Source organism: Candidatus Lernaella stagnicola (genome assembly GCA_030765525.1).
Lineage (GTDB): Bacteria > Lernaellota > Lernaellaia > Lernaellales > Lernaellaceae > Lernaella > Lernaella stagnicola.
In genome coordinates, this window is the sequence record JAVCCK010000031.1 from 1 (window position 1) to 57671 (window position 57671).

Annotated in this window: 56 protein-coding genes (1 of these 56 running past the window's edge); 46 read left to right on the forward strand and 10 right to left on the reverse strand. The window is 57.8% G+C overall.

Going from position 1 to position 57671, the window contains the following annotated elements:
• The 6 genes from P9L99_14235 to P9L99_14260 all read right to left on the reverse strand — a co-directional run.
• The coding region (locus P9L99_14235; GenBank protein ID MDP8224515.1) for a hypothetical protein at positions 1–540 on the reverse strand (540 nt) is incomplete at its 3' end.
• A 340-nt stretch (positions 541–880) separates the two neighbouring features.
• Positions 881–2245: a hypothetical protein gene (locus P9L99_14240; protein MDP8224516.1), complete on the reverse strand. Its 1365-nt coding sequence runs from the start codon at positions 2243–2245 to the stop codon at positions 881–883.
• A gap of 115 nt (positions 2246–2360) precedes the next feature.
• Positions 2361–3608: a transcription termination factor Rho gene (gene rho, locus P9L99_14245; GenBank protein ID MDP8224517.1), complete on the reverse strand. Its 1248-nt coding sequence runs from the start codon at positions 3606–3608 to the stop codon at positions 2361–2363.
• Between the two features lie 406 nt (positions 3609–4014).
• Positions 4015–4782: a peptidoglycan editing factor PgeF gene (pgeF, locus tag P9L99_14250; GenBank protein MDP8224518.1), complete on the reverse strand. Its 768-nt coding sequence runs from the start codon at positions 4780–4782 to the stop codon at positions 4015–4017.
• A complete protein-coding gene (locus P9L99_14255; protein MDP8224519.1) occupies positions 4775–5731 on the reverse strand; it encodes an RluA family pseudouridine synthase in 957 nt (318 codons plus the stop codon). Before P9L99_14255 ends, pgeF begins: the two co-directional genes overlap by 8 nt.
• Before the next feature lie 68 nt (positions 5732–5799).
• Entirely contained in the window at positions 5800–7434 is a 1635-nt protein-coding gene (locus P9L99_14260) for an aldehyde dehydrogenase family protein (protein ID MDP8224520.1), read from the reverse strand.
• A gap of 199 nt (positions 7435–7633) precedes the next feature.
• Here P9L99_14260 and P9L99_14265 point away from each other — a divergent pair, with 199 nt between their 5' ends.
• The 3 genes from P9L99_14265 (at position 7634) to P9L99_14275 (ending at position 11957) form a co-directional block, all read left to right on the forward strand.
• Positions 7634–8521 (forward strand): sugar phosphate isomerase/epimerase family protein, encoded by an 888-nt coding sequence (locus tag P9L99_14265; protein ID MDP8224521.1) that lies wholly within the window; start codon positions 7634–7636, stop codon positions 8519–8521.
• A 54-nt stretch (positions 8522–8575) separates the two neighbouring features.
• The gene (locus P9L99_14270; protein ID MDP8224522.1) at positions 8576–10606 is read left to right on the forward strand and encodes an ankyrin repeat domain-containing protein; all 2031 of its coding nucleotides are present in this window, start codon (positions 8576–8578) and stop codon (positions 10604–10606) included.
• A gap of 652 nt (positions 10607–11258) precedes the next feature.
• Complete coding sequence (locus P9L99_14275) at positions 11259–11957, forward strand: helix-turn-helix transcriptional regulator (protein ID MDP8224523.1); 699 nt, start codon at positions 11259–11261, stop codon at positions 11955–11957.
• Positions 11958–12020: 63 nt separating this feature from the next.
• Here the strand turns inward: P9L99_14275 and P9L99_14280 are convergent, their stop codons facing one another.
• A complete protein-coding gene (locus P9L99_14280) occupies positions 12021–12746 on the reverse strand; it encodes a hypothetical protein (GenBank protein MDP8224524.1) in 726 nt (241 codons plus the stop codon).
• A gap of 338 nt (positions 12747–13084) precedes the next feature.
• Here P9L99_14280 and flgF point away from each other — a divergent pair, with 338 nt between their 5' ends.
• The 23 genes from flgF (at position 13085) to P9L99_14395 (ending at position 33254) form a co-directional block, all read left to right on the forward strand.
• Positions 13085–13834: a flagellar basal-body rod protein FlgF gene (gene flgF / locus P9L99_14285; GenBank protein MDP8224525.1), complete on the forward strand. Its 750-nt coding sequence runs from the start codon at positions 13085–13087 to the stop codon at positions 13832–13834.
• A gap of 24 nt (positions 13835–13858) precedes the next feature.
• Positions 13859–14647, forward strand: a complete 789-nt coding sequence (flgG, locus tag P9L99_14290) for a flagellar basal-body rod protein FlgG (GenBank protein ID MDP8224526.1) — start codon at positions 13859–13861, stop codon at positions 14645–14647.
• Positions 14648–14657: 10 nt separating this feature from the next.
• Positions 14658–15602 carry a flagellar basal body P-ring formation chaperone FlgA gene (flgA, locus tag P9L99_14295; GenBank protein MDP8224527.1) on the forward strand — a complete coding sequence of 315 codons (945 nt, stop codon included), beginning with the start codon at positions 14658–14660 and terminating at the stop codon, positions 15600–15602.
• Positions 15603–15614: 12 nt separating this feature from the next.
• Positions 15615–16502, forward strand: coding sequence for a flagellar basal body L-ring protein FlgH (locus tag P9L99_14300; GenBank protein MDP8224528.1), 888 nt, complete (start codon positions 15615–15617; stop codon positions 16500–16502).
• Positions 16503–16512: 10 nt separating this feature from the next.
• Entirely contained in the window at positions 16513–17610 is a 1098-nt protein-coding gene (locus P9L99_14305; protein MDP8224529.1) for a flagellar basal body P-ring protein FlgI, read from the forward strand.
• Between the two features lie 10 nt (positions 17611–17620).
• The gene (locus P9L99_14310; protein ID MDP8224530.1) at positions 17621–18067 is read left to right on the forward strand and encodes a rod-binding protein; all 447 of its coding nucleotides are present in this window, start codon (positions 17621–17623) and stop codon (positions 18065–18067) included.
• A gap of 214 nt (positions 18068–18281) precedes the next feature.
• Positions 18282–18590: a flagellar biosynthesis anti-sigma factor FlgM gene (gene flgM, locus P9L99_14315; GenBank protein MDP8224531.1), complete on the forward strand. Its 309-nt coding sequence runs from the start codon at positions 18282–18284 to the stop codon at positions 18588–18590.
• A 67-nt stretch (positions 18591–18657) separates the two neighbouring features.
• Positions 18658–19155: a flagellar export chaperone FlgN gene (gene flgN / locus P9L99_14320; GenBank protein MDP8224532.1), complete on the forward strand. Its 498-nt coding sequence runs from the start codon at positions 18658–18660 to the stop codon at positions 19153–19155.
• Positions 19156–19158: 3 nt separating this feature from the next.
• A complete protein-coding gene (flgK, locus tag P9L99_14325) occupies positions 19159–20565 on the forward strand; it encodes a flagellar hook-associated protein FlgK (protein MDP8224533.1) in 1407 nt (468 codons plus the stop codon).
• Positions 20566–20619: 54 nt separating this feature from the next.
• On the forward strand, positions 20620–21501 hold the full coding sequence (flgL, locus tag P9L99_14330) for a flagellar hook-associated protein FlgL (protein ID MDP8224534.1): 882 nt from the start codon (positions 20620–20622) through the stop codon (positions 21499–21501).
• A gap of 134 nt (positions 21502–21635) precedes the next feature.
• Positions 21636–21896, forward strand: coding sequence for a carbon storage regulator CsrA (csrA, locus tag P9L99_14335; GenBank protein MDP8224535.1), 261 nt, complete (start codon positions 21636–21638; stop codon positions 21894–21896).
• Between the two features lie 9 nt (positions 21897–21905).
• On the forward strand, positions 21906–22394 hold the full coding sequence (locus P9L99_14340; GenBank protein MDP8224536.1) for a flagellar assembly protein FliW: 489 nt from the start codon (positions 21906–21908) through the stop codon (positions 22392–22394).
• Positions 22395–22637: 243 nt separating this feature from the next.
• Entirely contained in the window at positions 22638–23456 is an 819-nt protein-coding gene (locus tag P9L99_14345) for a flagellin (protein MDP8224537.1), read from the forward strand.
• A gap of 74 nt (positions 23457–23530) precedes the next feature.
• Positions 23531–23983 carry a flagellar protein FlaG gene (locus P9L99_14350; protein MDP8224538.1) on the forward strand — a complete coding sequence of 151 codons (453 nt, stop codon included), beginning with the start codon at positions 23531–23533 and terminating at the stop codon, positions 23981–23983.
• 75 nt (positions 23984–24058) lie between these two features.
• Positions 24059–25654, forward strand: coding sequence for a flagellar filament capping protein FliD (fliD, locus tag P9L99_14355; protein ID MDP8224539.1), 1596 nt, complete (start codon positions 24059–24061; stop codon positions 25652–25654).
• Positions 25655–25684: 30 nt separating this feature from the next.
• Complete coding sequence (gene fliS / locus P9L99_14360; GenBank protein MDP8224540.1) at positions 25685–26164, forward strand: flagellar export chaperone FliS; 480 nt, start codon at positions 25685–25687, stop codon at positions 26162–26164.
• Positions 26164–26607 (forward strand): hypothetical protein, encoded by a 444-nt coding sequence (locus tag P9L99_14365; protein ID MDP8224541.1) that lies wholly within the window; start codon positions 26164–26166, stop codon positions 26605–26607. The genes fliS and P9L99_14365 overlap by 1 nt, the downstream gene beginning before the upstream one ends.
• Before the next feature lie 84 nt (positions 26608–26691).
• Positions 26692–27708 carry an SDR family NAD(P)-dependent oxidoreductase gene (locus P9L99_14370; protein ID MDP8224542.1) on the forward strand — a complete coding sequence of 339 codons (1017 nt, stop codon included), beginning with the start codon at positions 26692–26694 and terminating at the stop codon, positions 27706–27708.
• Positions 27705–28691, forward strand: coding sequence for a GDP-mannose 4,6-dehydratase (locus P9L99_14375; GenBank protein ID MDP8224543.1), 987 nt, complete (start codon positions 27705–27707; stop codon positions 28689–28691). Before P9L99_14370 ends, P9L99_14375 begins: the two co-directional genes overlap by 4 nt.
• The gene (locus tag P9L99_14380; protein ID MDP8224544.1) at positions 28658–29827 is read left to right on the forward strand and encodes a HAMP domain-containing sensor histidine kinase; all 1170 of its coding nucleotides are present in this window, start codon (positions 28658–28660) and stop codon (positions 29825–29827) included. The genes P9L99_14375 and P9L99_14380 overlap by 34 nt, the downstream gene beginning before the upstream one ends.
• Positions 29828–29868: 41 nt before the next feature.
• Positions 29869–30477 (forward strand): hypothetical protein, encoded by a 609-nt coding sequence (locus P9L99_14385; GenBank protein ID MDP8224545.1) that lies wholly within the window; start codon positions 29869–29871, stop codon positions 30475–30477.
• 479 nt (positions 30478–30956) lie between these two features.
• Positions 30957–31673, forward strand: coding sequence for a response regulator (locus P9L99_14390; protein MDP8224546.1), 717 nt, complete (start codon positions 30957–30959; stop codon positions 31671–31673).
• A 69-nt stretch (positions 31674–31742) separates the two neighbouring features.
• Positions 31743–33254 (forward strand): response regulator, encoded by a 1512-nt coding sequence (locus P9L99_14395; protein MDP8224547.1) that lies wholly within the window; start codon positions 31743–31745, stop codon positions 33252–33254.
• Here P9L99_14395 and P9L99_14400 read toward each other — a convergent pair.
• From P9L99_14400 to P9L99_14410, 3 genes are read right to left on the reverse strand one after another with little or no spacing between them, the layout of a single operon-like run.
• Positions 33251–34261, reverse strand: coding sequence for a hypothetical protein (locus tag P9L99_14400; protein MDP8224548.1), 1011 nt, complete (start codon positions 34259–34261; stop codon positions 33251–33253). The two genes, P9L99_14395 and P9L99_14400, sit on opposite strands and share 4 nt — an antisense overlap.
• Before the next feature lie 21 nt (positions 34262–34282).
• A complete protein-coding gene (locus P9L99_14405) occupies positions 34283–35125 on the reverse strand; it encodes an SDR family oxidoreductase (GenBank protein MDP8224549.1) in 843 nt (280 codons plus the stop codon).
• 12 nt (positions 35126–35137) lie between these two features.
• Entirely contained in the window at positions 35138–35794 is a 657-nt protein-coding gene (locus P9L99_14410) for a TetR/AcrR family transcriptional regulator (GenBank protein ID MDP8224550.1), read from the reverse strand.
• A gap of 348 nt (positions 35795–36142) precedes the next feature.
• On the opposite strand from P9L99_14410, the gene P9L99_14415 reads away from it, so the two are divergent.
• The 20 genes from P9L99_14415 to P9L99_14510 form a co-directional block, all read left to right on the forward strand.
• Positions 36143–36814, forward strand: coding sequence for a PilZ domain-containing protein (locus tag P9L99_14415; GenBank protein MDP8224551.1), 672 nt, complete (start codon positions 36143–36145; stop codon positions 36812–36814).
• Complete coding sequence (locus P9L99_14420; GenBank protein ID MDP8224552.1) at positions 36811–38205, forward strand: sigma-54 dependent transcriptional regulator; 1395 nt, start codon at positions 36811–36813, stop codon at positions 38203–38205. Before P9L99_14415 ends, P9L99_14420 begins: the two co-directional genes overlap by 4 nt.
• Before the next feature lie 241 nt (positions 38206–38446).
• Entirely contained in the window at positions 38447–40591 is a 2145-nt protein-coding gene (locus tag P9L99_14425) for a tetratricopeptide repeat protein (GenBank protein MDP8224553.1), read from the forward strand.
• 23 nt (positions 40592–40614) lie between these two features.
• Positions 40615–41826 carry an ATP-binding protein gene (locus tag P9L99_14430; GenBank protein ID MDP8224554.1) on the forward strand — a complete coding sequence of 404 codons (1212 nt, stop codon included), beginning with the start codon at positions 40615–40617 and terminating at the stop codon, positions 41824–41826.
• A gap of 8 nt (positions 41827–41834) precedes the next feature.
• Complete coding sequence (locus P9L99_14435) at positions 41835–43217, forward strand: sigma-54 dependent transcriptional regulator (GenBank protein MDP8224555.1); 1383 nt, start codon at positions 41835–41837, stop codon at positions 43215–43217.
• 171 nt (positions 43218–43388) lie between these two features.
• Positions 43389–43820 carry a flagellar basal body rod protein FlgC gene (gene flgC / locus P9L99_14440; GenBank protein MDP8224556.1) on the forward strand — a complete coding sequence of 144 codons (432 nt, stop codon included), beginning with the start codon at positions 43389–43391 and terminating at the stop codon, positions 43818–43820.
• 15 nt (positions 43821–43835) lie between these two features.
• The gene (fliE, locus tag P9L99_14445) at positions 43836–44153 is read left to right on the forward strand and encodes a flagellar hook-basal body complex protein FliE (protein ID MDP8224557.1); all 318 of its coding nucleotides are present in this window, start codon (positions 43836–43838) and stop codon (positions 44151–44153) included.
• A gap of 47 nt (positions 44154–44200) precedes the next feature.
• Positions 44201–45859: a flagellar basal-body MS-ring/collar protein FliF gene (fliF, locus tag P9L99_14450; GenBank protein MDP8224558.1), complete on the forward strand. Its 1659-nt coding sequence runs from the start codon at positions 44201–44203 to the stop codon at positions 45857–45859.
• Positions 45852–46880 carry a flagellar motor switch protein FliG gene (fliG, locus tag P9L99_14455; GenBank protein MDP8224559.1) on the forward strand — a complete coding sequence of 343 codons (1029 nt, stop codon included), beginning with the start codon at positions 45852–45854 and terminating at the stop codon, positions 46878–46880. The genes fliF and fliG overlap by 8 nt, the downstream gene beginning before the upstream one ends.
• 20 nt (positions 46881–46900) lie before the next feature.
• A complete protein-coding gene (locus tag P9L99_14460; GenBank protein MDP8224560.1) occupies positions 46901–47509 on the forward strand; it encodes a FliH/SctL family protein in 609 nt (202 codons plus the stop codon).
• A 2-nt stretch (positions 47510–47511) separates the two neighbouring features.
• A complete protein-coding gene (locus tag P9L99_14465; protein ID MDP8224561.1) occupies positions 47512–48879 on the forward strand; it encodes a FliI/YscN family ATPase in 1368 nt (455 codons plus the stop codon).
• A 1-nt stretch (position 48880) separates the two neighbouring features.
• Positions 48881–49351 (forward strand): flagellar export protein FliJ, encoded by a 471-nt coding sequence (gene fliJ / locus P9L99_14470; GenBank protein MDP8224562.1) that lies wholly within the window; start codon positions 48881–48883, stop codon positions 49349–49351.
• Positions 49344–49943, forward strand: coding sequence for a hypothetical protein (locus P9L99_14475; GenBank protein MDP8224563.1), 600 nt, complete (start codon positions 49344–49346; stop codon positions 49941–49943). The genes fliJ and P9L99_14475 overlap by 8 nt, the downstream gene beginning before the upstream one ends.
• 80 nt (positions 49944–50023) lie before the next feature.
• Positions 50024–52681, forward strand: a complete 2658-nt coding sequence (locus P9L99_14480) for an alkyl sulfatase dimerization domain-containing protein (protein MDP8224564.1) — start codon at positions 50024–50026, stop codon at positions 52679–52681.
• Between the two features lie 117 nt (positions 52682–52798).
• A complete protein-coding gene (locus P9L99_14485) occupies positions 52799–54550 on the forward strand; it encodes a flagellar hook-length control protein FliK (protein MDP8224565.1) in 1752 nt (583 codons plus the stop codon).
• Positions 54551–54567: 17 nt separating this feature from the next.
• Positions 54568–55263: a FlgD immunoglobulin-like domain containing protein gene (locus P9L99_14490; GenBank protein ID MDP8224566.1), complete on the forward strand. Its 696-nt coding sequence runs from the start codon at positions 54568–54570 to the stop codon at positions 55261–55263.
• A 3-nt stretch (positions 55264–55266) separates the two neighbouring features.
• Positions 55267–55665 carry a TIGR02530 family flagellar biosynthesis protein gene (locus P9L99_14495; protein ID MDP8224567.1) on the forward strand — a complete coding sequence of 133 codons (399 nt, stop codon included), beginning with the start codon at positions 55267–55269 and terminating at the stop codon, positions 55663–55665.
• A gap of 68 nt (positions 55666–55733) precedes the next feature.
• Positions 55734–57023, forward strand: a complete 1290-nt coding sequence (locus tag P9L99_14500; GenBank protein ID MDP8224568.1) for a flagellar hook protein FlgE — start codon at positions 55734–55736, stop codon at positions 57021–57023.
• A 96-nt stretch (positions 57024–57119) separates the two neighbouring features.
• Entirely contained in the window at positions 57120–57371 is a 252-nt protein-coding gene (locus P9L99_14505; GenBank protein MDP8224569.1) for a hypothetical protein, read from the forward strand.
• A gap of 85 nt (positions 57372–57456) precedes the next feature.
• Positions 57457–57671 carry the beginning of an MBOAT family O-acyltransferase gene (locus P9L99_14510; protein ID MDP8224570.1) on the forward strand. 1228 nt of this gene lie beyond the right edge of the window, so 215 of the gene's 1443 nt are visible here — the first part of the coding sequence; it begins with the start codon at positions 57457–57459; its stop codon lies off the right edge, out of view.

Genomic DNA, 57671 nt, shown 5'->3' on the forward strand with positions numbered 1-57671 from the left:
GGCGACCTTGCCGAGGGTCACAGCGCGCTCGCGCACGTCGCCGATTTTTTCGTAGACGGGCAACTCTTCTTCTTGGCGGATGCGCAAGGCCTCGTCGAGTTCGCCGCGTCGGTAGAGGATGTCGGCGACCTTGCCGAGGGTCACGGCGCGCGAGCGCACGTCGCCGAGTTCGTTACATAAGGGACCCACGACGCTACGTAAAAGGTTCAACGCGGCGGTCCAATCACCACGTAATCGGTATGCGTCCGAGGCTTTCGACAATAATTCAATACGCAGTTTTTTCTCTTCGTCGTGTTTTGAATCGCGAAACACTTCGGCAAGTTCGATATAATAATTGGGGGATTCCAATTCATGTTGGTAGGGGTTACGATCGAACCGGCGGTAGCTATCGTCGGACAACCCAGCGTCGGGCGGGGGGTCGGGAAAAAGAAAAACGTGGGAACGCACGGACCATAGGTCCGGCGAAACGCCGGCACACAATTCGGCTAACCACGGCGGGCCGGTCAACAAGATCGCATGAGGAACGCCTTGTATCAACATGTTCCGGCGCTCGTTGAGTAAACGCAGAGCGACTTGCCAACCGGCACGTAGTTCGTCCGCGTATCCGTGCGCCGTTACAATGAGCGCCTGCCTCGGCGAAAATTCGTCGCTGGTGACAATAAGGTCTTCCACTAGTTGTTTTAGCTTTGACGGAAGGTCGTATTCCAGGATACGAGCGGGCAAAGTTTCTTGCTTCGATGTCGCAAGGCGTCGGAGGACTTCGTCACGAACGAGACGATTTTCCGAGAGTATCAGGAATAGTTCAAACTTATCGCCGAGTTCAAGCGCCGAGGTGAGTAAGTCAAACTGTTCCTCGCCCTTGGGTCCGAGCGCTACAGGTTCACTCTTTTTCGCTGGACTCATGGGCAGCCTGTGTGAGGCGTTTCAATCGTTGGAAACGTTGAGATTTGTATTTGATAAGCGGGTGCAGGTCGTACCATGGGTGTCCGTTATGGTAACAAAGTAGGAAATGATTATCGAACCAACCGGCGGGACGGTCCACGTCTATCCGCCCCGGCGGCACGTCGTGAGTTTCTTCCACAGTGAGAAGGTCCTCGACGTCATCCTGGTAAAGCGAAGTGTCATATAGTTGGGCCAACGCCTCGATCTCGATTTCCAAACAGTCTTTGGTTTTTTCAACCGACAACGGCAATGCATCTTCGTTGTAGTTGATACGCGTCAAAATCGCTCGCGCGAGGCGTAACAAATCGCGTACATATCCCCCCGAAAAAACCGCCACTTCACGTAAGACTTCGCCTGATTGCTCGCCGAAAATTGCATTGATGTCAAAGCGCTTCGCCAGGATCTCGATCATCTTGTTGATTCCACTGTCGTTTTCGCGACGATCGTTTTCCGGCTCGCAAACCTTCACCATGGGCAAGGTTATCGGTTCGCCGAGTTTGCTGCCTATCGATCTCCAGGTCTCCACGAAGCGTAGCCATGGCGGAATCGTGTAAACGGTGTGGCACGGCAGCAGTAAGTCGTCAGCGTGGAGTTTGAAGAGATTGATGACACTCGTACGCGCTTCCGGCGTGCCCACGTCGCCTAACTTCTCTAAGTTATCCAACACGATCACTAAACCATGCTTTGTCGGGAATTTCTTCTTATACGTGGCTACAGCTTCGACAATAAACTCGCGACACTTTTTAATGACCATAGGTTGCTTTTGTTGTTCGTGAATATGCCGCTGCAGGCTTTGTCGGAACGAAAGGTTCTTTTTGATTTCCGCGTTCAGACTAATTCCGGCCGGCAACGAAAAGCCGACTTCTCTGATTTCGATTTCGGTTTGCAGCGTCGCGAAAATACGATCTAAAATCGAAGAACCCGTGTCCGATGAGGGACTGATTTTTTGGTCTATCGCCCCAGCGATGCTTAGCATCACTTCGTAAGGCGCCACCGGAATCTGCAGATTCAGGAATTCTTCGAGGTCGACATAAGCAGGCGTAAAATCCTTTTCTTGCAGGGTATGAACCAAGCCTCTTAGCGCCGTGCTCTTGCCGCTTCCGCGGAAGCCGGAAAAAAGAATGCGCGCGAAATCCTCACCTATTTGCGCCGTTTCGATGCGGTTGAAAAGAAGCCGACCCGTACGGTCACGACCACGCACGCCTTTTTCGTCGAGGTCGACCCATCGGGGGTCGGTTGGCTCCAAAGGCTCTTCGGGATGGCAATTCTTATACGCTCTAGCGATGAGTTCTTTGTCAGTCATGCGGCATCCCTTTGATATTTCCCTGTTTCTCATACCTATTTTGGCACGAAAGGGCAATACCGAACAGAGACCCTGGTAGGGCCGCCGGTGAAGGAAGATTCCTCAAAAGCCGGGCTTACTGGTTCATCAGCTCCATGAACGCGCCGTTGGACGTCGTGCCGTTCATCTTGTCGAGCAGGAACTCCATGCTGTCGATCGTGTTGAGCGGGCTGAGCACGCGGCGCAGCATCCACACGCGTTGCAGCGTGGCGTCATCCAGCAGCAGCTCTTCCTTACGGGTGCCGCTGCGGTTGATGTCGATGGCCGGGAAGATGCGGCGGTCGGCCAGCTTGCGATCCAGGTGGATCTCCATGTTGCCGGTGCCCTTGAACTCTTCGTAAATGACTTCATCCATGCGGCTGCCGGTGTCGACCAGGGCCGTGGCGATAATCGTCAGGCTGCCGCCTTCTTCGATGTTGCGCGCGGCGCCGAAAAAGCGCTTCGGTTTGTGCAGCGCGTTGGCGTCGACACCACCGGAAAGGATTTTGCCGGAGTGCGGCACGACGGTATTGTAGGCGCGGGCCAGGCGCGTGATGGAATCGAGCAAAATCACCACGTCGCGCTTGTGCTCGACAAGGCGCTTGGCTTTTTCGATGACCATCTCCGCGACCTGCACGTGGCGCGTGGCCGGCTCGTCGAAGGTCGAGGAAATCACTTCGCCGCGCACGCTGCGCATCATGTCGGTGACTTCTTCGGGCCGCTCGTCGATGAGCAGCACGATCAGCACGACATCTTTTTCGTTGTGCGCGATGGAGTTGGCGATGGCCTGCAGAATCATCGTCTTACCGGCCTTGGGCGGCGAAACGACCAATCCGCGCTGGCCTTTGCCGATGGGGCAAACCAGATCCATGATGCGCATCGAGTAGTTGTCCTCTTCGGTTTCCAGGACCAACTGCTCCATCGGATACAGCGGGGTCAGGTTGTCGAAGAGAATCTTATAGCGGGCTTGATCCGGATCTTCGTGGTTGATCGCTTCGACTTTCAGCAACGCAAAGTAACGCTCGCCTTCCTTCGGCGGGCGGATCTGGCCGCTGATGGTGTCGCCGGTGCGCAGGTTGAAGCGCCGAATTTGACTCGGGCTGACGTAGATATCGTCCGGCCCCGGCAAGTAGTTGTAATCGGGAGCGCGCAAGAAACCGAAGCCGTCAGGCAAAATCTCCAGGACGCCTTCGCCGTAGATCATCCCGTTGCGTTCGGTGTGAGCCTGCAGCAGGGCGAAAATGAGATCTTGTTTGCGTAAGCCGGTCGCGCCTTCGACATTAAGCTCGCGTGCGAGTTTAAGCAGGTCTGAAATTTTCTTCTTTTTCAGCGCCTTGATGTTAATCTGCTCGGTTTCACCAGCAGGTTTTGCGGCTTTTTTCTTGGCCGCCGGCTTTCCCTTGGCATCTTTCTCGGCTTCGATGGTCTCATCTAATTTTTCTTGCAAGTCCGGACCATCTTCGAACACATCGTCAGGCATCGATCAACTCCATTTTGGCTTTGACACCGGCAAAATCATAGTCGTAGGCGTCATTTAAGATTGTTTATCGATCCCCCAATCAGGATCGAAGAGCTCAGTGGGCTCAATTGAAATTAAAGGAACGTGTTCTTATATTTTCTTCCAAGTCGTTCGGTGAAAAACGGGAACACGAATCACAGTTAGGCTTGCTCGTAAAGAAAGCATGTTATTTGCCCATAGCTTTGTCAAGCATTTTTTTTCCTGTTCCCATTTTCGCGACACACTCCTTTAATCAGCCGCCGGGGACGACGATCGCCGAAAGCTGTCGACCCGTTTGTCCGCCGTCTCGGCGGTGGGAAAACAATCGCTCGTCGAAGGTCGTCGGACCGACGATTTCGATCGATTGACTTACCAAGCCCGCGTGAAGCAGGTCCTTGACGGCCATCAAACGCAAATCCATGTGCGGCTTGCGGCGCCGATCGGGCCAAATCACCGCCGTTAGATCGAAGCGCTCGTGCAAGAACGCCAGCGCCAGGTCACGGTTGACTTCATAGTTTTTGGGACCGATCGCCGGACCCACGGCCGCGGCCACGTCACCAGGCTCCAAGGAAAACGCCCGCGTCAAGCGTTCGACCGTTTCGCCGATGATCCCTGCCAACAAACTGCGCCAACCGGCATGGATCACGCCGGCGGCTCGCCCGTCCACCGCACCGATCAAAATCGGTACACAATCGGCCGTCAACACGCCTATCGCCTGGCCCGGAACGCCGGTTACGACCGCGTCGCCTTCCGAACCACGCACCACGGCAGGTTCTTTGTGCGTGAGTTGGCGAACCCGCTTGCCGTGAACCTGCGCGGGCAGGTACAGCGAGTCTGTTTCCAGAGCGGCCAACACCCGGCGTTCGTTTTCGGCCAGGTGATCCGGATGCCCCTCCTCCCGGGCGCTCAAGTTCAGCGAGCGAAAGTGTCCCTCGCTGACGCCGCCTTCGCGACCGAAGAACCGGGCACGATAACCGGCCGATTCCAATAGAGCGCTTCGCCAAAAGGGAAGGTCAGGCATTGCTTTTCTCCACGATCTCCAAGATAGCGGCCAGATCGCCGGGGATCGGCGCGGTGAACTCAACATAAGCACGACGGGCCGGATGTTCAAAACCCAACTCGCGGGCATGCAAAGCCGGCCGCCGCAGAGCTTGGCACGCCGCGCGCAATTCCGGATCGGTCAACCGATGGAGCGGCCGCACGCCGCCGTATAAGTCGTCGCCGACCAGCGGCCAACCACTTTCCGCGCAATGGACGCGAATTTGGTGCGTGCGTCCGGTCAACAGAGTGCATGTCAACGCCGAGACCTCGCCGGTGCTCGATTCGACTCGGTAGAGCGTCGTCGCCGATTTGCCCTTGACGGTCACGCTGCTCATCTTCTTGCGGTTGGTGACGTGACGCCCGATGGCGTTTTCCATGCGGCCTTCGATATCCCGCGGTCGACCGGTTACCAGCGCCAGGTACTTTTTCGTTACGGTTCGTTGCGCAAACTGGCGCTGCAAGTCCTGCATGGCCGGGCCGGTCTTCGCCACCACCAGCAAGCCGCTCGTGCCCTTATCCAAGCGGTGCACGATGCCCGGTCGGTCCTCGCCGGCGGCGTCGGCCAGCGCCGGAACGTGATGCAGCAGCGCATTGACCAGCGTGCCGTCCGGATTACCCGCCGCGGGATGCACGACCATTCCCGGCGCCTTGTTGACGACCAGGAGATGCTCATCTTCAAACACGATGTCCAGGTCTAACGCCTGCGGACGCAAACCCGACGCGGGCGGCGGTGGAATATCGGCGACCAGTCGCTGACCCGGCCGTACCGTGGTGGCCGGTTTCGCCGGGTGACCGTCGAGAGTGATGTGTCCCTCTTTGATCAATTGACCGGCGCGGCTGCGGGTCAAATCCTGCACGAGGGAGGCTGCCGCCTGGTCCAGCCGCACGCCTGCCATGTCCGTTGGAATAATCGTTTCATACTTTTGCATAGCCGGTATTCTGCGCAAATCCGGCGCGTAATAAAAGGCGGCATCGAATATCTACACGGGAAAGCCGACTACAGCTTTTTTCTCAACGGCAAATGTCGCAGCGCCTTCAGCCAGGAGCGGGCGACCTGCCGGCCGGAAAGAGCCTTCACCAACGCCGAGAAGGTCTCGCGCACCTGGCCGTTGTATGGATACCACCACGGCTTTTTTATCCACGGCACGAAGTCGGAGGAAATGTGCACCGTGCGCACCATTTCAAACAGTCCCTCGCGACCGTGGGTCTTGCCGGCGCCTGATTCCCCGAAGCCACCCCACGGCGTTTCGGCCAGGGCGTAGGTGTAGAGACTGTCGTTGATGGTTACCGTTCCCGCCTCGAGTTGTTCGGCGACCTGGCGCGCGCGACGCCGGTTGCCGCTCCAGACGCTGGCCGACAGGGCGAAGGTCGAATCGTTCGCCATGTTGATGGCTTCTTCCTGTGAATCGAAGAGTACGATCGGCAACACCGGACCGAAGTTTTCTTCCTGCATGATCGGCATGTCTTGGGTGACGTTGGTCAAAATCGTCGGGGCGTAGAAGTCGCCGCAACAGTCCTCGACGATGTGTCCGCCGATTTGTACATGGGCTCCTTCCGCCACGGCTTGCCGCACTTGGCGGTCGATTTGCATGAGTTGGCTACGGCTGGTGATCGCGCCGATATCGACATCGAAATCGTGGTCGGCGCCGACGCGCAATTGCCCCGCTTTTTTCACGATCATCCGCACAAAATCGCGGTAGATAGGTCGCTCGACGTACACGCGTTCAATCCCGGCGCAAGTTTGACCCGCGTTGGCCATCGCCCCCCACAGGATGCCACTGGTCGTCGCGTCGAGATCGCAGTCGGCCAGCACCACCGCCGGGTCTTTACCGCCCAGTTCGAGCGTGATGGGTAGCAGACGCTCAGCCGCCAGCATGGCCAGGTGACGACCGATCGGCACGCTACCGGTGAAGATCAGGCGGTCAACCGGTTCCTCGATCAATACTTCACCAAGCTTGCCCGGTCCTTGAATAATCTGTACGACATCCTCGGGCAGGCCCGTCGATTCCCAAATTTCACGGATCATCTCGCCGATCAGGGGCACCGAACTGCTGGGTTTCATCACCACGACGTTGCCCGCGATGAGGGCCATGGCGATTTGTGTCATGGGAATGCCGAAAGGGTAGTTCCACGGCGAAATAATGCCCACCACACCCCAAGGCACGTAGCGCAACCTGCTGGATTTTCCCAACAGGTTCCAAAACGGCATCGTCACACCGTGTCCGCTCAGTATTTTGGGCGCCTGACGCGCGAAATGCGCGTTGTGGTAGATCACCGGCAAGATGTCGGAACTTTCGGCCTCGACGCGCGGCTTGCCGTTCTCCCGTGAAATCAGCGAGGAGATTTCATCCAACCTATCGCTGATGATCTCGTTGGCCCGCCGCAAGTATTGCGCTCGCTCTTCGAACGAGGTTCGCGCCCACTTTTTCGCCGCCCACCTCGCTCGACGTACCGCTTCGTGTCCTTCGTCCCGTGAAGTGACGGCCACAGTGCCCAGGTACTCGCCCGTCGCCGGATTGGTGGAGGATATCGTGAGCGGCGACTCGCTGGGCGGTTTGCTGTGGCCGTTGGTGCCCTTTCGGGTGGCCCCGACTTGTTCGCTGCGCCATTCGAGATTCGGTTGCCTTTCCATGATGGGTCTCCTGTTTTTTTCTCAATCACACCAAAGTCTTATTTTTATGCCAAACAAAACATAATGAGCCAAAGCCAGTGCGTCAATTTTCATTTTCAGCGACCGTGTCGCTTTCGTTCGGCCCCGGCGGTCGCTATAAAGAAACATCCCGCGCGTTGGGCGGGATTCCGAGACAAGGAAAGGGTTAGCGGCGATGGACATGAGCTTGAGCACCATGTTGATTTCCGGCTCGTTCGGGAAAATCGAAAAGTGGCATATTGCCGCGCTGGCCGAACACGGTTTCGCGCGCTTGGAGATCGGCGAGGGCGACGATCACTTCGACTGGTACAGCCCGTCTGCCGTGGCGGAGTTAAGCAGGTGGCTCGACGAATTCGGCGTCCGCGCCCACACCTTGCATCTGCCCTTTCGCACCGGCCGGGGCACGCCGCAGTTCCATTACCTGAGCCTTTCCGAGCCGTACGAAGCGTGGCGGCGCGAGGCGATCGACGCCAAGGTGCACCTTAGTCGCGTAGCCGCCGATCTGGGTTGCCCGCTGGTTGTCGAGCACGGTCCCGGCGACGAGTACGACGAACCCAACGGCAACGGCAGCATCGCCCCGCTGGATGTTTATCGACGTTTTACGATCGACCAAGCGCGTGATACGTACCGGCGTTCGCTGGAAGAATACTGGGAACGAACCCGCGAATTCGGTTTGCGTGTGGCGCTGGAAAACGTGATGACGCGCGCCTCGACCGTTACCGACCTACTGGCTTTTTGTCGTGAGTTCGACCAAGAGCGTTTCGGCATTTGCGTGGATATCGGTCACGCTCATGTTGATGGCGACGTGCTTGGCGAACTAACGAAAGCCGGTTCGAGTTTGGTTGCGGTACACATGCACGACAACGACGGCAGCGACGACCAGCACTTGGTACCGGGCGAAGGCAGCGTCGATTGGCCCGGTGTCATGCGGCACTTGAAAGCCTCGCCGTGGCTGCACGCCGTCACATTGGAGGTCGCATATCACGATTCGGAGTGCACCGAGGTTGCGTTTCGGCGCGTCTTGCGACGCTTGCGGGACGCGGCGTCGTTTCTGAGCAACTTGCAATAAATGACGCCGCATGCGAGAAAAACGGCGTTGTCCGGCAATCGTAGGGAGACTCATATGCGTACCATCAGGCCGCTTCTGTTTATCCTGATGCTCGCGGGATGCGTGCTTTGCGCGACCGCCTGTGAGCGGATGATTCCCCTGTCCGACGCGATGCAGTCTCTGGACCCCATGGCCGTACAAACCGCCTTGAACCAAGGCTCGAACCCCAATCAAATCAACGAAACCGGAGCGCCCTTTCTCGTCGTCGCGGCGCGTGAGGCGCAACCGGAAATCCTCGCCATGTTGCTGGGAGCCGGGGCCGAGCCCGACGCCGTCGCCCCGGACGAAGAAACCGCGCTGGTGGCGGCCGTCAAGCAAAATGACGCTGCAAGTATCGAAGCCCTGGCGGCCTACGGCGCCGACGTCAACCGCGAAACCGCCACGGTTCGCCCGCTCGGCGCGGCAGCTCGGCTTGGGAATTACTCCGCCGCCGAGGCGCTTATCACAGCCGGCGCCGGCATACCGCGTCGCTTCAGCAGGACTCACCCGCTTTGTCTGGCTGCCGAAAGTGGTCACGTGGGCATCGCCAAGTTGCTGCTTTCGCACGGCGCCGATCCCAAACACGCTTGCGTGGCGATCGCCGCCCGTAAAGGCCACCTCGACTATATTCGCGAAATGGTGGCCGCAGGCGCGTCTCCTGACCTCACTATCGGCGATGAAGACGCGGCGCTCGTGGCTGCGGCACGCCGGGGTGACGGGGACCAAATCGACTTCCTGCTGGCTATCGGCGCCGACCCCAACGTTCCCGCCCGCCTTTTTCCGGACATAGATTTGTGGGGAACGCCCCTGCATGTTGCGGCGTGGCGTGGCGATATTGATTCGATCGACGCGTTGATCGACGCCGGCGCGAACCCCAATAGCGCGGGTAAATCCGGCGTGTTCCCGCTTTCGACGGCCGCCGATGTCGATACGGCACAGAAACTGATCACCGGCGGAGCCGTGGCGCGCTATTTCAGCCCGGAGACGGATTCCGCCGTCGATCGCGATGCCGGCCGCGAGCCGATGCATTCCATTTTTTCGGCCGAAGTTGCCGATTTCCTCGTTCGTGGGCACGGCGCGGTGATCGACACCCTCTCAGCCGTGCAGCAAGCCTCGCCGTTGCTGTTGGCGTTGCGCGACTACTACACACGCTTTGCCGACAACGAGGATCTGCGACAAAGGCGTTTGGCAGTCGCTCAGTACTTGATCGGCGAGCACGCTGATTTGTTAGCCGTGGCCGCCGACGGCCATTCGCCGCTGGGCGTTATTTTCGACCATGCTGATGAGGCGATGATCGATTTCCTCAAGCAGAAACGGCGGGAAGGGTGGCTGCATTTCGGCGCCGACCCACTCGGTCGCACCGGCCCGCTTCACCTGTGCGCCAAGAGCGGCGATCTGGAAAACGTAAAGACGCTGGTACAGTTGGGTGTGGATATGAATCGTGCCGATTGGCACGGTTACAACGTGCTGGGATACGCCGAGGCAGAAGGCCATAAAGACGTCGCCGAGTTTCTGCGAGCCAGCGGTGCGATTCCGGTTACCCGCGAAAGAATCTGCGGCGTAGTGGCTGCGTCCAACTTGATCAGGCTGACCCGGTTGTTGGCGTTAACGCCCAACTTCAACCCTGTTTATTGCCAGGGACGAACCCTGCTGGGCGAGGCCGTCGACCGGGACAACCAAGCGCTGGTTCGCCTGTTGCTGGAGTTGGGCGCGGATCCCAACCACCTGGCCGCGTCGGCCGAGACCGCCGATAACCCGCAAGAAAATCCCTTCGCGCTCATGGTGGAAAAAGGCGCCGAAACCGGCTTGATTCGCCTCGCCGTGAATCGCGGCGCCGATATCAGCCATTTGGGGTGGGGCACTGACGCGACGTTGCTGCATATGGCGGCTAAGTCGGGACAGGTCGATACCGTGCGATTCTTCATCGAACTGGGCTTGCCGGTAAACGCCAAAACCAGCGACGATAAGACGCCGATGGACTACGCTGTCGCCAACGCGGTACGCCAGGAACTTGCTCTGCACGGCGGCCGTTCCGGCGCCGATCTGCAATCCGAATCGATCGAATAGAGAACAAACCCGTACCAACCAAGTTTCCGCACGTACGAAGATGTGGGCCACTTCGCGGCAAACTGAATTACCGATAACGGACAGAGACGGCCTCGACGACTCACGAAATAGTGAAAAACGTGATGTAGTAGGGAATACCGAAATCGGGCGGAAAGTATGCTCTCGGTGCCATAGTTAATTAGCAAACAGTACTATTAACATATTGTCGTTTGTTGTTATTCGTGTTGATAAAGGTTCCTAAATTTGATTCAACCGGCATAAATAACAGGTTTTTATTTGATAATAATAATTTGCAGGAAACACGGGAACAATGCACAAGGGGCTTGAAGGCGGGTGTGCAAATGAGTATAGTTCACTTGGATTCAAGGTAGCTTGAAGAAAAACAACAGACAATTGGAAATGTTGCATGTAGCATAATATAGGTGGCGATGGATCGCTAGAACGAGAAAATCATCAAACCTTGGCTTCGGTATAAAACCGAAGCAGAGAGGTTGGAAAACCTGACCATTGGGGATAGGAATTTAGGGAGGAGTCAGAGGTTGTTTCCAATCCAGGAGCATCAGCTACTTTCCCGGATCATCAACCTACCGCCGCGAGTCCGACACCCTAGATTGCAACATCTCGGAACCGGCGCAACGCAAGCGGAGACGTTATGAAGAACAAAGAGTTTAGCGAAAGGGTCCGGCAACTCGTCAAAGAGTACGCGAACGGCGTATATTCTCGCTTTGGTCGTATGGTGGGCGTCGCCCAACCAACGATCAAACGCTACCTCGAAGGTGATGCGCTACCGAACTTCCAGGTCATTAAGAAAATCTGCAATACATGCGGCATTACGCCGAACTGGCTCGTATACGGATGGGAACCCAAATACCGCGAAGCCGAGTCCTACATGCACAAAGGCTTCCGGATCGTCATTGGCGAGGACGTTCCGTCCGCTTACGACGCCGAGTTCAAAGCCATTCCGTTGTTGACGCCCGCTGCGTGGGCCAATCCGCGCGCCAAAGGGCCGGTCGTCAATGAAGAAACCTGCACCGAATATATGCTCGCGCCCAATTGGCCCGACGCCGATTACGTCGCGATTCGCATGCCCGACGCCGGGATGCGGGGCGAAATCGAAAAAGGTGATCTGATCCTCATGAACCTCAAGGTGCCCAAGCGTTTGACGCCGCGCACCCTGTTGGTCATCAAGCATGGCGATGTTGTCACCATTCGTCGCCCGCTGGGGACGGTCCTGTATTCGAACGATCCTTCCCGCTTTCCGCCGGTCGAAATCAAGAACGTCAAGGTTCTTGGCCTCGTTACCGAAGCGCGCCGCCGCGTGGAAACCGAACGGAAGATCAAGAAGCTCTAACGGAAGATCAAAAAGTTCTCGAAGAAAACGCCCCCGGTCATTGTGGCCGGGGGTTTTGTGTTTCTACTGACCGTGGCACACCAGACACTGCGCCTTCTCCTGCCATTGCTTGTCGTGCTGGTCCTGATGACATTTCAAGCAATCCAGCGCCCATAAATGCCCACCCATAAAGGGATCGTTTTGCCAAGTGCCCTTTTTGTGACAGGCCGTGCATTGGTCGTTTGAATACTGGTGGTTGTGAGGTTCTCGCGGCGTCACGCCCAGGAAGTTCGTGTCGTGGCAGAAATAGCAGTACCAGCTACTCTTATGGTTTTTCGGGTACGTCGGCGGCGCGACGGAGTCGTCGTTGTCGTCATCATCGTTGTCGTCATCGTCATCGTCATCATCATCATCGGCGTCGTCATCGTTGTCGTCGTCGTCATCGGTCGCGTCGTCGTCGGTTGCGTCGTCATCGTCATCGCCGGGGGCAGTGGGGTCGACGCAGCAACTATCGTCGCACACGTAACCGGGGCCCAACTCCGCGAAGCAATCGGCGTTGGTTTCGCAGGTAACATCGCAATCGGTCGCCACGCAACAACCATTTTTGCAAATTGTGCCCTCGCCGAGTTGCGCGACGCAATCCGCGTTGTCTTCGCATGTAATGCATTCCGAGTCGGGATTTTCGTCGTCCTCGGAATTATCCCGAGGCAGGGTTGCGCCTTCCTCACTGGACGAGCAAGCGAACATCAGCGCCAAACCGCAGAGCGCGACGATCAGGGTAGACGCAATCAAGGTCTTCGACAGGGTCATGGAAAGGTTCCTCTGACAGTACGGGCAACGGCCCGGTAATTTTCACGCCGCAATTCTAGCAACTCGGACGACAATGTGAAATATCCAATCGCCGGCGCGGCGAATTGTGTTTGCGTCGCAACGCCGGGGATCGGCCCCACCACCCGCGGCCATCGGCCGCCCATCGACGCGGCGGCAACCCTTGCCACCCCGGGGGCGGCAAAAAGCGCCGGGGCAGAGCGTTTTCGGTGTGCTTTGGGAACTGTAAAACAAGCCAAAATCAATTGGTTAGGAAAAGTGCGACGGCTTGGCACCGTCCTTGCTCCGAACCCAGGTAAGCCCGAGTGAGGAGTGTGCCAATGCAAAACACGATCTGGAACGCCGTAGCCGGCAGCCTTTACGAGATGAAGCGTCTCGACGTAATCGCCAACAATCTGGCCAACGCCGACACCAATGGATACAAGGCCGATACGCTGAGTTTCAACGCCTACCTCGCGCAGATTCAACAGAAGCGGTTCACCGGCGACCGCCGGCAAATGCACAGCATTCAGGACCAGATGCAAACTCACACTCAATTTGCGACGGGCGCGTTGAAGGTCACCGGAAACCAACTCGACGTCGCCATCGCCGGCGACGGCTTTTTTACGATCGACACCCCCGACGGCACCATGTACACCCGCGCCGGGAACTTCCAACTCGACGCTGAAGGGCAACTAGTGACCACGGAGGGGAACATTGTCGTGGGCGACACCGGCCCGCTGCAGCTCCAGGACGGTTTGGCCGTGGACTTGGTCTTCGACGAGTACGGTCTGCTGTATCAGGCGGGCGAGGAAATCGGCCGGCTGCAAATTGCCCACATCGAGAATCCCGAAACCCTGGAGAAAGCCGGCGGCAAGCTGTTTCGCCCCACGCAATTAACCCGCGCCACGCCGATGGAAACACCGGATGTTCGCCAAGGGGTGGTCGAGGGAAGCAACGTCAATTTGGTTCACGAAGTTGTCGGGATCGTTCAAGCCGGACGGTCTTTTGAAGCATACCAACGGGTGATCATGCTGGTCGACCAACTCAACCAGCGCGCCACCCAACAACTCGGCCAGATGCCGAGCTAACGCGGCCCGAAGGAGGATACGATTATGATGCGCGCTCTTTGGTCTTCGGCGACCGGGATGGAAGCCCAACAACTGAAAATCGACGTCATTTCCAATAACCTGGCCAACGTTAACACGCCGGGTTACAAGCGCAGCCGCGTCGACTTCCAGGATCTGCTTTATCAGACCCAAAAAGCGCCCGGTTCGCTTACCGCCGCCGGCACCGCCGGTCCGGGCGGCGTACAGGTTGGTCTCGGCGTTCGTACCGGCGGCCTCCAAAAAATTCATACTGAAGGCGATTTCCAGCAGACCCAAAACAACTTGGATATCGCGGTCGAGGGCGACGGTTTCTTCCAAGTGCTGCTGCCCAACGGCGAACTCGCCTACAGCCGCGCTGGCAACTTCCGTTTGAATTCGGAGGGTACCGTGGTCACTCCCGACGGGTACGTGCTCCAACCGGAAATCTCGATTCCCGCCGAAGCCACCGACATCACGATCGCGCCGGACGGCACTGTGAGCGTAACGCAGACCGGCGAGGCGACATCCGAGGAAGTGGGCCAGATTCAAGTCGCCCGCTTCGCCAATCCCGCCGGTTTGCGGGCCATGGGCCGCAACGTGCACTTGGAGAGCGGCGCGTCGGGCACGCCGGAGTTGGGTACTCCCGGCGAAAACGGCCTTGGCACTCTCGCCCAGGGTTTCTTGGAAATGAGCAACGTCAATCTTGTGGAGGAGATGGTCAACATGATCAGTGCTCAGCGCGCTTACGAAACCAGTTCGCGCGTCATCTCCACAGCGGACGAAATGCTGCAAGCGGCCACCCGAGTGATTGGATAAGGGTGACGGAATGATCAAACGCCTGCTCATCGTGGTTCTCGTGTCGCTGGCGGCGGCAAGCCTCGCTTGGTCCGAGGCGGACGCGCCGATGGTGCCCGAGACCGTTACCGTGCGCGGCGAGCAGATTACCCTGGCGCATCTGGTGCAGGCGGCGGGCGTCACGGCAGGTGACCATCTTCGTCGTGTCGTGCTGATGAAATCGCCCCATCCCGGGCAGTCCCGCACGCTCAGCGGCGCTTACGTCAAACAAAAACTGGCAGACGCAGGCCTCGACTACATCGCCACGCCGCCGCGCATCCGCGTTGAGCGGCCCGGCTTCCGAATCGACCCGGCAACCGGCCGCGAAGTCGTGATCGAACACATCCGCTCCCGCGCACCGTGGCCCGCCGATCGGTACGACATAGAAATCGTGCGCGACCATATGCCGCTTACCGCTGAGCCCGGTCACGTGGCGGCGCGGATCTATCACAGCCCCAGTGACAACCTCGCCGGCACGCATACTTACGTCGTGGAATACCGCGTCGATGGTCACCCGGCCGGGCGGGGGTCGTTCACCGTGCGGGTGCATGTGCAGGCGACGGTCTACGTTGCGGCGCACCAACTAAACCGGGGTGTGTTGCTTTCCGATCGCGACCTGGTGCCCAAGCGGGTCGACCTGGCCGATATCCGGGCCTTGCCGGAAACCGATAGGAGCAAGCTCCTGGGCGCGCGGATTCGACACACGATCCGCGAGGGAGAAATCGTTACCGAAGCGGCGCTCGATCCGGTACCGGTCGTACGGCGCGGCGACGCCGTGGTGGTTGTCGCACGGCGTGACAAGATGGTCGTTACCGCGTTTGGCGTCGCGAAGGAAAACGGCGCGTTGGGCGAAGTGATTCGCGTTGAAAACGTACAGAGTAAGCGCGTCGTTCACGCGCGGGTTGAGAACAGCAACACCGTGGTCGTGCTGTTCTAAGGAGAGATTTCGATGGAAGAAAACCTCGTCAAAGTCGCCTTGAAAAAGGATGTTGAGGAAAACCGCAAGCCCGCCAGGCGGCCACAGGCGGGTTTGATTCATGATTGGCTCGGGGCGGGTGTGTATGACCGGACTCTCAGCCGCATGGAAGAAAAAAACCGCCGGCGTCGGGAAAGCCTCACGGGCTCGACGTTGGTGCTGGCGCTTGTGTTGCTGGCGGCGGTCTTGCTGATGGCCGGTTGCATCAGCGCCAAATCTGCGCCGCTTTCGCCGATCAACGGGTACAAAGTGGTCGATTTTACCGACAACTACATTCCCGGCCGCTCGGGCCCGGTGCGGGGCCTGGGCAGTATTTTTCCAGGCGAGCAGTTCCGCAATCCGATCAGCGATCACCGCGCGGCGTTCATCAATGACTTGGTGACCGTGTCCATCGTCGAGGACAGCTCCGCCACCGGCAAAGCGAAAACCAAAACCGGACGCGAAAGCAGTGTCGGCGCGGGTATCCAAGGATTGCTCGGTTTCGAACAAAGCTTGGCGCGCTCGCGGCCGAACATGAATCTGGACTCGCTGGTGGCCGCCAAGACGAAAAATGATTTCAACGGCACCGGCGAAACTTCGCGGGAAACGAAGGTCGTGTCCACCATGACGTGCACGGTCGTGGAATCGTACCCGAACGGGAATCTGTTGATCCGCGGCAAACGCATGATCAAGGTCAACGGCGAAGAGCAGATCATCACGCTGTCGGGAATCGCCCGCCCCGAGGATATCGACTCCACAAATTCGATCAAAAGCACGCGCATTGCCGACACCCGCATCACCTACTACGGCAAGGGCGTCGTGAGTGACAAACAGAAGCCCGGCTGGATGATGCGGGCTTTCGATAACGTCTGGCCGTTCTAGGGAGGAAGGCATGAAACGCTTGGCATGGCTCATCGCGATTTTCGTAACGGTGGCGTTTGCTGTTCCGGCGGGCGCCGCGCGTCTTAAGGATATTGCCGACTTCGGCGGAGTGCGCTCCAACCAGTTAGTCGGTTACGGATTGGTCGTCGGTCTCAACAAAACGGGTGACGGCAATTCGATGCGCTCGACCACCAACAGCATCCTCAACATGTTGACCTCCATGGGCGTCAAAGTCGAACAGCGCGACATCAAAAGCGGCAACGTCGCCGCCGTGATGGTTACCGCGACGCTGCCCCCCTTCGCCCGCCAGGGGCAAAAGCTCGACGTAACCGTGTCGTCGGTCGGCGACGCGAAAAGTCTGCAAGGCGGCACGCTCATTATGTGCCCGCTCAAAGGACCCGATAGTAGAACATACGCCGTGGCGCAGGGCGCCGTGAGTATCGGCGGCTACGCGGCGGGCGGCGGCGGCGACAGCGTAACGAAAAACCACCCGACGGCGGGTATCGTGCCGTCCGGAGCGATGGTGGAACACGAAGTCACCGTGATGCTGAACGCGTTGAAGGAAGTTACCATCGCGATGAGTAGCCAAGACTTCTCCACGGCGATGCGCGCCGCCAACGCCATCAATCAAGACCTGGGCGGCGAGGGGGCGCGCGCGGTGGACAGTCGGACGATCCGCCTCACGGTTCCGGAGGCGTACAAGGGAAACATCCCCGCGCTGATGGCACGTATCGAAAACGTCGACGTCCAGCCCGAGACAATCGCCAAGGTCATTGTCAACGAACGAACCGGCACCGTGGTGATGGGCTCGAACGTGCGCCTGTCGCCTGTGGCCATCGCCCACGGAAACATCCATGTGAAGATCGCCACGACACCGGTGATCAGCCAACCGGGAGCTCTTTCGGGCGGCCAAACCGTCGTGACACAAAACACGAACGTGGTGGTCACCGAGGACGGTGGGCAGATGTTCATGTTGCCGATACAAACTTCCATCGGCGATTTGGTCACCGCGCTCAACGCCGTGGGCGTCTCGGCGCGGGACTTGGTAGCGATATTGCAAGCAATCAAGGCTGCCGGGGCTTTACAGGCCCAACTGGAGATCATTTGAGGAACTGAAGATGAACGAGATGACGATCCTCAACGCCGACGCCATCGCCCCTCTGGTCGAGACCGGGCAGCCTGCCGCTTTGGCCGCTCGCCTCGACCACGTTGCGCAGGACCCAAGCTCCGCCGGGAAGGCGCAAAAGTTGTGGAAAGTGGCCGAGGGTTTCGAGGAAATGTTCCTTCATATGATGTTTCGCGCGATGCGAAAAACCACGATGAAACAAGGGCTTTTCGGTGACAACAACGCTACGCGCGTGTACGAATCCATGCAGGATGAGTATCTTTCTCGGGAGATGAGTCACACGCGCCAATTCGGGTTGAGCACGATGATTTACGACTGGATGGTAAACACGCGACCCGAACTGAGAGATTTGAAATCCACGACCGCCCAGGCATCCGGCGCGTATCAAAACGCGGCGGCTGTTAATGCGGCCCGAACGCAGGCAGATTTTGCCGATTAGATGATCGAGAAACGGGCAGACTTTACCCGTATAAACGCTCTGTGACAATCGGACCACAAAAGGTAAGGATGGGCCAATTTTTGATCCATTTTGGACCACTTCGCGACGGAATCCCCCCTACCATAGGAAAAAAAGTTAGGAATAATCCTAAAAAGAGCTAAAGGAATCTGGTAGGATTCCGAAACGTGATTTAGAACACAACGGGAGACCGTGGATGAAAGTCCAAAATGAAAATGTAGTTCAAATTCAAAATGCGGTGCACAAGGCTGAATCCAAGACCCAGAACCAAGCGGTTAATCCGGAACAAGCTGCGGCGACCATGCCCGAAGAGAAAGTCACTTTTTCTGAAGAGGCGGTCAGCCTGCAGCAGATCGGCGCCGATGTAAAAGCCGGCGATGAAGTGCGGATGGCTCTGGTAAACAAGATCAAGGCGGAAGTCGAGGCGGGTACTTATGAACGCCCGGCCGACAAAATCGCCGAGGCAATGATCAATACGTCCTTGATCGAATCCTTGTATCGCTAACCAAGGCGCCTCCCTTTCCTTTAGATAACCGGAGACTACCGGTTGGGTCTGGAAAGGGATGGTTCGGATGAATACCGAATACCAAAAATTAATAGCCGTACTGGGCGAGCAACTTGCCGCGTTCAGTGATCTGCGCGTGCTGCTCGAACAGGAAAAAGGCGCCATTGCGTGTTTCGACACCGAGGGTTTGGCCACGATCGTCGGTGCGAAAGTGCAGTTGCACAACCGCGTGCAGGAACTTGATTACCAGCGGCAGGAGATCGCCTCGGGCATCGCGCAGGCCCTCGGTCTCGAGGAAAAGGCTACCCTCAAACAATTGGCTGAACACGCCCCGGGGAAGCTACGGGATACTTTGCTGAAGGTCCGCCATGTGTTCGGCCAACTAGCCGACGACATGGCCGGTCGAATTCAGGATAACGGCGAGCGTATCAATCACAGTTTACGGCTCGTCATCAACCTGCGTCGCCTCATCATCCAAGAGATACAAGAGCCGCCAACGTATGAGGAAATCGTACGTGGTCCCACCGCGCACGGTCCCAGCGTGGCCGGCAGCGGGAGGATATGAGTCATGGGTCTAGCCAATTTGATGTCCATCGGAGTGTCCAGCATCAACGCGCAGCAAATGGCCATGGAAGTCACCGCGCACAATATCGCCAATATCAACACCCCGGGCTATGCGCGCCAGGAATCGATTTTCGGCACGAGGCAGAACGACAACCAAGGCATTGATTTCCGCGGGGCGGGCGTCCAAATTTCGACCGTTCAGCGGGCCGAAGACCGCTTTTTCAATCGCAGCGTATGGCTCGGCATGATGGATTACAATTACTACAACGCCCGCGGCACGGTGCTCGGTGAAGTGGAAGACATGTTCAACGAGTCCAGCGAAAGCTCCGGTATGGCCGCGACGCTGAGCGACTTTTGGAGCGCCTGGTCGGATCTGGCCAACAATCCGCAAGGCGCGGCCGAGCGCGGCAGCCTGCGCGGCACCTCGGGAGTTCTCGCGTCACGATTCCACATCACCTACCAACGACTGACTTCGATGCAGCGCAGCGTCGATAGCGAAGTGAAGGAAACCGTTGCCGACATCAACGGCGTTCTTCGACAACTTGGCGACATCAACGCGCGTATCTCCAGCATCGAAAACGGCGGCGGTGACGCCCTCGACTACCGTACGGTGCGTAACGAGTATTTATCGAGCCTGGCCGAGGAAATCGACTTTTCCTACTTCGAACTTACCGACGGCAGCATTAACTTGTCGACTGGTTTGGGGCGAACCCTGGTGGAAAGCAACCAGTCGGCGCAACTGGAAGTTCGCGCCAACGCGGCCAACGAAAACCTTTTCGACGTGTACTTTGTCAGCTCCAGCGGTCAGGAAGCCAACATCACGGGCGAAATCAGCGGCGGCAGGCTAGGAGGGATGATCTACACGCGCGACACCGAGGTTTCCGACGCGAAAGCCAGGCTGAACGAAATGGCGTTCACCCTGGTCGACGAAGTCAACGCCCTGCACACGACCGGCTTTAACCTGAACGGCAACACCGGCATCAATTTCTTTGCGCCTCTGGCAACCGCGGATGACGCGGCGCGGCTCATCGAAATCGACCCGGCGATCAAAGCAGACTTGAATGCCATCGCCGCCGGCGAAATCGACGCCACGGGCGATAACCGTATCGCCAATTTGATTGGGGAGTTACGAAGCGTGGACGTGCTGAGCGGTGGTACGCAAACGCTGTCCGAATTCTATGGCACGCTAGTCGGCGAAATCGGTATCGAAACCCAAAATACGAAGCGGCAGGTGCAGCAGACCGAGGCCATTCTTTATCAGCTCCAAACGTACCGGGAAAGCCAAGTGGGCGTGTCCATCGAGGAGGAAATGGCTAACCTCGTTCGCTACCAACAGGCTTATCAAGCGGCGGCGCGGCTAATCAATACGGCCAGCGATTTGGCCGATATCTTGAACAACCTGCGGCAGTAACAAAGGTTTCAGGAACGTCGCCGGCCCGGCCGATACGAGTACTAGGAGGGTGAAATGAGAATCACCACGAGCATGATGTTTCAGAATGTCAGTCGTAATATCGGCGTGAATCTAGACAAATACTACCGACTACAGGAACAACTATATACGCAGCGGCGAATCAACCGGCCGTCCGATGATCCGGTCGGCACGACCAAAGTGCTCGAGTTGCGCGAGTTGATCTCTCGCTTCGACCAATTCGAACGCAATATCAGCACCGCCGAAACGTACTCGTCGCAAACCGATGTCGCCATGAACAATATCGTGGAACGGCTGCAACGGAACATTGAATTGGCCGTGAGCGTCAACAACCCTCTCACGGGCCCGGATGAATTTCTTCAAGCCGCCGCCGAAATGGACAACATCTATCAAGAGGTATTGCGAAACGCCAACACCAAGTTCGGAGACCGCTTTATCTTCTCCGGTTACGAAACCACGACCGCGCCCTTTGATGACGCCGGTAACTACCTCGGTGGTGCGCCGGGGCAGGACATCGAGGTTGAGGTCGCCCAGGGCGAGTTCATGGCGATCAACCTCAATGGCGAAGAGGTGTTCAAGGGACCGTTGGACATCATGCAGTTGTTGCAGGATACGGCGATCGATGTCGCCAGTGGCGACCGGGCCGCCATCAGTGGCCGCATCGCGGATTTGGGGGACGCATTGGATCAAACATTGATGTGGACGACAATCAACGGCGCCCGCGCCAATCGGATCGAAATTGCCAAAGAGGATAATTACGAATTGCGCGATTCCTTTATCGCGATTATGTCCGACGTAGAAGACATTAACATAACCGAAGTAACCACCGAGTTCGCGCAACAAGAGCAGATCTTGGAAGCCAACCGTTTGATATCCGCCCGCTTGCTCAATCAAAACTTCCTGGACTTTTTCGCATAAAGAAACTATTTTACATTATACGCAAGGGGCAGGGCGGTTGATTTATCACCGCCTAACCACTATACAGGGGCGTTCTCCGATAGCTTGCATGCTGTACCTTTGACATTGGGGTCTGGAGATCCTGGAGACGGCTAATGCTGATTTTGACCCGGAAGTCCGGCGAGATGATCGCCATAGGCGACGACATCAAGGTGTATATTCAAGAGATTCGTGGAAACCAAGTAAAAATAGGTATCAAGGCCCCCTCGGATGTAACGGTTCATCGGGAAGAAGTGTATCTCCGTATTCAAGAAGAAAACCGCGTAGCTGCAGCCGCGACGGCCGACCAAATGACAGCCGCCATGGATTTGGTACGCGAGCGTAAAGCCCAGGCCGCACCGGCCGAGGACGAGTGAGGATAAGCCGTGAGCGAAGAACAAAAGGTTGAAATGATCTCGGTGGAAACAACTCGCTTCGGGCGAATCGAAGTACGCACCGACAAGGTGATTCACCTTCTAGGTGGGCTGCTGGGGTTCCCGAAATCACAGCGTTTTGCCATGCTGGATCATGAAAAAGATTCTCCTTTTAAGTGGTTACAGTCGCTTGACGAAGGTGAACTCGCGGTGCCGATCACCGATCCTAAAATGTTTTTCCCGGATTACCACATCAAGATCAAACGCGACGAACTGGCCGCGTTGCGCGTGACAAGCGCCCAAGAGTTGCACGTTTTGGTGATTCTCAGCTTGCGCCCCGACCCGGCCGAGATGACCGCTAACCTTAAAGGGCCCATCATTATTCACGCCGAACGACTCATTGGCCGGCAGGTTGTGCTGAAAGATGCGCCCTATTCAACGCGGCATTTGCTCTTTCCCGAACTGCGCGCTTCTCACTTTACTGAAGGTGAGACCAAGTAATTATCTGATTTCATTTATCTTTCACCGCTAATAATATTTTTTGCAGTTGACAGCTTTTCTCGTTAAGCTTTGCTGACAAATGCCGATAACAAGAAGTGAACGGTTGAAAACTCAAAAAAAATGGAAAGGAGGATTTCGCGGTTAGGTCAATTGGTCGGCTGACCGGCCACCGATCGGGAAGCCGATCAACTTACATTCATTGTTACACGGAACGTAACGAACTCATGAACAAGGAGGTTTCTAATGCCACTCCGAATTACCAACAACGTACTCTCTCTGAATGCCCAGCGACAAATTAACCGCAGTAACGCCGGCTTGGGCCGCGCCCTGGAACGTCTGTCTTCCGGTTTCCGTATCAACAAAGCCGGTGACGACGCCGCGGGTTTGGCCATTTCTGAGAAATTGCGGTCCAACATTCGCGCCCTGGGTCAGGCATCCCGAAACGCCAGTGACGGCATTTCGATGATCCAGACTGCTGAAGGCGCGATGGACGAAACCAACAACATGCTCGTTCGCATGAAAGAGCTGGCCGAGCAGAGCGCCAACGGAACGTTGAGCGACACGGAGCGCGGGTTCTTGTCCGCGGAGTACAATGCAATGCTCAGTGAAATCACGCGCATTGCCGATGCGACGAAGTTTAACGAGACCAACCTTTTGGACGGCACCCTGAGTGTCGCCATCCAGATCGGTCTGTCCGACGGCAGCAACGACACCTTGAACATTGCCATTGGCGACGTTGACGCGGTGGCCTTGAGCCTGACTTCAACGATTTCCACTGTCGGTGACGCGCAGAGCGCCTTGGGTACGGTATCCTCGGCGATCGAAACAGTTGCTACTCGTCGTTCCGATCTCGGCGCCTTGCAGAACCGCCTTGAGTCGGTTGTCAATAACATCGACACTGTGGTTGAAAACTTGACCGCCGCCGAATCGCGGATTCGCGATGCCGATATCGCGGCCGAAACGGCGAATCTGACCAAGTACTCGATCTTGGTCCAAGCGGGTATCAGCATCCTTGCACAAGCGAATCAGTCGCCCACGGTCGCGTTGAGCCTACTCGCCTAAGAGTTTTATAGTGTGTGGGTCCCTGGCGTGTGGTAAAACACACGCCAGGGACTAGTAGGACGGGAGGCATAGTGATGACTTCGGTTACCAAACCAGAGTCAGTGGCGCAGACGGCAAAGGCTCTCTTACCGAAAGGCAAAACGCGGGCGGGTAGCAACCAAGACGATTCAACCAGATCGATAAACGCGCCGGCCGAAGCATCCTCTCCGGTGGTCAAAAAGGCGGTAGCCGCCGACCCCGGCCAGGAAGCGGTGCGGAAAGAGACCGTTTCGAGGTTGTCGACATTGGCCACGAAGGCCCTCGATGATCTAACACAATCGCTGGGATACGAAGTCAAAAAAACAAGGCTGCAATTCGCGGAAGATCCTGATCTTAAACGCGTGATCGTTAGGGTTCTCGACCGCGACTCCGGTGAAGTTTTACTAGAGATTCCACAGGAGGAAATGCTCAAAGCGGCCAAGGTTATGAAACGACTCAACGAACCCAACGATGCGTTCAAAGGTCTGCTCGTGAAAATAGTAACCTAGGCGCGAGGTTTCGCTAACGCGGTAACCTGTGCCTGCCGATGGTTAACGTTAACTTGCGGAAAAAAGGGTTAATTTATGTCTTCGTCGGGCGTCGGTTTTTCAGGCATCTCGGGCATCGATACCAAGGGTATTGTTGCCCAACTCATGATTATCGAGCGTCGCCCGCTCGACCGCCTGGAGGGCAAGAAAGAGGCGCAGCAGGACAGGCTCAGCGTCTTGTCCGAGTTGCGCACCAAGCTTTCGTCTTTTCGCTCGGTCATCTCTTCGATGAATACCCAACGAGAGTTTCAAAAAGTCTCTATCTCCACCAACGACGAAGACGACGAACATTTCCAGGTTGCCGCGGATTCCACCGCACAGGCGACCAATCACACATTGAAAGTTTTGTCCCTGGCGACCTACGAAAAGGAAGTCAGTCAGGGTTTCTCCAGCGTGAACGACAACATCGGCACCGGAACGGTCCGCGTTACGTTGGGTTCCGGCGAGTTTCGCGATGTGACCATCGACAGCTCCAACAACACCGTGGCGGGGCTGCGCGATGCCATCAATAGTCTGGACTGGGGCCTTGACGAGGACGACGATCCGAAGCCCGGTATCAGTGCCTCGATCCTGGACGATGGCGACGCTTCGACGCCGTATCGTTTGATCATCAGTTCCGACGAAACCGGCGAAGACAATACGATCACGATCGACACGAGCAGCATGAGCGGTCCGGATACCATCCCGGCGTTCACCGAAACCGCCACAGCCGCGAATGCTCACGCTCTGTTCGATGGCGTGGATGTTTACAGCAGCTCCAATAAGGTTACGGATATCGTCACCGGGTTGGACGTGACACTGAAGAAAATCGACGCCGATAACGAATACATGATCGGCGTGTCCAGCAACGCCGAAGCCATCAAGGAAAACATTTCCACCTTCGTCGAAGAGTACAACGGCTTGATGGATTACCTCGATGAAAAGACCGGCACCGGCGCGACCGATCGCGACCCGATGCTGCGCAGTCTGATTCGGGGGTTGCGCCAAATCACCTACACCACAATCTCCAACGGCGGCGATTACACACTGATGTCGCAAATCGGCATCTCCAACAATCGCGAAGGCCGGTTGGAAATCGACGACGGCGATTTGACCGACGCCCTGGAAGATGATTTCGACGACGTTGTGCAGCTTCTGACCGCCGCGGGTACGACGGAAAATTCGGCCGTTTCCTTCTTGCGAAGCGGTGAGAACACCGAGGCCGGCACGTATGCCGTCGATATCACCGGTGTGGGCGAGAATCTGGCCGGCACCATTGGCGGGTACGCCACGTACAGTTACGGCGAAAACACGTTGATGGGCGCCAACGATACGCCGGTGGAAGGGCTGGCAATTTACTTTACCGGGCAGTCAATCGGCTCGTACGGCGACGTGACGTTTACCGCCGGTGTCTTCGAGGAATTCGATCGCATGATCGATCGCTATATGGATAGCACGAACGGCATTTTGAAAATCAAAGAGGAGTCGATCAATAGCCAGATTCGCTATACCGACCAGAGAATAAATCGAGTGGAACTCAACCTGGAACGCATTCGGGAACGGCTCACCGGCAAATTTACGCAAATGGAGTTGGCTTTGGCCCAATTGCAAAATATGAGCGGAGCGATCACCGGCTTGTCGGCCTTGTTGTAAGTGCCCTCAAGCGAAAGGGAAGGAACAAACGTGCTGTCTTACCAGAGGAAACAAGCCAACTTCGCGTCGTACCGCACCACAAATGTCAGTACCGCGAACCGATTGAAACTCTTGATCATGTTGTACGAAGGCGCCATCCGTTTTTGCAGTCAAGCGCAACAAGCCATGCACAACAAAGACCTTGCTGCGAAGGGACAAGCCATCAGCAAATCGTTGGCCATCATCAACGAGTTACGCAGCACGCTGGATCACAGCCAGGCTCCCGAACTTTCCCAAAACCTCGAGCGCTTGTACGACTTCATCAACGACCGGTTGATCAAAGCCAACATCGGCAACGACATCGGCGCGCTGATGGAAGCGATGAAGGTCATTAAGATCTTGTACTCGGCCTGGACCGACCTGGCCAAAAAACCCTTGGCCGAACTGACGGCCACGCAGCCCGAACAAGCCGAAATCATGAAGAAGAAGAACGTCGCCAACGAAGACAGCTACGTGCGCATCAGCGTGTAATGTCCGCCATCGCGACATACGAAAGCCTGATCGCACAGCAGATCAAAGCCCTACGTGAACTGCGCGACCGTGAACTCGAAAAACGCCAAGCCCTCGCCGACGCCAATCTCGATTTGTTCGGTAAAGTGCAGGACCTCTGCGACGCGGTGTTCGAGCGCATCATGAAACTCGATGCGAAACTCAGCGCCATGACCGACCGACTCGAGCGCGATTCGCTTTCTGCAGAGCAACGCGACCGCCTCGGCAAACTCAACCAAATCCGTCAGGACGCCGTCGACCAGGCGAACGCGGAAAACCAAATCAACCAAAAGATACTCACCGAACTGCTCGATGAAATGGGCCGACACATCCAACACGTGCGAAAAGGCCAGAAAGCCATCGCCGGGTACGGACGCGGCTTGAAATTGGGCAAACCGCCGTCCATTATTTCAGGCGACGTGTAAATAAACTTTCCACGAACTCTTTCCGGCGATCGGGGCACTCGTTTCCCCGCCGTCGTTTGAGGTTTCCGGATGGCGGCTGAGACAATGAGACAATTAATCCGCGACAAGGTTGTTCTGATCACCGGCGGCACCGGAACCGTCGGCGTGGCTCTGGCAAAGCGACTGTTCACCTACCATCCCCGGGCCGTACGAATTTTTTCGCGCGACGAAAACAAGCAGTATTTCCTGCGCGACCAATGGGCCCAGCACGCCAACGTGCGCTTTTTCATCGGCGACGTACGCGAGCGGGAGCGCCTCAAGCGAGCCATGGAAACCTGCGACATCGTCTTCCACCTGGCTGCGCTCAAACACGTGGAGAGTTGTGAATACAATCCTTTCGAGGCGATTCGCACCAATATTGTCGGCACGCAGAACGTCATCGATACGGCCCTCGATCACGAAATCCCGCAGGTGGTCTTTACGTCCACCGACAAGTCCGTCAATCCCGCGAACGCCATGGGCGCCAGCAAGCTCATGGCCGAGAAACTCATGGTCGCCGCCAACCAATACAAGGGACGACGGACCAGCACCTTCGCCTCGGTGCGTTTCGGCAACGTGTTGGCTAGTTCCGGCTCGGTGATCCCCACTTTCGTGCAACGCCTCCAACTCGGCTTGCCCATCGAAGTCACGCATCCGGACATGACCCGGTACGTCATCACGATGGACGAAAGCGTCGACTTGCTTCTCGATGCGCTGACGCTCTGTCGCGGCGGAGAAGTACTCATTCGAAAAATGCCGGTGATCCGCATTTTGGATTTGGCCGAGGAACTGCTCGCGTTGCACAACTTGCCCGTCGATGAAAAACACTTGCGCATCGTGGGCATACGCGCAGGCGAAAAGCTTCACGAAGAACTCGTTACGTCCGAAGAAGCCGCGCGCACCTTCGATATCGGCGACTACTTCGTGGTGCAGCCGCAGATCGGAGAAACCGACCGGCCGGCCGGCAAGCCGCTGCCCCCCGGAATCCATTCCTCCGAAGCCGGTCCCTTGTTGAGCAAAGAGGAAATCGGAGACCTGCTTCGCGCAACGTGTCCCGAGCTCTTCCCCGGAGTTTCGCGTTGACGCCGCGCTCGGTGTTGGTTACGGGCGGCGCAGGCTTCATCGGCCGCTGGGTCGTGCGCGAATTGCTCGCCGGCGGCAGCGGTGATTTTCGCTTCCGGCCGCCTCGCGTGGTCGTGCTGGATAACCTGGAAAACGGCAGTGAGGCCAACCTCGCCGAGTTCGTCGGTCACCCCCAGTTCATGCGGCTCGCGGTGGACGACGTGGGCGACTCCGTGATTGTCGGCGAGTTGTTCGATCGCTACCGTTTCGATTTGGTGTTGCACCTGGCGGCGAAAATCAATGTGCAGGAATCGATCGATCGACCCGATGCGGTCTTCAAGGCCGACGTAGCCGGCACCTTCTCGTTGCTCGAACACGCGCGCCGGGCCGGCGCCGCCTTCTCGTTCATGAGCACGTGCATGGTGTACAGCGGCTCGAACGATCCGCGCGGGATCGACGAAAACCATCCGACGCTCTGTGCTTCGCCCTATGCCGCGGCCAAGCTCGCCGCCGAGAAGCTCGTCGAAAGCTACCATCATACTTACGGCTTGCCGACGGTCATCCTGCGACCGTTTAACACGTACGGCCCTTGGCAAAAAAGCACCGGCGAAGGCGGCGTTGTCAGCATATTCCTGCATCGCGACGCAACCGGCGACACGTTGGACATCTACGGCGACGGCACCCAAACCCGGGACTTGCTCTACGTTGAAGATTGCGCCGCGTTTTGCGTTGCCGCCTCGTTTTCCAAAAAAGCGGTGGGCCGCGTGATCAACGCCGGCACCGGTCGGGACGTAACCATCAACGAACTTGCGGGGATGATTTGCGCGGACGACGCCCGCATCAAGCACGTGCCGCATATCCATCCGCAGTCGGAAATACAAAAACTCCAAGCCAACATCGAAACGGCCGAAACCCTGCTCCATTGGCGACCAAAAGTTTCGTTGGAGGAAGGCATTACCAGGACGAGAACATGGATCCGAAGCAACCTGAGCGACCGACTTTGACCGGCGACGAGAGCGTTTTGTTCGTCGCCGGCGCCAGAAGCGACGTGCCCGGCGGCGGCAAACCCCTCGGCGAGCGGCATATGATGTTGGCGATGAGTGCCACCGAGGCGTTGGAGATGACCCCGTGGGAGTGTGTGGGCGTCGGCATCATCCACGAAAACCTACCCGATATGGCCGGGCGGGAATTGCTGCGCCGTTTGCGGCATGACCATCCCGATGTGCGACGTATTCTGCTCGTCGCAGGACCTGATCCGAATGTCGCCGCCGACGTGCTCGAAAACGGCGACGCCCACGCGGTGCTGACCGCAACCGACGATGTGGACCAGGTCCTTCGTACGATTGAGTCACTTGCCGAAAATCAGGGACCGGTCACCAGATACGAATCACGGCACGGCAGAACCATGCCGTTCAACAGGCTGGATGACCACCAGTCCATCTGGCAGGCGCTGATAAGTGCGGAGCGGATGGCCGACGTCGGCCTGCTTGCCGCCGCCGTGGCCCACGAAGTCAACAACCTGATCGGCGGGGTCAGGGGTTTTGCCCAATTGGCGCAAATGTCGGGATCGTTGGAAGACCACGAGCGAGTCGTCGACGTCGTGTTTGAAACCAGCGAGCGAGCCAAAACACTGGCCGGCGATTTGCTCACGATCGCGACCCGCGATCCGGAACGGCAAGAAACCGCGTCTTTGGCCGGTGTCGTCCAGCAGGTTGCCACTTTGTTGCAGAGAAGCCTTCGAAAACAAAACATCGAGATCAACGTCGACATTCATGACCGGTGGATGGTCCATACGCAGTTGGGCAAGTTCCAGCAGGTATTGCTCCATGTGATGCTTAGTGCTACAAGCGGCATGCCAAGGGGAGGGACGCTGGCGATCCAAAGCTGCCATGCAGAGGACGGCGGAATAACGATCAGCTTGCGCGACGACGGCGCATTATTCACCGAAGAAGAACAGCAAGCGCTATTCGAGCCGCATGCCGCCGCGCTTGCCCCAGAGGGGCGACTTTCCGGGGCCGGATTGGCCGTCTGTCACGAGGTGATGCGGCAACTCGGGGGATCGATTTCCGGTGGCAACCAACCCGACGGCGGTGTAGAAATGCTTCTAACGTTACCGAAAACGGCGCGGGTCGGATACTAAACGATCAGTGCTAACTCAGCGCTACGGTCCGGGGAGGAATCATGAAAATATTGATCAACGGAAAAGAATTCAGTTCCGCTGAGTCCTGGGGCACCGCGGGCGAGCTTTTTGACTTAATTGGCGCCCAGCCGGAATGGCAATCGGGAATCATCACCCAAGTGGCCATCGACGGTCATCCCACCGTGTTGCCGGACCCGTCCGGGCCGTTTCCCCCACCGGATATTGAGGGTGAAATAATTGAATTCACAGTAGAAAGCGTTGTCGAAGTGCTCCACCGCAGCCTTGAAGACGGTGCCACGTTGCTGGATATGATTCGGTCTCAATGTATTGAAACCGCCGACCAGATTCGCGGCGGTCTCGCCAACGAGGCGGCGAAGAACCTTAGCGGCCTATTGGACCGGATATCCCTGTTCATGGATTACATTTCGGAAGTCCTTCGTTTCGTGGAATCGAGCTTTGAGGGCTTCGAAGCCAGCGATAACATTGAAGAATTTCTTTCAAAGTCCGTTGCGATCAGCAAATCGATTCTGGCTAGCCAGGAGAAAGAGGACTACGTTTCCTTGGCTGATCTACTCGAGTACGAACTGGCGCCCCATATTGAGAACTGGCGCGAGTTTATCACTGGGGACGATTTCAACATCAAGCAATAACGGTTGTTTTTCGGAATCCCGCCCGCTTCCCCCTCCGTCAGAGCGTGAAAAAGAGCGACACCGATGAATTCGGGGTTTAGGAATTTCATCGAAGTGCCGATGATCCTTTCGAATGCGGTCCGGCTGACAAGGAAGTTAGTTGTATGTCGATTTCGAGCTATCAGATTCAGAACATCATTCAGACTTACAACCGCCAATTGAAATCGAATTTCGCTAGGCGCCCTCACACACCCCCCGTTAAAACAGAAACACCGTCCAATGACATCGTCAAGATATCTGACGAAGGCAAGAAACAGGTCGTTATGGAAAGCGCGGGAGAGGACGCAGTACGAAGCTTGAGGCTGCAGACCCTCGAGCTGTTGAAAAAATAGTATGCACGCCGTAGCGGGCGTTGGTTGGCGGAACAAAGAATGGCGCTGGGTCACCAAAGATGGCCGAGTGCTCATGTTTGCATTTAAATAGGATGCGAGGCGTGATTGATGAGTAAAGCCCTGCGGATATTGGTTGTCGACGACGAGCGAATGTATCGCACGTTGCTCGAAAAAACCCTGACGGCCGAAGAGTACCTTGTGGAGACCGCAGGGGACGGCCGGGAGGCTATCGACCGCATTTCCCGCACGCATTTCGACATCGTCCTCACCGATTTGGCGATGCCGAACATCAGCGGCATCGAGGTACTCAAAGCCGCCAAAGCTAAAGACGCGACCACGGTCGTGGTGATCATCACGGGATTCGCCAGTCTCGATACCGCGTTGGCCGCCATCCGCGACGGTGTTTACGATTACATCACGAAGCCTTTTCAAATCGAAGAAATCCGCCTGACAATCGCCAACGCGCGCGACCGTATCTTGCTGGAAAGAGAGAGCGCGCAACTCGCCGCAAAGTTATCGAAGGCTTACGAGATGATCGAATCGCTGACTCAAAACAAGCAGGAATTCGACGCCAAGGTTCTGGAAATCGAAGCCCAATTGGCCAGCCGCCAACAGACCATCAACGAGGGTATGAAGCGGCTGCGTGGATTCCACGACCGGGTATTGCCGGTGCAGTTCAGGGTGGCCGGCGAAGAAAACGGCTCGGCCGGCAGCAGCAATGACGCCGTCGTGCAAAAGCTTCGGGAAGCGACCCAGTTGCACAAACAGGGGATGATCGACGACGACGAATTCCGCCTGCTTAAGAAAAGAATTCTAGGGAATTAACTGCTTTTTTCTATCGGACTTACTCGGCGCGGTCGAGAAGAACACAAGGAAAAAGACGGGATGATCGGGATGATCAAGAGAATACTTATCGTTGAAGACGACCCGGCAATCAGCCACTCTTTTGCCGCTTTCCTCAAACGCAAAGGCTATGATGTCGAATGTGCCGTCGACGGCGTCGAAGGCTTGCGGCGGCTTCGCAAATCCGCCTTCGATTTGGTTGTCAGCGACATCATGATGCCGCGCTTGAACGGTCTGGATTTCTTGGCGGCCGTGAAGGAGGAATCGGCTGACCTGCCCGTGGTCATGGTGACCGGCTTCGCCGAACTGGAAACCGCGATCACCGCCATGAAAAAGGGCGCGGTGGATTTTGTCACGAAGCCCTTTAGCTACGATCAAATGGAACACAATATTCGCCGCATTTTACGAAGTAGTCCGGTGACGTACCTCCACGACGACGACGACGGTCTCCACGCTCGCTTGAACCGCAAGGTCCGTGAACTGTCGATCCTCTACACGATCAACGAGGCCCTCGAAAACGCCGACCGAATCGACGACCTATTCACTACCATCACCGAATTGGCCCGCGAAATCACCGAGGCGCAAAGCTGCGCGTTCTACATCGCCGATCAGGAAAACGCGCTGTACTATCTCAAAAACCAGTCGCCCGAACGGGACAAAGATACTCGACCGCCTTTCTTTTCCTTGGACGCCGCCATCGCCGAGCATCTGAAGATGGAGCATGCCCTGACTTGGGCCGGCCCTCACGAAACGGCGTTTTATCGCGACGCCGCGCCCAAGGATACCGATGTCGATTCGCTCCTGATCGCGCCGTTATATGTTCGCAATGAAAGCTTCGGTATTCTTGCGGTTGAGAATCGGAACGGGAAAAACGGCCGTTTCACAGCCAGCGATATTAATTTCATACACATCCTGCTGAAAAAAGCCGCACTGCATATTGAGAACAACGCCCTTTGCGAAACTATTTACAAAAACCTTGTCGATACTCTGCAATCCCTGGTCACCACGCTTGAAGCCAAGGACAAATATACCGAGCGGCATTCGCACCGCGTTACCCAGATATCCCTGCTCATCGCTCGGCGACTCGGCTGCAGCGCAGAGGAAATTAATACCCTGCAATTCGCCGCCGCGTTGCACGATATCGGTAAGATCGGCATTTCCGACGCCATCCTGCAAAAGGCCGGCCGCTTGACGGATACCGAATACGAAATCATCAAGCAGCATCCCGTCATCGGCGAGCGCATCCTACAGCCCCTGGGTATGCTGCCCCACGAAAAGGCGGTCATTCGCCATCACCACGAACGGTGGGATGGAAACGGCTACCCCGATGGTTTGGCGGGACGCGATATTCCGTATCTGGCGCGGATCGTGAGCCTGGCCGACGCGTACGACGCTATGACTTCGGATCGTGTCTACCGCAAACGCTTATCGCACGAGACGGCGCTGGCGGAAATCAAGCGTAACGCTTGGTATCAGTTCGACGGCAATATGGTGGAGGCTTTCTTCTCGATCTGCCAAGACCAAGACAGGGCGCTGGAACATATCATGGCGAAAAGCGCCTAGATATAGACGGTCATTTCCGGGTAGATCCGCCGGTCCACGAATTCCACGGCGCAACCGTTTTCACTCGTGAGTGTGCCGATGCTTTTCCCATCACGCCCGGTGAGCTCCAACCGCATCGTGGAAATCTTGCTGTTGTGGCAATAAAGCAGCCCACCGTCGGGATCCATGTATCCTACGGTCACGAAATTGCCCGGGCGCGTGGTGATTTCGCCGGTCATTTTGACGCCGGCGTTCTCGGCCCCAAAACGCCAGCGACTCGTGTCCCAACGACTCTCGTTGAGTACCAACTGCGAAAGCGAGTTGAACCAGTATTCTTGGCCGAACGCCTTCACGTAGAAATACTTGAAATGCGGTAGCGCAGGGCCGAGTTTGACCTGGCCGTCCAGGCCTTCCCACACGGCGTTTTCATCTTCGGCGAAACTGTTGCAGTGGCCCCACGCCCAGCGATGCCCGTGCCGCGTGCCGAACAGATGCGATTGCTGACCGGGCGCGTCATGCAGTTCGATGGTTCGGTCCCCGACTTGGAACACGCCCGAGAAGCGGCTGTTCTGGTGCGGCACGATGATTTTCGTCGTTGGGAACTTTCCCTTGTACATCCAATCGTGCGGGAAGGGGCGGGCCACCGGATCCAACGCCCGAATGTGTAGATCCCAAGACATCAGCGAACCCGACGCTGAGGGGTGAATTGCGCCGCGCGTTCGGTCGGCGGTAAGTTCCGCGTCCCCGATGTTCACCGCGAACGGGTCGTCTGCGTGGCGTAGCGCGTCGATGGCGAAGCGATTTCGGACGCCGAAATGATTGGCGGGCTTATCGACGTCGAAAAAGATGCCCCACAGTTCGCAATAGGGTTTGCCGATGGCGGGCAGCGGGCTGGTCAACGTATAGCGCACCCACCCGGCGGTGCGCGACGCGGCGTCGTTCCACTTCAGGTAGTAGACTTCGTAATAACCGCGTGTCCGGCCGTCCCAACGTAACGCGTTCGCGCGATCGATCTGCGTGGTGGCCATTCCCCTTCCTCCTCAGATTGGTCAGCCCGTCGACGATCCGTTTACATCCGCTTCGTCCGCATCCTTGGACAAGAAGGCATTCGATACCCAACTGATCGTGTTGCCGATCGGCGAGAAGAAACGCGCCGTTTTGAAAAGCGAATTGAAGAAACTGACGTTCTCCACCCGCTTGCCGCGCCGCACCGCTTGGAAGACGATGCGCCCCACCGTCTCGGCCGATTGAGAATAGAGCGGCAGGAGTTTCATAGCCATCTTGCCGAAGAAGGTGTCGCCCTCGATTTCGTCGTATAGGCCGGTATTAACCATGTAAGGATACACCGTCGTAACGACGATGTCGTGCTTGCGCACTTCCCAATGTAGCACTTCGGAAAACACGCCCAAGGCCGCCTTGATCGCCGAATACGCGCCCCAGGTCGGCAATTGTAGAAACGCTTGTCCCGAAGAAACGTTGACGATGCGCCCGCCGCCCCGTTCGATCATGTTGGGCAGCACGGCGTAAATGTGATGCAACGGTCCCCAAAAGTTCACGTCCATCAGCAGGTGCCAGGCATCGAAGGAAGTCTCGGCCAGTTCGCCCATGTGGCCCACGCCGGCGTTGTTGATCAACACGTCAATACCGCCGTGCCCGGCGATGACCGCCTGAATGGTTTTCTCGACCTCGGCGCGGTTGCTGACGTTGCATACGAATGTTTCGACCGGCACCTTGTATTTTGCCAGTTGATGCTTTGCCGCTTGCAGTGACTCGTCGTTGAGGTCGGTCAGCACCAGCGTGCTGCCCGCTTTCGCGAAGTTCTCCGCCGTCGCCAGGCCGATGCCGCGCGCGCCGCCGGTGATCAATACGACTTTGCCCTTCATCCTTGCCATGAGCTGTCTCCGTTAAGATAGTGCCGCGCCGGATCGCCCCGACGTGGGAGGGAAAACACCAATGCCATGGAACGCGAAATCCACGGCCTGTTTGATCATTTCTTTTTTGTCCACGTGCTGCAGCGCGCCTTCGCCCCAAGCGCTGTCGATCAATCGCAAAGTCATACCCACCAGACATTGACCGACGATTTTCGCGTCGCTCGGTCGACCGAATCCCTGCTCGATGGCGTGTTCCAAGAGGGCCGCCGCGACACCGGCGAACGTGGCGTAGACATCTTCCATACGCTGGGCGAATTCGCGGTCGATCGACGGGCCTTCGCGGATGAAAAGGCGGGCGAGGGCGATGTGATCGTCCAGGATGTCCGCGGCTGTCCAGATGGCCTGCAACGATGCCTCACGATATTCCGCGGCGTCTTGGGGCAGGCGTTGCGACATGGCGTCGAACTGCGCGAGAAGAGTCCCGAAAAAATCTTCCAGCAGCTCGGCGAAAATGTGCCGCTTGTCGTGGAAGTAACGATAAAACGTGCCCTGGCCAACGCGGGCCTCGGCGACGATTTGTGAAATCAATGTGGCGTGGTAACCGTGCTCCACGAACACCGTCGCCGCCGCATCCAAGAGCCGGCGACGTGTCTTCGCCTTACGCTCTTGATCTCGTTTCTCCCGTTTCATTTCGGGCCCTCCAGACGTCGACGGCGCTGTGGCACCGGGGCGACGGAAAAACGATAAGGCAATTGGACGGACTAGTCAATCCGTTTTGTTCCGGAAAACGCGCCGGCCCGGCGGAAAATCGGAAGCGGGCCAGTGGAATGCTCCTCGCGTGCGGCGAAGGGAAGGGTGATGGCCGCGAAGCCAAAATGTTGACGCGAGATAAGACTATGTAATCATAGAGATAATTTGGCAGTAAAAATGGCGATCCGAAATGGTCGGAAAGGGTTGATATTTCCGCTTGTCAAACTTCCGACGCTTTGCTATTTTACTGCAACCAATACTTTTCTGGCTCTGCCGACCGGAGGACACATGCAAGACGGTTACCCCGGCCCCTCCAAAAAAGACCGCCAAGACGTCCGTGTTCGCGACATGTTGCGCCTAAGGGTGGAAGTCATTGATCCGCAGGTCAAGCAAGAAGCGCTGGACCGTATCGCCTTAGAGCGCCTCACCACAGGCCTGGACGACCCTGTCTACCACTCCCAGCGAATGGAACAGGAAATGCAGTCCCGCGAGCGCCTGTCCAACAACGCGCTGAACAATCGCCTGGCGGCCATCGAGGCGAAGCTCGACGCATTGGTCAACTACCTCACGCAACGCGACATGGAAGAGACCTGGGGACCGGTTCAACCGGTCAACATCAGCGCCGGCGGCGTCATGTTTCCCTTCGATCAAAGCGTTGAAGCCGGCACGTTGTTGAAAATCGCATTGCTGATGCAAACCATGCCGCCACACCCCATCGTATGCGTATCCGAAGTCATTCGCACGCGCGATCCCGACCCGAGTTGGGGTAGTGAAAAAGCCTTCCGCATCGCGGCGCGTTTTGTCGATATCGATCCGGAAGATCGCGACCGTATCGTCCGCCGTGTATTCGAAGTGCAACGAATGTTCTTGCGCTTGGCGCGCGAGAGAGGTGAAACCAGCCCCGATATGACACGCGACAACTTGGATGACTTTCTCGTCGGTGACGAGGACACTCCATGACGATCGCCGCCGCGCCCAGCGCGAAAATCCTCCTTGTCGATCCTAAACCGGAACGGCGCGACGAACTCGCGGCGAGCCTCGCCGGGAAGGGTTTCGAAATCGGCGCCGCCGGTACCGGTTCGGACGGTCTCGAACGCTTCCGTGAGGGTCCCTACGATCTGGTGATCACCGGAATTCAAGACGATGAGCTTGACGGTCTCGTGCTGCTTCGTGAAGTGCGGGCTATCGTGCCGAGCACTATGGGTGTGGTGATAAGTCGCGATTCGTCACCCGAGGAAGCGCTCGAAGCCATGAAATGGGGTGCGTTCGATTACGTTACCGAACCCTACAACTTCGAAGAACTGCTGATCATCGTTCACCGCGCCCTGCAACACCAGCGATTGCTGACCGAGAACGTTAGCCTCAAAGACCAACTTCGTCAGAAATATCGCTTCGAAAGTATTGTCGGCGACTCGCGTCCCATGCACGAAGTGTTTCGGCTGATCGAAAAGGTCGCCGACTCCGACTCGACCGTGCTCGTCTGTGGCGAATCGGGCACCGGCAAGGAATTGGTCGCGCGAGCGCTGCATTACAACTCCAAACGCAAGCAGCGTTACCTGATACCGGTCAACTGCGGCGCCATTCCAGAGACGTTGTTGGAATCAGAACTCTTCGGTCACGTCAGAGGCGCCTTCACCGGGGCGACAACCAACCGCATCGGGCGATTTGAGGCGGCCAACGGCGGCACCTTGTTCCTGGACGAAATCGGGGACATGAGCCCCGTTCTGCAAATCAAACTCCTGCGTGTTTTGCAGGAGCACGAATTCGAGCCGGTGGGTTCCACCAAGAGCAGAAAAGTCGACGTGCGCATTATCGCCGCCACGAATCGCAATCTGGACGAAATGGTCGAAACCGGCGAGTTCCGGGAAGACCTCTACTACCGCTTGTCGGTCATCCCGCTGGTCATTCCGCCGTTGCGGGACCGCCGCGACGACATTCCGCTTCTGATAAACCACTTCATCGACGTCTTTTGCCGGCAGAAAAAGCGGCCCCCGTTCGTCGTTTCGCCGGACGTGAGTGAAGTTTTCCTCCGCTACGATTGGCCCGGCAACGTTCGCGAACTCGAAAACCTGGTAGAGCGGCTGGTGATTCTTACCGAAGGCGACCGGATCACGCTCGAGGATCTGCCGGAAAAATATCTCAACGGGCGCGTCGCGGTCATCGGCGATTCGTTGGAGATCCCCGACGACGGAATTGACTTCAATGCCATGGTCAATGATTACGAGAACAAATTGATCGCTGCGGCGATGATCAAGGCGCGAGGTAATAAAAATGCCGCGGCTAGGTTGCTTGGTCTGAAACGGACCACCCTCGTGGAAAAAATCAAAAAGAAAGGGCTTTCCTTCGAGTAATCGCGATGATTTACGGCCGTCCAATCAAACGCCGCGCACGACGAGAACATTGCTTTATTATCTGTTTTTTGACGATTCGAGAGAATTGTCGACCGTGACAGCTCTGTAACTTGACAAAATATTGACAGTCGCCACCGCGGCACGGCGGCGATAATGTAATGAAAACAAAACGTTAACTGATCACGTAGATGGCACGCGCTTTGCTTGTTCAAGATACAAACTCGGAGTGGGTTTACGAATTTTGTATCGATCCAGTACACCAATCACTGTTTTGCTGATGGCCATGGCGTTCGCTGTGGCCGTTACCTCGTCGGCGGTCGCCGAGCGGGGAGCGGTGTCTACTTCGGTCCGCGAATTGCTGCCCTACGAAACCGTCTACTACGAAATCCAGCTACCGGCGGATCAGGCCGAGGTGCTGCGCGACATCGGTTTCGATCGCTTCACGCAACAGATGGAGAACGGTGAGGTTGTGCGCGCCCTGGACGAGGCTTGGCTGACGGCTTTGCGGATTCCGGCTTTGCGGGCCGAGCCCGCGTTCAACCTGCTGATTGCCGAGATGTATTTTCGCCTCGGCGTCAACCGTCCAGCCATCCAGTTCGAGTTGGCCAAACCTATGTACGAGAAGCTGATGCGCCGGCACCCCCGCTGGGTGAACCAGCCGCTCGTCGCCTTCCGCCTCGCCACGATCTACGACCGTCAGGGTTTCGCTTCCGACGCGTTGGCGCACTACGGATTATTGATTGAGTGGTACCCGGGCGATCCGATCGCCGACGCCGCCCGCCTGGGAATGGTCATGTCCAGCCTTCGTGACGGTCGCCTTGGCGACACCGAACAACAAGCCGTCGCGATTCTGGAAACTTCCCACGACGCTCAAATTCGCTATCACGCTACCCTCGGCCTTGCGGTGGCGCACCAGCGTCAGCGCCAGTACCAGGTTGCAACCGACGATTTCAACGGCGTAGTCAACTGGCCGGAAGACCTAACGCTGTTGGAAGATTTCGAAATGTTCGCTTTCGCCGATGCCCTGCGGGAAACCGGCGATTACGTGCGCGCCCGCCGGGCCTTGCTCACCTTCATCGAGCGTTTCCCGCTCGCCGACGATCGCCCGTTGGCCATCTACGATCTGGCGGAGATCGCGCGCGAACAGCATCGCTTCGAAGAAGCTGTCACCGGCTACCAGTATTTGATCGAGAACGCTCCCGATCGGCGCCCGGGAACAGAAGCAAAAATGATTCTCGCGCGGCTACGGCTTGCCGCTTTTGATCAGGCCAAGGATGAGATCGCCGAACAACTGTTATTGCAAGTTCGCGAGCAAAATTATTATTTTGATTTGAATCAGAAGGCGACTCTCGATCTGGCTCGTTATTACCTGCGCACCGGCAAGCCGTTAGCCACTATTTCCCTGGCCGGAGAGGTGTTCGACAACCCGTTGGACATCACACTGGCGACCCAAGCCATTTCCCTGGTTGCCGACGCCTTCAATCGCATCGTGGCCAGTTATCCCGACAACCCCTTGTTGGTGACCAAGGTTTTCAACCGGTACCGCAAGTATCTGTCGGCACCCTCCTTACCGGCGCCGACGTACGAAAAACTCGGCCGCATCCTGTACGAAAATCTGCAACCCGACACGCTGACGGAACTGGCGACAAACAGCCCGCTGGGTGCGCGTTTCCCTCGCCGGTCGGCGTTCTTCGCCGCGCTCGCCGAACGCCTGCGCGGCAATCCCGCGGGGGCCGCCGCTCACCTGCGGCGTCTGCTGGCGATGAAGACCGAAACTCCGGCGAAAGCCAAAAAGGCAAAAGGAAAAGCCGCGACCCACCAACGCGATCCGCTGAACTTCGAAGCGCGCCTGCTGTTATCGCGCATGGAGTTCGAAAGCGGCCGTATCAGGGAGGCTCTTGTCCAGGTCAAGCGCGCCCGCGAATCAGCCGGCGATAATCTGCAAACCGGACGCGCCGAATTAGCCACCGGCATTTACTTGATGGCCGGCAAAGCGCCCGCGTCGGCCGTTGCTCACTTCCACCGGGCGAGCGAATTGCTCGGTGAAGTTACCGACGCGCAACCGCTGGCATACTGGCAGCAGCGGGCCGCCTTCGGGTGGGCCGACGCGTTGTTCCAAGCTGGTGACAGGTCGGCCGCGAAACCAGCGTTTCAGGCGGTGTTGGAACGTAAGCCGCCCGCGCCGGCAGCCGGCATGGCCCGCCTGCGGCTGGCTCAAATCGCTCGCGCCGCGGGCGAGGAGATTCCCCTCTCGCAAGTCGAGAAGGTCGAAGAGAATCCCGAGTTTTGGGTCGAAAGCGATATCACGATGGAAAAGCACTATCGTTGGTTACAGGAGAACGAAAAACGATTCAACGATATGCCCCTGTGGGAGAGGTTGTTGTGACGGATATAAACGACGTCAAACCCATGCCGGAAGTCGATCCGAAGCTGCTGCAGGAAGCGTTCGAAAGCTTCATGGCCACCAGCAAGCTGATGGAGAAGGCCTACCACGAACTTCAGGCAAAGGTCGAACAACTCAACCTCGAACTCGAGGAAAAAAACAAGGAATTAGCGGCGCAGCTCGAAGCCACCGAACATGCCCGAGCTCAGGTCTCGGACGTTTTGGCCAGCCTTCATCTGGCTGTGGTGGTGTTCGACGCCGAGGGCAAACTTGCGCGCATAAACCGCGCCGGCCAGGAATTATTTGGGGTTCGTGAGGAAGCCGCAATCGGCTTGGGCCTGGTCGAAGTGTTTGCCATCAAGTTCAACGGGATTACCGGACTGCCGACATGGAGTGATAGCGCGGGCCTCATGGCCGAATTCGAGGTCGGCAGTCTGGACGATCCCCCTGGACGCGTGCTGCGCTGCTCGACTCACCGCATGCGCGGCATGGATGGCGGCGAGGGGCGTATCCTGCTCGCCGAAGACATTACCGATGCCGTGGTCAAACGCGCCGCCGCCGCGCGCCACCAACGCCTGGCCGCGATGGGTGAACTGGCGGTGCAGATCGTGCATCAAATTCGAAACCCAATGGGTTCGATCGAACTGTTCGCCTCGATGCTGCAACGCGATCTGGCCACACAACCCGAAATGGCCGATGTGGCCGGCAAGGTTCAGCAGGGAATTCGCAGTTTGAATCTCATCGTCAGTAACCTGCTGTCGTTCGCCAAGGGCGCCGAACCGGTTGTGCAATTAATTGATTTTCGCCATTTACTGGAATCAGCGGTCGCTGAAATCGACGTCCAATTGCTGCAAAACAACATCAGTATGGCAACCGAAATCGACCCGGAAGCGACATTTATCAGCGTCGACCCAGACCTGTGGCGGCAGGTGATGCTCAATTTGATGATCAACGCCACGCAGGCGATGGCCGGGGGTGGCGAACTAAACGTGCAGACTCGGCGGTCCCAAAACGGCGGCGGCTTACCCGTCACGCAGGTGATCATCGGTGATACCGGCTCGGGCATTCCGAGCGGCATTCGGGAACAGGTCTTCAACCCGTTTTTTACGACCAAGGAGCGCGGCGCCGGCGTCGGACTGGCGCTTGTTCATAACATCGTGCGCGCCCACGGCGGATCCATCGAGTTCGATAGTGTCGAGGGTGGCGGAACCACATTTACAATTACCTTGCCTGGATAAGGGGAATGATGAGCGGCAAACAAAAGGATTGGGTGTTAGTTGTCGACGATGACGCCGACATGAGGGAGGCTCTGGGAATGTCGCTGGGACGTATGGGCTTTGGTGTGGACTTGGCCCACGACGGAATGATGGCCGTGGAAATGCTCGACAAACGGCCGTATCGACTCGTGGTGACCGACGTCAAGATGCCCCGTCTCGACGGAATGGCGCTGCTCCAAAAAGTACGCGAAGACATGCCGGATTTGCCGGTGTTGATTATCACCGGCTTCGGAACCATCGGCGGAGCAGTCGAAGCGATGAAAAACGGCGCAACCGACTACATCGTCAAACCGTTTAACGTCGAAGTACTGGAAAAAGCAGTGGAAAGCGTACTTACATCAGGTCCCGCGGTGCCGGATTCCGTCCGCGCCGGCGACGACGTCGTCCGTATCGTTACCTGCAACGAACGCATGCGAAAGCTCTTGGCAATCGCCGCGAAAATCGCCAAATCCGATGCCACCGTGTTAATCAACGGGGAATCGGGAACCGGTAAGGAGCTGTTCGCGCGGCTTATCCACGCCGAAAGCCCGCGCTTCCACGGCCCCTTCGTGGCCGTCAACTGCGCCGCCGTTCCCGACAACTTGCTCGAATCCGAATTGTTCGGGCACGAGAAGGGCTCCTTCACCGGTGCCACGCACAAGAAAGTCGGCAAATTCGAGTTGGCGCACAAAGGCACGGTATTGCTTGATGAAATCGGAGAAATGCCTGGAATGCTGCAGGCTAAGCTGTTGCGGGTGCTCCAGGAACGCAAGCTCGATCGCGTCGGCGGTGTCATGCTGGTTCCCATCGATATTCGTGTGATCGCCACCACCAATGCCGACCTGCGCGCGCTGGTGGAACAGGGGAAATTCCGCGAGGATTTGTTCTATCGGCTCAACGTCATTCCGTTGGAACTGCCGCCGTTGCGGGAGCGACCCGATGACATTGTTGCGCTAACTGACCATTATTTAGACTATTTCCACGCCGCAGGCATCTCCGACGGCGCCCGACTGGCGCTCATCGAGCACGACTGGAAGGGCAACGTTCGCGAACTCCGTAACGTATTGGAGCGGGCGGCGCTGTTGTCGGGCAACGAGCCCATCGGGCCGGAGAATTTGATACTCGACGGCAGCATCGGCAGCGCCAGTAACGGCGCGCGGCAGTCCAGCGCCGTCGCGATGTCCGGAGAGACTCGGAATCTCAAGGAAATCGAGCGTCGCACGATCTTGGCTACCCTTGCCGAGCACGGCGGCAACCGCACGAAGACCGCCGAAGCGCTGGGAATCAGCATTCGTACTTTGCGCAACAAATTGAATGAATATGCGTTGGATGGATTCGTTGTACCCAAGGGGGGGAACAATGTTGCCGACTAGGCGGAAGAGATTTCCGCAACTCGTTAATGCGGCGTCGCAGCCGTGGTTTGAATTACTATGTGAAATCATAGAGTTGGATGTCTCCAGGTGGCGGTTCGCGATTTGGCACTCGGTTTGCTATTCTCCGGTTACGGACGGACGTATCATCTGTGACCGGAGAAGGAGACAGAGATGAGCATCAAAACCATGGCCATCGCGGCAAGCGGCTTGCAGGCGCAACGGATCCGCCTGCAGGCTATCTCCGCCAACATGGCCAACATCAACACCACCCGCGGCCCGGGTGGCGAGCCCTATCAAAGGCTTGTGCCGATTTTTCGGCCGGAAACCCTTGAGAACGGCTTCCATGCGGAACTGGCGGATCAGCGTCAGTTGTACGCCGTCCGGGTCGAAAAGGTGGCGCCCGCCGATCGGGAACCGCTCTGGGTATATAACCCGGATCACCCCGACGCCGACGAGAACGGCTACGTAGGCATGCCGAACATAAACGTCGTCGAAGAGATGACCGACATGCTCAACGCAGCCCGCAGCTACGAGGCGAACATGGCGGCACTGCAAACAGCCAAGCAGATGGCCAAGCAAGCCATTGACGTTGGCAAGGGTTAGTAGGGGAGCAGGGTTATGAAAGACATTACTCTCGACTCCAAACTCAAGGCTTTGGGCAACGCGGGTCTGGCGCAACCGCAGAAGAAATCCCCGTTGTCCAAACCCGGCGAGGGCCCGAGTTTCAACGACGTGCTCAAGAAGGCGATTGCCGAGGTCAACGGCCTGGAAAAAGAGGCCGACCGGCAAATCGTCGAATTGGCCGCCGGAAAAGCCGGGAACATTCATGAAGCGATGATCGCTTTGCAGAAGGCGGACATCAGTTTCAAAACGCTCATGGAGATCCGCGATAAGCTCATCCAGGCTTATCAAGAAATTATGAGGTTGTCGGTCTAAATAAGCCCGACTCAACGTCCGTCCACGTTTGAGAAGAAGGGTCGCAGATGGCTTCGCTACGCGAATCGATCGGACAAATCCGTACCCTGTGGTCCGAGATGGCCACCGGGAAGAAAATTAGCTTCATCTTGATCTTCGCCGTGATGGCGATCGCTTTTGGCGGGCTCGTTTTGTGGGCCGGTCTGCCGGAGTACAAACTCCTCTACCAAGACGTAACCATCGAAGACGCCAATTCGATTACCACGCATCTGGAAGAAAACCGCGTGCGGTACCAGTTGTCCCGCGGCGGTACGGCGATTTCGGTTCCGGCCGAGGATTATTACGAAGCTCGCATGTCATTGGCCAACGCCGGCCTGCCCAGTGGCGGCGCCGTCGGCTATGAGCTGTTCGACCGCAAGGGATTGGGCTTGACCGAAGCGCAGATGAAGGTCGCCCACCTGCGTGCTCTGCAGGGTGAACTCGCCCGCACGATCAAGCAACTCGATCCGGTCGAGCACGCGCGCGTCCACTTGGCCATGCCCAAAGAAACGCTTTTCGTGGAAGACAAGAAAGAAGCGACCGCTTCGATCGTTTTGAAGCTGGCGGCCAACGCTAAGCTTGACGGGGAACAGGTTGACGGCATCGTATTCCTGGTGTCTTCCAGCGTGGAAGGGCTCGATCCGGGCAACGTGACGGTGATCGATCACAAAGGCCACGTCTTGTCCAGCACGCGTGATAAGGCGCTGGGCTCCGCGGGCAATTTGGAAGATAAGGCGCATAAGCTCGAACGCTCCTTGGAGAGCCGCGTCGAGACCCTCTTGGCCCGCAGCGTCGGCCCAGAGAAAGTCGCCGCGCGCGTGAACGTGATGCTCGATCGCCAACAGGTGCAGCGCGTAGAAGAGAAATACGATCCCGACAGCGCCGTTGTGCGCAGCCAGCAGAAGGTGTCGTCCGGGGGGAAGAGCAGCGAATCGCAGACCTCCGGTTTTCCGGGCGCGAGTAGTAATCTGCCGCAGGACCAGTACTCGGAAGGCACGCAACAATCTTCGGAGAACACCAAGACCCAGGAAATCGTCAATTACGAAATCAACCGCACGACCGCGACAATCACCGAGCCCTTCGGCGCCCTGAAAATGCTTTCCGTGGCCGTGTTGATCGACGGCACGTACGAGGAAGTCGAAAAAGACGGCAAGACGGTCAAGCAGTATGTGCCCCGCACGAGCGACGAAATGCTCACGTACGAAGAGATCGTCAAGAAGATCGTGGGCTTTACTCTCAGCCGCGGCGACCAGATCGAGATCGCCAACATTCAATTCGTCTCCGAGGCGCTGGGCTTCGAGGAAGTACCGACCAGCCAGCTCGATGTGATCATCCGCATCTTGCAGTATGTGTTCGCCGTCGTCGGCGCACTGCTCTTCCTCTTCATTGTCGTGCGGCCGCTGATTCGTTGGCTGACGAGCGAACCGGCACTCGAACGCCAGCTTGGCTTGCCCGCCGAAATGCTCGAGGGCGCCACCGTCGGCGAGTTGGAAGAGCGTTACCCGGGGCAGCTTGGCCCGGCGACCGACGAAGGGGGCGGGGAAGAGGAATACAAAGAAAGCCTGGCCGAGCGAATGGGTCGCCTGCAGCAACAGAAGGCGGACCTGCTCGAAACCGCGGCGCGAGACAGGGAGGCCGTGACCTTGATGGTGCGGCGATGGCTGAAGGAAGGGGATAATCATGTCTGAGGAAGCGGTATCCATTTCCACCGGCGCGAGACGGCGCATGAACGGTATCGAGAAAGCGGCGGCGCTGTTGATGTTTCTGGGGGAGGATTTGGCCACCGAAGTGTTTCGGGGATTGCAGGAAGACGAGATCCGCCTCATCGTCTCGGCCATCCCGAAGCTGGGTGACATTACCCCCGACGAAATGCAGAAAGTGCTCGATGAATTCTCCCAGCGGCTTACCGCCGAGGGATACATGAGCAAGTCGGGCAAGGATTTTATCGAAAGCGTGGTCCACGGCGCGATGGCGCACGACAAGGCGCAATCGGTGTTGCAGCGCCTGGAAGTCGAACAGCAACTCGAGCAGATTCGCCGTTACGATCCGCGCGCCATCTTCAACCTCATCAAAAAAGAGCACCCGCAAACCATCGCGTTTATTCTCTCGCAATTACCGGCACACACGACCGCCGACATCGTCGCCAACCTGCCGGAGGACATGCAGTTTGAAGTTATGAGGCGCATCGCGCGGATGGACTCGGTGCTGCCCGGCGCGCTGGAAGAAGTCGTCGAAGCCTTGGGTCGTGAATTGTCGACCTTCGCCATCGACGTGGCGGAAACCAGCGGCGGCATCAAACCGGCCGCGGAAATTCTCAACTCCATGAAGAAAAGCGGCGCGAATGAAATTATGCGCAAGTTGGTGGAAGAGGACCCCGACCTCGCCGAGCAAATCGGACAACATATGTTCGTCTTCGAGGACCTGCTTAACGTAGATGATCGCGGCATCCAAATGATCTTGAAGGAAGTCGGCAACGACGACCTCGCTGTCGCCCTAAAGATGGCCAGCGAGGAGGTCAAGATGAAGATCTTCAAGAACATTTCCAGCCGCGCCGGCGAGATGATCCAGGAAGATATGGAAGCCCGCGGACCGGTGCGTATCTCCGACGTCGAAAAAGCTCAGGGTGTAATCGTGCGCGTGGCCCGCCGCCTCGAACAGGAAGGCAAGATTGTCGTATCCGGTCGCGGCGGCGAAGACATGTTCGTGTAAGAGAAAGGTTGGCGCAGTCGATGTCCGGCAAGAAGATCGAATTCGAACGTTTCGACAACCCGCGGCAAAAGCCCGTCGAGTTAGTTGCCGCGGCTCAGGCGGAGGCGCGCAAAATGGTCGCCGACGCCAAGCAGGAAGTCGACCGCATCGAGCAGCAAGCCTACGAACAGGGTTTTCAGCAGGGGGAACAAGCCGGCATCAAGATGGGGATGGCATCCGCGCAACCCAGTGTGGAGGCGATCGCCGCGCTGCTCGAACAACTCAACTCGTTGCTGCTGCAAACCCTGGAGGCCATGGAGCCGGAAGTCATCAAAATCGTGCAACTCATCGCCGAGCGGGTTATTCATACGAAAATCGCCGGCGACGACCAAGTGCTCGTGCGGGTGGTAAAAGCGGCGATGGCCGAGGTCGACCAAAAGTGGGACGCAACGGTGCACGTCAATCCCCAGGAATACGAAACCCTGACTTTGCACGTGAACGAATTCGAGCGGATTCGCGACGCCGGCAAGGTGACGCTCGTGGCCGACGCCGATATTGAACCCGGAGGTTGCCGCGTCGAAACGCCGCAGTCTTTCGTCGACGCCTCGGTGCGACAGGCCTTGGCCAACCTGTTCGAATTCGAGGAATAGTCATGCCTCTCGTGCCGCCCTACGACTGGACGCCCGTTATCGAGCACCTGGAAATGGCCGAGGTGTTGGGGGTCAACGGCTTCGTAACCCGCGTGGTCGGGCTGTTGATTGAAGCTACGGGACCGCGGGCGCCGGTGGGCGGCATCTGCCGCATCTATCCCAAAACCAACGACGGCGGCGAAGGCGACTCCATCATCGCCGAAATCGTCGGCTTCGACGACCGCGCCGTGCAACTTATGCCCCTGGAACACATCTACGACATCAGCCCCGGCAGTCGCGTGGAAAAGGCCTGGCGTAGCCCGACGGTGCCGGTCGGCGAAGGATTCCTGGGCCGCATTATCGATGGTTTGGGCCGGCCGATGGACGACCGCCCGAGGCCGGTGGGCAGCTACCGCATGCCGCTATACGGCAAGCCGGGCAACCCGGTGAGCCGCGCTCGCGTCACCAAGCCGTTGGACCTGGGTGTTCGCGCACTCAACGGCCTGTTGACGGTGGGCCAGGGTCAAAAAATCGGCGTATTCGCCGGTTCGGGCGTCGGCAAAAGCATCCTGCTGGGTATCATCGCCCGCAATACGGCGGCCGACGTCAACGTCATCGGGCTGGTCGGCGAACGCGGTCGCGAGGTGCGGGATTTTCTCGAACGCGACCTGGGCGAAGAAGGCCGCAAGCGCAGCGTCGTGGTGTGCGCGACCTCCGACCGCACGGCGTTGGAACGGGTCCGGGCGGGGTATTTGGCTACGACGATGGCGGAATATTTTCGCGGACAGGGTCTGAACGTGCTGTTCATGATGGACAGCCTGACCCGTATGGCCATGGCGCGGCGGGAAATCGGCCTGGCCATCGGCGAGCCGCCCACGAGCAGAGGTTACACGCCCAGCGTCTTCGCCATGATGCCCAGCTTGCTTGAGCGCATCGGCAACGACGACCGCGGCGGTTCGCTGACCGGCATTTGTACTGTTTTGGTCGAGGCCGACGACATCAACGACCCCATCGGCGACGCAGCGCGCTCCATCCTGGATGGGCACGTGTTTCTGAGCCGCGACCTGGCCGAGCGCAACCATTACCCGGCCATTGACGTGCTGGGCAGCACCAGCCGCGTGATGAACGACGTGGTCCCCGAAGAGCACAAGATGTGGGCCGCGTGGCTGCGCGAAACCTTGGCGGTGTACACCGAAGCCGAGGATTTGATCAACATCGGCGCGTACGAAAGCGGGGCGAATCCGCGCATCGACTACGCGATTACGGTTATCGACCAAATCAACGCGTTTTTGCGGCAGGGCATTTTTGAAAAGGTGGACATGACCCAAACGCAGGCGGGCTTGGCGCGCATCTTCAAGACCAATCCGCCGCCGTGGGTCGAGGCGGAATAGGGTGGCCGGCACGTTTCGACTACTGGCTCTGTTGCGGGTGCGTCGAATTGTTGAGGATCGCAAGAAGCGGGACTTCGGCGCCGCGGTGATGGAACTGACGCGCGCACGAGCCGCTCAACAGGCTGAGGAAGACGCGTTGCGACGGGCCCAGGACGATTACAACGAATGCGCGGTGGGGGCGGTCGGTATCGAGGTGCTGCGCCTGCATGAGGCATTTATCCTCAAGCATCGCATCGAATTGGGTTACAAGCAGTTGCAGGTTCGCGACGCACAGCGCGAGGTTGAGAGCAAGCGGGAAGAACTGATGGAAGCCACGCGGCAGCGGGAAGTCGTCGACAAATTGCACGAGAAATTCCGCCGCCGCGAAGAGTACGAACGGAACAGGCAAGAAGAAAAGGCACTCGCCGAAACGGCGATAGGGCAGTATGCGCGGCGCTTGCGGGCGTCGAGCGAGGGAGACGGTCATGAGTAGGGGAATCACGCGAAACAAACTGACACGAACGTGCCTGGCGGCGCTGATCGTTGTGCTGATGGCGGCGGCGATCGTTACGGCCGCCGACGATGAAGATAGCGACGAAGACGCTTCCCAAAACGCGCTGCGTAAAGCCCTGGGGTACAACCCTAACGAAGCCAAGGATCCTACGCCGCAAGTCGCGCCGGTTGTCGTGCCGGAAATGGATATCAAGCCGCCGCCCGAGGAAGAACGCGCCACGTATTTGCGGGCCAACATGGAGCGCATCCAGGCCGAAACCAGCAAGCTGCAGGCGCTCAAGCAGGAGATAGAAAAGGAGTTGGAGGAACTCAAAAAGGTGCGCGCGGAAATCGATCAGCGGCTGGCGAAAGAGGATGCCGAAACCGCTGCGAAAATTCAAAAGCTCATCAAGATATACGACAAGATGCCGATCGAGAAGCTTGCCGGAGTGCTCGCGCTTCATCCCGAAGATCTGCGAATCAAATTGCTTTACCACATGAAGGAAAAGCGAGTCAGCGAACTCCTGGCCAACATGGAACCGGCCGCGGCAGCTAAGATCTCTCAACAATTGCTGAATAAAAAAACGAAATAGCCTGCTCGCCCGCCGTTGGTTGGCAAACCAAATTGTTTGGTGGCATAGTATCCTCATTCTGAATATTCGAGGATCGTCCCATGGTTTGTTTTCGCTCATGGAAGGGCCGCGAGCGGTTTCCGGTACGTCGAATTTACGGAGCCGCTGTCGTCTTGGCTTTTGTCGTCGTTGTTTTTAGTTTTTTCGCCGGCTGCGGTCGCGGTTGGCGCGGCGAATCCAGAGCGCCCGCTCAGCACACTTTCACGCTTGTGCAACGCGATGGCAGTTGGTGGTTTCAAACCCCCAGCGGTAAGCCCTTCGTTTCACTGGGCGTCAATCATCTCGAGCCGGTGTTGATTTGCTCGGAAAGCAACCGCGACCTGTTCGCCGCCAGGTTCGGCGACGACTTGATCGGACCGGGCGGTAAACCCAACCTGAAAGGCCGGGCAGCTCGGGCTTGGGTCACCGACGGCATGCGGCAAATACGCAGTTGGGGTTTCAATACCCTGGGACTGCATAATCCGCTGCCACAAACCGAAATGCCTTACGTGGCGAAGTTTCGCCCGGCGCCGGTCAACCACATCACCGAACCCCGAGAATTCTTGGACCCCTTCGCGCCGGATACGGCAAAGAAATACAACCGTCACGCGCGTTGCTGGTGCCGGAAGTTCCAGAACGACCCGCACATTCTGGGCATCAGCTTCGTCGACATGCCCTGGTGGCAAACGCCCGCCGACCGCCTGCATCCCTGGGTGGATTACCTGCGTCAACTACCCGCCGGCGCGCCGGGGAAAAAGCGATGGCTCGACGCGCTGCGAAAGCAGTATGCCGACGCCGCACAAGCCGCCGCGACCTACGGGGTTGAAGACGCGACTTGGAAGGCGTTGGCCCATCGCCGCGAGTGGCCGGACCTCGGGCGTCCGTCGTTGGCCTACCGTGACAGCCTCGCGTTCTTGCCGGAAATCGCCGACGCCTGGTACGGCCTGCAAAGCGCGGCGATTCGCGCCTGCGACACGGGACACTTGATTTTCGGCGACAAGCTGATCGGCGGGCCCGGCATGCCCGAGTGGCTCGACCCGATTTTGGCCAAGCACGTCGACGTGATTTACATCCAATGGTACGACTTCGCGGAGAACCAACTGCCCCGCCTGCGCCGGCTCTATGAGCGCACCGGCAAGCCGATCCTGCTGGGCGATTCGTCGTTTTCCTGCCCCCACGAAAAACTACCCGATCCCAAAGGTACGCGCGTGGAATCACCCGCGGCGGTGGGCGAGGCGTTCTACCACTACCTGCAAACGGTAATGGCCGAGCCGTATGTGGTCGGTTGGCATCACTGCGGGTACATCGAGGGCTCGCCGGACCTGAAGAAGTTTCACCGGTTCTACGCCCAACAAAGCGGTTTTCTGCGCGCCGACGGCACTCCGTATACGGAGATTGTCGACCGCGTAACGGCGGCCAATCATCGCGCGTTTGCGTGGCATGAAGCGGCAAGAGCCATGGCTCTCAACGACCCGGACGAAGAGCCGGCCGCCGCGCCGATTTGCGACACAGAAGAAACCGAGCTGTACGACTTGGCGCGGATTGGCGAGCGGATATTCAACGTGGGTCATTTCAAGAAACTCGCCCTTACCACGCCGAAGAAGAATATCTCGTGGATCGAAACCGACGCGGGTGTCGTGGTGATCGATGCGGGGTATCGCGTCACAGCGAAGCTTGCCGCGAAACTGATTCGGGAGACCACCGACAAACCGATTCGCTTCCTGATCTACACGCACCATCACAGGACCCAGGTGGGGGGTGCGCCTGTGTTGGTCGAGCCCGGGACGCAGGTGATCGCCCACGAGAACCTAGTGGCCGAGTTCGACTTGGCTGTCGAGCGCGCGCCGTTCATGCGGCGGCTCAATTCCATCCAGTTTGATATTTCCGAGCGCGAGACCGATGGTCTGCCGCAATTTGTCTACCCTGACATCACGTATCGGAATTCCTACTATTTCGAATTGGGCGGCGTGCGTTTTGAGCTCTACCACGTCGAAGGCGAAGCGGCTGATTACACCGTCGTCTGGCTGCCCGCCGAGCGCGTCGTGTTTGTGGCGGATTTGCTCAGCATGGGAACACCCATGGTGGCAAGTCCCATGAAGCGAGTTCGCGACGAGGTAAAGTGGCGCCAGGCGCTGGAACTGGTGCGCGATTTGCGGCCGCGGGTTTTGGTCGATTCGTCGCTCAGCCCGCTGTGCGACCCTGCCGAGATTGACGAAGCGCTCGGTGTGTACATCGGTTATCTGAACGCGCTGCATCGAGATGTGATCGAGGCAATGAATCGCGGCGATTCGTTGGAGGAGACGCTGCGGCGGGCGACGCTGGCGCCGCATCTGCGACATAGCCCTTGGCTGCGCGATCGCTACGGAAAGCACGAATTCAACGTGCGGGGGCTCTATCACCGGTATTCGGGATGGTTCGACCAAAACGGGAGCCACTTGAACTCCGCGCCGTCGAAAGCCCGCGCGGCCTCGTTCATCGAGCAAATGGGGGGCGGTGAAAACGCGTTGGCCAAAGCCCGGCAATTGCGGCCGAGCCAACCGGCGCTGGCGTTGGAGTACCTCGACCTGTTGATCGCCGCCGGGGACCATGCCCAGGCGGCTCACGGTCTCAAAGGCGAGATACTGCTGTCTTTCTCCGAAGTGTATCGGCACAGCATCGTGGCCAACATGTACCGCCGTTTGGGCAAAAACGAGCGCGAAAAAGCCGCAACCACCAAATAAACCGCAGAAACTTCAGTCCTTTTCACCTTCATGAGCCACTGCTGGGCCCTTGGCACGAAAAGCGCAATGTTTTTACCCAGAGTAGCGCAAATCCAGAGGAAAGGAGGTGAATATGGAATGCCAAAAGCTATTCAAATGGACGTAAAGACCATGATGTTGCAGGCGAGCCAGGTCGGCACCGTCTCTCCGCGCTCTCACGCTCAAGGGCCGCGTACGGACCCGAGCGATGAGAAAAACGGCCGAGACGGCGAGGCGGCGTGGTCATCCGCACTGGGACAAGCGAAAGACAGTCTACCGCAAAGTCAAATCAGGGATTCGGTCGCGAGCAACGCTTCCGCCCCTGAGGCCCCGCAGGTTAAGGGACAAGAAAAAGCCGATCAAAATCAACAACTTGTTGGTGGAGATAAAGCGGCAAAAACGAGTTTCCTCGGCCAAGCACAGGGGGCGAAGCCGGTGGCCACAGTGGCTACGGAACCGGTACTTGTCAGTCCACAGGTTGCGGCCAAAGGCGCCCAAACGGCGTCGTTGGCATTTGCTGCCGGATTGGGAAGTCCTGGTGAAACAGCCCCTGCGCCCGCCGCGCCAGTAAACACGGCGCCGGTCGTGTCCGCCGGTGATAACGCCGTATGGACGACTTTGATCGGTGGCCAGTCGGCCGTTAATGGGCAGGATTCGGCGCCCTTGGCGGGAGCCCAGCAGGGTTTCTCAGCGGCAGATATTGCCCTGTCGCTGTTGGCCAAGGGGCAAGCCTTGCCGTCCGGTCAGAACCTTACGGCGGCGCAAACCGCCGCGGCGAAATTCGTCGAACAGGTTCAACCGGCGTCACAGAATGCTGTTCTAGAGACAGTGTCCGCACCCGTGGAACCGGAACACGGCAACCTCGCAACCCGCGTTGCCGCGGTGTTCAAGGCGCAAGCTTTGAGCGCGGCGCTCGTGGAGCACTTGGAAGTCGCGTCGGTCGTTAAGGGTGAGTCGCAGTCTCGTGCCCCTGGCAGTGCAACGACATGGCAGCAACCGGTCACTTTGTTTGGAGCCGGACAGCAGGTGCAAGCGGCGGCGGCCTCGGTGAATCAGCCTCACTTACGCGTCATGGCGGAGCGAGCTTATCGCGAGACGTCGGATTCCGTTTCAACACGCAAGGCTGTTCCAGTCGCTGAGAGCAAGGCCACCGATCGTCCGCGCGCAGCCCAGAGGGTTGGACAGCGGGAGACGTTTCGTCAAGGGACGGACGCACCCGCCAAGCAGCCCGGGTTGGCCGGAGAATCGGTCAAAGCCGTGCCCTTAGGCGCTGAACAACCTGTAGCCAACCTGATTGCTTCCGGCGGGGAGACCCGCAGTGATTTCGCCGCGACCGTCGGTCGTGATTCCGTTGGTGTTGCAGCGCCGAAAGCCGCGCCTCAGGCGGCGACGGTGCCGCTGGACATCACCGAGAAGATCGAGGCAGTACAGAAGTTGGTGGAAATCACCGGGCGACACATGTTGCGCAAGATCGACCAAGGCGGCGGTACGATTCGGATGCGTCTGGATCCGCCGGAACTGGGCCGCATACGACTTGAGATCAATGTGAAAAACGACGTAGTGCGAGCCGAGGCCGTAGTCGAGCACATTCAGGCAAAGCAGATCCTCAACGAGAACGTGCAACAACTGAAAGACATGCTAAGTGAGAAGGGCTTGGATTTGCAGCAGTTCGACGTATACGAACAGTTGCAGAACGGTGGTCGTGACGGATTGAACGACGGCGGCGAATTTCGCGGCCCGATTGCTCACGTCGCGCCCGATAATCCCGAGTCATTCAACGATGAAGCCTCGTCACTTCGCGCCGTATATCGGTTGCGGGCCATGACGGGCAACATCAACCTGCGCGCGTAAGCGCCAAGGAGGAAACTGTGTCTGCAGTGGAATTAACCAGGCCGCCGGGTGCGGATATCTTCGGTATCAACACCGATGCCGCAGCGGTGGCGGGCCTGTATGAAGACCAGCAGGATCTCGCCAGCCAAGAGGTTTTCATGGAATTGATGATGACCGAACTCCAACACCAAGATCCGCTCGATCCTATGGAAAACCAGGAGTTCCTCAATCAAATCGCCATGCTGACCTCGGTCGAACAGTTACGAGCCGCCAACTCGAACCTCGAGACGTTGCAGCTTTACCAATCCAGCATCAACAACGCGCAATCGGTGTCGATGATGGGCAAGACGGTTAAAGCTTCCGGCGACGCTTTCACATACAGCGGTGAGGGCAACGTCGATCTCGACTTTCGTCTCGGCGCCAATGCGGTCAGCAGTACGGTTACGATCTTCGACGCCGAAGATTATGCCGTACGTACGATCGAATTGGGTCAAGTCGATTCAGGCGAGCAGGAAGTCACTTGGGATGGCCACAACGAAGACGGGTCACCAATGGGCGAGGGTGAATACACCTACAAGGTGACGGCCAAGGACGCCGATCAAAACACCATCTCCACGCTGACCTTTATCAAGGGCGTGGTGGAAGGCATCACCTTCGAAGGCGGTATTCCCTTCCTGCACATTGGTTCGCATCAAGTGACCATGGGCGAGGTCCTGGAGATCACCCAGGAGTAAACGATGGACAAAGTGATTAGTGCGTCGTTTTACGTTCCGCAAGCGGTCGGCAAACCGACGGCTCCATCCGCGTCGACCCCGGCGGCGAAGCTTCCGTCCGACGATCAGTTTCGGGCGGTACTCGATCGCCAGATTCAACGCGGAAACGAGGTTCGGTTTTCGGCTCATGCGCGAGAACGCCTGGCGGCGCGAAACGTCAACTTGAACAGCGCCGAAGTCGGCAAGATCAACCAAGCCGTGGAAAGCGTCGCCGCCAAGGGCGGACGCAACACCTTGGTGGTCGGCGCCGATTACGCGCTTATTGTCAGCATCCCCAACCGGACCGTCATTACGGCGTTGCCGCGCGGAGGTATGCAGGAAAACGTCATCACGAATATCGATAGCACGGTATTCGTAGAATAAACCGAGCTGGACCCCACACGGGGAGGCTCGTTTCCCGCGGAATGAACGATGCGGGAAAGGAGGTAACTATGGGTATCGTTGGTGCCATGTATTCAGGCATTAGCGGTCTGAATTCGAACTCGACGATGATGGAAATCATCGGCAACAACTTAGCGAACATTAACACGCCGGCGTTCAAGCATGCGCGCGCGGATTTCTCCGACATTCTGTCCGCCACGAGCGGTGGGCAGACTATCGGCCGCGGCGCGCGCGTCGGTTCCACACGAATGGTGCTGACCCAGGGCGGTTTTCAGGCGACGGAAAACGTCACTGATATCGCGCTGGCCGGCCCCGGCTTCTTCATGGTGAACGATCAGGCCAGTCACACTCTGTTCTATACCCGGTCCGGCAACTTCCGAGTTGACAAGTCCGGATACATGACCAGCCCTGCCGGTCATCGGTTGCAAGGGTATGAGATCAGTTCCGACGGTCGACCGGTCGGTACGCCGCGCGATATTCGCGTACCGCAGACGCCGTTACAGCCCAAGATCACGGACAACGTCTCGTTGTATGCCAACCTCGATTCGCAATCGGAGGTCGTGGGACCGTTTGACGTTACCGACCCGGTCAACACGTCAAACTTCACGGCTTCGATCACGGTCTACGATTCGCTCGGCAACGCGCACCAACTCACGGTCTATTTCGACCGTGACCCGGTGCCCGGCGCGGGCGGCGGCAATGTCTGGAATTATCACGTGGTTGTCGACGCCGAAGACGCAGCGGGCGGCGTGGATTTCATCGCCGCCGACGGGGAATTGGAGTTCACGGCCGCCGGCTCGCTACTCGAGCTTCGCGCCGGCGCACTTAACGACTTCGATTTCTCGGGCAATCCAGAGCAAAACCAGATCATCTCCTTCGACTTCGGCACTTCGGTGGCGGTGGGCGGCACCGGTGTGGACGGCACGACGCAGTTCGGCGAAGGTTCCGCACTCGTGTTCGCCAGCCAAGATGGGTACAGCACCAGTTACATCGATAGCATCAATATCGATGAAGACGGTAAAGTCATTGCGCTGTATGCCAACGGCGAAGCCGAAGAAATCGCCCAAGTGGCCGTCGTTAATTTTACTAATCCGCTGGCTCTTGATCACCGCGGCGACAACATGTTCGGTTCCACTACGGAGTCGGGCGAACCGGTTGCTTCAGTGGCCAACGTGTCCGGAAACGGCGCGATTTTCTCCAAAACCTTGGAGCTGTCCAACGTGGACATCGCCGCTCAGTTCGGTTTGATGATTACCACGCAGCGCGGCTTCCAGGCGAACTCGCGTTCGATTCGAACTGCGGATGAATTGATTAGCGAACTGATCAACCTGATCAGGTAACCGTACCGTCGCGTTGGTGGGCGGCTCTTGGGCCGCCCACCAACCTCTCAAGTCGCGCGCCGGGAATGCCGATAGCGGCAAGTGAAAGGAGTCGACATGCAAGCCGAAGCAAATCCGATTCAACAGGTGCCGGAAGAACAAGTCCGGGAGATGGCCGACGCCTTTTACTCCGCCGAAGAACTCGCCGACCGCGCGACGGAGCAGCTAAGCGAGTTGCAGTTCGTCAAGCTTCTACTCAAGAGCCTGACCTATGGCGTGCTTCTCTATACCGCCGTGGCGGGGACTTATTGGATCGGGTCGCTGGCCTGGACCGGCATCCCAAACCTGGTTCGCCTTTTAACCGGTTAACTTTTTCTCCGTGACGCCCGCCCGAAAATTCACTATCTTGCCCTAAACAAACCTGTCGCCATTCGCAGGAGCAGATTGACGGCCGATGCTGTTTAATTCCGCCGAGTTTGCACTTTTTCTCCCCTGCGTATTAGCTGCGTTTTTCGCCACGCCCGCCCGTTGGCGTTGGCTGATCCTGTTAGCTGCCAGCTACTTTTTCTACGGCAGTTGGAACGTCTATTACCTCACGCTGATTCTCGCCACGACCGGCGTCACCTACGTGGCAAGCCGCGCCATCGCCGCCGCGCCCAACCTTGGCCG

Bases quoted from the DNA above. Each gene is read 5' to 3' on its own strand.
- P9L99_14270 (MDP8224522.1), top strand. From the start codon at position 8,576: ATGCGTACCATCAGGCCGCTTCTGTTTATCCTGATGCTCGCGGGATGC.
- P9L99_14405 (MDP8224549.1), bottom strand. From the start codon at position 35,125: ATGGCAAGGATGAAGGGCAAAGTCGTATTGATCACCGGCGGCGCGCGC.
- flgC (MDP8224556.1), top strand. From the start codon at position 43,389: ATGAGCATCAAAACCATGGCCATCGCGGCAAGCGGCTTGCAGGCGCAA.
- P9L99_14275 (MDP8224523.1), top strand. From the start codon at position 11,259: ATGAAGAACAAAGAGTTTAGCGAAAGGGTCCGGCAACTCGTCAAAGAG.
- P9L99_14400 (MDP8224548.1), bottom strand. From the start codon at position 34,261: ATGGCCACCACGCAGATCGATCGCGCGAACGCGTTACGTTGGGACGGC.
- P9L99_14505 (MDP8224569.1), top strand. From the start codon at position 57,120: ATGCAAGCCGAAGCAAATCCGATTCAACAGGTGCCGGAAGAACAAGTC.
- P9L99_14300 (MDP8224528.1), top strand. From the start codon at position 15,615: ATGGAAGAAAACCTCGTCAAAGTCGCCTTGAAAAAGGATGTTGAGGAA.
- P9L99_14370 (MDP8224542.1), top strand. From the start codon at position 26,692: ATGAGACAATTAATCCGCGACAAGGTTGTTCTGATCACCGGCGGCACC.
- P9L99_14420 (MDP8224552.1), top strand. From the start codon at position 36,811: ATGACGATCGCCGCCGCGCCCAGCGCGAAAATCCTCCTTGTCGATCCT.
- P9L99_14475 (MDP8224563.1), top strand. From the start codon at position 49,344: ATGAGTAGGGGAATCACGCGAAACAAACTGACACGAACGTGCCTGGCG.
- P9L99_14350 (MDP8224538.1), top strand. From the start codon at position 23,531: ATGACTTCGGTTACCAAACCAGAGTCAGTGGCGCAGACGGCAAAGGCT.
- fliD (MDP8224539.1), top strand. From the start codon at position 24,059: ATGTCTTCGTCGGGCGTCGGTTTTTCAGGCATCTCGGGCATCGATACC.
- P9L99_14435 (MDP8224555.1), top strand. From the start codon at position 41,835: ATGAGCGGCAAACAAAAGGATTGGGTGTTAGTTGTCGACGATGACGCC.
- P9L99_14495 (MDP8224567.1), top strand. From the start codon at position 55,267: ATGGACAAAGTGATTAGTGCGTCGTTTTACGTTCCGCAAGCGGTCGGC.
- flgM (MDP8224531.1), top strand. From the start codon at position 18,282: ATGAAAGTCCAAAATGAAAATGTAGTTCAAATTCAAAATGCGGTGCAC.
- P9L99_14260 (MDP8224520.1), bottom strand. From the start codon at position 7,434: ATGGAAAGGCAACCGAATCTCGAATGGCGCAGCGAACAAGTCGGGGCC.
- P9L99_14465 (MDP8224561.1), top strand. From the start codon at position 47,512: ATGCCTCTCGTGCCGCCCTACGACTGGACGCCCGTTATCGAGCACCTG.
- flgF (MDP8224525.1), top strand. From the start codon at position 13,085: ATGCAAAACACGATCTGGAACGCCGTAGCCGGCAGCCTTTACGAGATG.
- fliE (MDP8224557.1), top strand. From the start codon at position 43,836: ATGAAAGACATTACTCTCGACTCCAAACTCAAGGCTTTGGGCAACGCG.
- P9L99_14430 (MDP8224554.1), top strand. From the start codon at position 40,615: ATGCCGGAAGTCGATCCGAAGCTGCTGCAGGAAGCGTTCGAAAGCTTC.
- P9L99_14265 (MDP8224521.1), top strand. From the start codon at position 7,634: ATGAGCTTGAGCACCATGTTGATTTCCGGCTCGTTCGGGAAAATCGAA.
- flgG (MDP8224526.1), top strand. From the start codon at position 13,859: ATGATGCGCGCTCTTTGGTCTTCGGCGACCGGGATGGAAGCCCAACAA.
- P9L99_14500 (MDP8224568.1), top strand. From the start codon at position 55,734: ATGGGTATCGTTGGTGCCATGTATTCAGGCATTAGCGGTCTGAATTCG.
- P9L99_14395 (MDP8224547.1), top strand. From the start codon at position 31,743: ATGATCAAGAGAATACTTATCGTTGAAGACGACCCGGCAATCAGCCAC.
- P9L99_14310 (MDP8224530.1), top strand. From the start codon at position 17,621: ATGAACGAGATGACGATCCTCAACGCCGACGCCATCGCCCCTCTGGTC.
- P9L99_14485 (MDP8224565.1), top strand. From the start codon at position 52,799: ATGCCAAAAGCTATTCAAATGGACGTAAAGACCATGATGTTGCAGGCG.
- pgeF (MDP8224518.1), bottom strand. From the start codon at position 4,782: ATGCCTGACCTTCCCTTTTGGCGAAGCGCTCTATTGGAATCGGCCGGT.
- P9L99_14345 (MDP8224537.1), top strand. From the start codon at position 22,638: ATGCCACTCCGAATTACCAACAACGTACTCTCTCTGAATGCCCAGCGA.
- P9L99_14240 (MDP8224516.1), bottom strand. From the start codon at position 2,245: ATGACTGACAAAGAACTCATCGCTAGAGCGTATAAGAATTGCCATCCC.
- flgK (MDP8224533.1), top strand. From the start codon at position 19,159: ATGGGTCTAGCCAATTTGATGTCCATCGGAGTGTCCAGCATCAACGCG.
- P9L99_14480 (MDP8224564.1), top strand. From the start codon at position 50,024: ATGGTTTGTTTTCGCTCATGGAAGGGCCGCGAGCGGTTTCCGGTACGT.
- P9L99_14305 (MDP8224529.1), top strand. From the start codon at position 16,513: ATGAAACGCTTGGCATGGCTCATCGCGATTTTCGTAACGGTGGCGTTT.
- csrA (MDP8224535.1), top strand. From the start codon at position 21,636: ATGCTGATTTTGACCCGGAAGTCCGGCGAGATGATCGCCATAGGCGAC.
- fliF (MDP8224558.1), top strand. From the start codon at position 44,201: ATGGCTTCGCTACGCGAATCGATCGGACAAATCCGTACCCTGTGGTCC.
- P9L99_14390 (MDP8224546.1), top strand. From the start codon at position 30,957: ATGAGTAAAGCCCTGCGGATATTGGTTGTCGACGACGAGCGAATGTAT.
- fliG (MDP8224559.1), top strand. From the start codon at position 45,852: ATGTCTGAGGAAGCGGTATCCATTTCCACCGGCGCGAGACGGCGCATG.
- P9L99_14410 (MDP8224550.1), bottom strand. From the start codon at position 35,794: ATGAAACGGGAGAAACGAGATCAAGAGCGTAAGGCGAAGACACGTCGC.
- flgA (MDP8224527.1), top strand. From the start codon at position 14,658: ATGATCAAACGCCTGCTCATCGTGGTTCTCGTGTCGCTGGCGGCGGCA.
- P9L99_14280 (MDP8224524.1), bottom strand. From the start codon at position 12,746: ATGACCCTGTCGAAGACCTTGATTGCGTCTACCCTGATCGTCGCGCTC.
- flgL (MDP8224534.1), top strand. From the start codon at position 20,620: ATGAGAATCACCACGAGCATGATGTTTCAGAATGTCAGTCGTAATATC.
- P9L99_14460 (MDP8224560.1), top strand. From the start codon at position 46,901: ATGTCCGGCAAGAAGATCGAATTCGAACGTTTCGACAACCCGCGGCAA.
- P9L99_14365 (MDP8224541.1), top strand. From the start codon at position 26,164: ATGTCCGCCATCGCGACATACGAAAGCCTGATCGCACAGCAGATCAAA.
- P9L99_14255 (MDP8224519.1), bottom strand. From the start codon at position 5,731: ATGCAAAAGTATGAAACGATTATTCCAACGGACATGGCAGGCGTGCGG.
- P9L99_14415 (MDP8224551.1), top strand. From the start codon at position 36,143: ATGCAAGACGGTTACCCCGGCCCCTCCAAAAAAGACCGCCAAGACGTC.
- P9L99_14380 (MDP8224544.1), top strand. From the start codon at position 28,658: ATGGATCCGAAGCAACCTGAGCGACCGACTTTGACCGGCGACGAGAGC.
- flgN (MDP8224532.1), top strand. From the start codon at position 18,658: ATGAATACCGAATACCAAAAATTAATAGCCGTACTGGGCGAGCAACTT.
- P9L99_14385 (MDP8224545.1), top strand. From the start codon at position 29,869: ATGAAAATATTGATCAACGGAAAAGAATTCAGTTCCGCTGAGTCCTGG.